Origin of the sequence: Mycolicibacterium septicum DSM 44393 (assembly GCF_000455325.1) — a bacterium.
Taxonomy (GTDB): Bacteria; Actinomycetota; Actinomycetes; order Mycobacteriales; family Mycobacteriaceae; genus Mycobacterium; species Mycobacterium septicum.
Genome location: NZ_HG322954.1, coordinates 98,137 through 153,433, shown reverse-complemented (window position 1 = coordinate 153,433; position 55,297 = coordinate 98,137). Strand labels below are relative to the sequence as shown.

59 protein-coding genes and 5 pseudogenes (1 of these 64 cut by a window edge) are annotated in these 55,297 nt (G+C 64.4%); 19 read left to right on the top strand and 45 right to left on the bottom strand.

Features of this window, described 5'->3' with window-relative positions:
- Positions 1-551, top strand: the 3' portion of a protein-coding gene (locus tag TX88_RS32145) for a TetR/AcrR family transcriptional regulator (RefSeq protein WP_044524653.1). It extends 79 nt beyond the left edge of the window; the window shows 551 of its 630 coding nt (coding positions 80-630); the start codon falls outside the window, past its left edge; its stop codon occupies positions 549-551.
- Between the two features lie 89 nt (positions 552-640).
- On the opposite strand, the gene TX88_RS34445 is transcribed toward TX88_RS32145, so the two are convergent.
- Entirely contained in the window at positions 641-802 is a 162-nt protein-coding gene (locus TX88_RS34445; protein ID WP_162563253.1) for a hypothetical protein, read from the bottom strand.
- Positions 803-981: 179 nt separating this feature from the next.
- Here TX88_RS34445 and TX88_RS32140 point away from each other — a divergent pair, with 179 nt between their 5' ends.
- Positions 982-2,322: a PucR family transcriptional regulator gene (locus tag TX88_RS32140; RefSeq protein WP_065148441.1), complete on the top strand. Its 1,341-nt coding sequence runs from the start codon at positions 982-984 to the stop codon at positions 2,320-2,322.
- 43 nt (positions 2,323-2,365) lie between these two features.
- On the opposite strand, the gene TX88_RS32135 is transcribed toward TX88_RS32140, so the two are convergent.
- The 7 genes and pseudogenes from TX88_RS32135 to TX88_RS32110 form a co-directional block, all read right to left on the bottom strand.
- Positions 2,366-3,613 carry an acyl-CoA dehydrogenase family protein gene (locus tag TX88_RS32135; protein WP_044524650.1) on the bottom strand — a complete coding sequence of 416 codons (1,248 nt, stop codon included), beginning with the start codon at positions 3,611-3,613 and terminating at the stop codon, positions 2,366-2,368.
- Between the two features lie 2 nt (positions 3,614-3,615).
- A complete protein-coding gene (locus TX88_RS35625; RefSeq protein WP_280113249.1) occupies positions 3,616-3,858 on the bottom strand; it encodes a hypothetical protein in 243 nt (80 codons plus the stop codon).
- 13 nt (positions 3,859-3,871) lie between these two features.
- Positions 3,872-4,693 (bottom strand): type 2 periplasmic-binding domain-containing protein, encoded by an 822-nt coding sequence (locus TX88_RS32130; protein WP_280113248.1) that lies wholly within the window; start codon positions 4,691-4,693, stop codon positions 3,872-3,874.
- Positions 4,690-6,047: pseudogene (locus tag TX88_RS32125) on the bottom strand (LLM class flavin-dependent oxidoreductase). Before TX88_RS32125 ends, TX88_RS32130 begins: the two are co-directional and overlap by 4 nt.
- 213 nt (positions 6,048-6,260) lie before the next feature.
- Positions 6,261-6,833 (bottom strand): TetR/AcrR family transcriptional regulator, encoded by a 573-nt coding sequence (locus tag TX88_RS32120; protein ID WP_049925653.1) that lies wholly within the window; start codon positions 6,831-6,833, stop codon positions 6,261-6,263.
- 74 nt (positions 6,834-6,907) lie between these two features.
- On the bottom strand, positions 6,908-7,372 hold the full coding sequence (locus TX88_RS32115; protein WP_044524888.1) for a PaaI family thioesterase: 465 nt from the start codon (positions 7,370-7,372) through the stop codon (positions 6,908-6,910).
- Positions 7,373-7,425: 53 nt separating this feature from the next.
- Positions 7,426-9,008 (bottom strand): annotated as a pseudogene (locus tag TX88_RS32110) (MFS transporter).
- Between the two features lie 94 nt (positions 9,009-9,102).
- Here TX88_RS32110 and TX88_RS32105 point away from each other — a divergent pair.
- Together TX88_RS32105 and TX88_RS32100 are read left to right on the top strand one after the other, a co-directional pair.
- Positions 9,103-9,774: a TetR/AcrR family transcriptional regulator gene (locus TX88_RS32105; protein WP_044524646.1), complete on the top strand. Its 672-nt coding sequence runs from the start codon at positions 9,103-9,105 to the stop codon at positions 9,772-9,774.
- 16 nt (positions 9,775-9,790) lie between these two features.
- On the top strand, positions 9,791-10,801 hold the full coding sequence (locus TX88_RS32100; protein ID WP_044524644.1) for an LLM class flavin-dependent oxidoreductase: 1,011 nt from the start codon (positions 9,791-9,793) through the stop codon (positions 10,799-10,801).
- A 36-nt stretch (positions 10,802-10,837) separates the two neighbouring features.
- Here the strand turns inward: TX88_RS32100 and TX88_RS32095 are convergent, their stop codons facing one another.
- Positions 10,838-11,050 carry a helix-turn-helix domain-containing protein gene (locus TX88_RS32095; protein ID WP_044524642.1) on the bottom strand — a complete coding sequence of 71 codons (213 nt, stop codon included), beginning with the start codon at positions 11,048-11,050 and terminating at the stop codon, positions 10,838-10,840.
- A 107-nt stretch (positions 11,051-11,157) separates the two neighbouring features.
- Between TX88_RS32095 and TX88_RS33005 the strand changes: the two genes are divergently transcribed.
- The 3 genes from TX88_RS33005 (at position 11,158) to TX88_RS34090 (ending at position 13,580) form a co-directional block, all read left to right on the top strand.
- Positions 11,158-11,736: a hypothetical protein gene (locus TX88_RS33005; RefSeq protein ID WP_049925633.1), complete on the top strand. Its 579-nt coding sequence runs from the start codon at positions 11,158-11,160 to the stop codon at positions 11,734-11,736.
- 14 nt (positions 11,737-11,750) lie between these two features.
- Positions 11,751-12,968 carry a tyrosine-type recombinase/integrase gene (locus TX88_RS32085; protein WP_044524886.1) on the top strand — a complete coding sequence of 406 codons (1,218 nt, stop codon included), beginning with the start codon at positions 11,751-11,753 and terminating at the stop codon, positions 12,966-12,968.
- A gap of 414 nt (positions 12,969-13,382) precedes the next feature.
- Complete coding sequence (locus TX88_RS34090) at positions 13,383-13,580, top strand: hypothetical protein (protein ID WP_044524640.1); 198 nt, start codon at positions 13,383-13,385, stop codon at positions 13,578-13,580.
- A gap of 55 nt (positions 13,581-13,635) precedes the next feature.
- Here TX88_RS34090 and TX88_RS32075 read toward each other — a convergent pair whose 3' ends face one another.
- The 4 genes and pseudogenes from TX88_RS32075 to TX88_RS35800 all read right to left on the bottom strand — a co-directional run bounded on the left by TX88_RS32075 (position 13,636) and on the right by TX88_RS35800 (position 16,830).
- Positions 13,636-14,889, bottom strand: coding sequence for an IS30 family transposase (locus TX88_RS32075; RefSeq protein WP_210742995.1), 1,254 nt, complete (start codon positions 14,887-14,889; stop codon positions 13,636-13,638).
- A 70-nt stretch (positions 14,890-14,959) separates the two neighbouring features.
- Positions 14,960-15,776: pseudogene (istB, locus tag TX88_RS32070) on the bottom strand (IS21-like element helper ATPase IstB).
- Positions 15,776-16,201: pseudogene (locus TX88_RS32065) on the bottom strand (Mu transposase domain-containing protein); the annotation flags it as partial. The pseudogenes istB and TX88_RS32065, both read right to left, overlap by 1 nt.
- Before the next feature lie 152 nt (positions 16,202-16,353).
- Positions 16,354-16,830 (bottom strand): hypothetical protein, encoded by a 477-nt coding sequence (locus tag TX88_RS35800; RefSeq protein WP_409365905.1) that lies wholly within the window; start codon positions 16,828-16,830, stop codon positions 16,354-16,356.
- Positions 16,831-17,231: 401 nt separating this feature from the next.
- Here TX88_RS35800 and TX88_RS32050 point away from each other — a divergent pair, with 401 nt between their 5' ends.
- The 4 genes from TX88_RS32050 (at position 17,232) to TX88_RS32030 (ending at position 20,219) form a co-directional block, all read left to right on the top strand.
- The gene (locus TX88_RS32050) at positions 17,232-17,498 is read left to right on the top strand and encodes a type II toxin-antitoxin system Phd/YefM family antitoxin (RefSeq protein WP_044524631.1); all 267 of its coding nucleotides are present in this window, start codon (positions 17,232-17,234) and stop codon (positions 17,496-17,498) included.
- A 2-nt stretch (positions 17,499-17,500) separates the two neighbouring features.
- Positions 17,501-17,896, top strand: a complete 396-nt coding sequence (locus TX88_RS32045) for a type II toxin-antitoxin system VapC family toxin (RefSeq protein ID WP_044524630.1) — start codon at positions 17,501-17,503, stop codon at positions 17,894-17,896.
- An 866-nt stretch (positions 17,897-18,762) separates the two neighbouring features.
- Positions 18,763-19,182 (top strand): ArsR/SmtB family transcription factor, encoded by a 420-nt coding sequence (locus tag TX88_RS32035; RefSeq protein ID WP_033725375.1) that lies wholly within the window; start codon positions 18,763-18,765, stop codon positions 19,180-19,182.
- Positions 19,179-20,219: a cation diffusion facilitator family transporter gene (locus TX88_RS32030; RefSeq protein WP_033725373.1), complete on the top strand. Its 1,041-nt coding sequence runs from the start codon at positions 19,179-19,181 to the stop codon at positions 20,217-20,219. Before TX88_RS32035 ends, TX88_RS32030 begins: the two co-directional genes overlap by 4 nt.
- 61 nt (positions 20,220-20,280) lie before the next feature.
- Here TX88_RS32030 and TX88_RS32025 read toward each other — a convergent pair whose 3' ends face one another.
- The 6 genes from TX88_RS32025 to TX88_RS32000 form a co-directional block, all read right to left on the bottom strand.
- Positions 20,281-20,634, bottom strand: coding sequence for an arsenate-mycothiol transferase ArsC (locus tag TX88_RS32025; protein WP_044524883.1), 354 nt, complete (start codon positions 20,632-20,634; stop codon positions 20,281-20,283).
- 86 nt (positions 20,635-20,720) lie between these two features.
- A complete protein-coding gene (locus tag TX88_RS32020) occupies positions 20,721-21,194 on the bottom strand; it encodes a GNAT family N-acetyltransferase (RefSeq protein ID WP_088304394.1) in 474 nt (157 codons plus the stop codon).
- A 58-nt stretch (positions 21,195-21,252) separates the two neighbouring features.
- Complete coding sequence (locus TX88_RS32015) at positions 21,253-21,921, bottom strand: arsenate reductase ArsC (RefSeq protein ID WP_033725367.1); 669 nt, start codon at positions 21,919-21,921, stop codon at positions 21,253-21,255.
- Positions 21,918-23,030, bottom strand: coding sequence for an ACR3 family arsenite efflux transporter (gene arsB, locus TX88_RS32010; protein ID WP_033725366.1), 1,113 nt, complete (start codon positions 23,028-23,030; stop codon positions 21,918-21,920). The genes TX88_RS32015 and arsB overlap by 4 nt, the downstream gene beginning before the upstream one ends.
- Positions 23,027-23,392, bottom strand: a complete 366-nt coding sequence (locus TX88_RS32005) for an ArsR/SmtB family transcription factor (protein ID WP_033725365.1) — start codon at positions 23,390-23,392, stop codon at positions 23,027-23,029. Before TX88_RS32005 ends, arsB begins: the two co-directional genes overlap by 4 nt.
- Before the next feature lie 107 nt (positions 23,393-23,499).
- On the bottom strand, positions 23,500-23,988 hold the full coding sequence (locus TX88_RS32000) for an ArsI/CadI family heavy metal resistance metalloenzyme (protein ID WP_033725364.1): 489 nt from the start codon (positions 23,986-23,988) through the stop codon (positions 23,500-23,502).
- A 103-nt stretch (positions 23,989-24,091) separates the two neighbouring features.
- Here TX88_RS32000 and TX88_RS31995 point away from each other — a divergent pair, with 103 nt between their 5' ends.
- The gene (locus tag TX88_RS31995; RefSeq protein ID WP_033725383.1) at positions 24,092-24,451 is read left to right on the top strand and encodes an Rv2640c family ArsR-like transcriptional regulator; all 360 of its coding nucleotides are present in this window, start codon (positions 24,092-24,094) and stop codon (positions 24,449-24,451) included.
- 459 nt (positions 24,452-24,910) lie between these two features.
- Here TX88_RS31995 and TX88_RS31990 read toward each other — a convergent pair.
- The 3 genes and pseudogenes from TX88_RS31990 to TX88_RS31980 form a co-directional block, all read right to left on the bottom strand.
- A pseudogene (locus tag TX88_RS31990) lies at positions 24,911-26,311 on the bottom strand (hypothetical protein); the annotation flags it as partial.
- Positions 26,312-26,387: 76 nt separating this feature from the next.
- Positions 26,388-26,735, bottom strand: a complete 348-nt coding sequence (locus TX88_RS31985; RefSeq protein WP_033725363.1) for a helix-turn-helix domain-containing protein — start codon at positions 26,733-26,735, stop codon at positions 26,388-26,390.
- On the bottom strand, positions 26,732-27,835 hold the full coding sequence (locus TX88_RS31980; RefSeq protein WP_033725362.1) for a tyrosine-type recombinase/integrase: 1,104 nt from the start codon (positions 27,833-27,835) through the stop codon (positions 26,732-26,734). The genes TX88_RS31985 and TX88_RS31980 overlap by 4 nt, the downstream gene beginning before the upstream one ends.
- Before the next feature lie 342 nt (positions 27,836-28,177).
- On the opposite strand from TX88_RS31980, the gene TX88_RS31975 reads away from it, so the two are divergent.
- The 5 genes from TX88_RS31975 to TX88_RS31955 all read left to right on the top strand — a co-directional run bounded on the left by TX88_RS31975 (position 28,178) and on the right by TX88_RS31955 (position 31,471).
- The gene (locus tag TX88_RS31975) at positions 28,178-28,459 is read left to right on the top strand and encodes a type II toxin-antitoxin system Phd/YefM family antitoxin (protein WP_044524625.1); all 282 of its coding nucleotides are present in this window, start codon (positions 28,178-28,180) and stop codon (positions 28,457-28,459) included.
- Between the two features lies 1 nt (position 28,460).
- Entirely contained in the window at positions 28,461-28,736 is a 276-nt protein-coding gene (locus tag TX88_RS31970; protein WP_044524623.1) for a type II toxin-antitoxin system RelE family toxin, read from the top strand.
- 234 nt (positions 28,737-28,970) lie between these two features.
- Positions 28,971-29,147, top strand: coding sequence for a hypothetical protein (locus TX88_RS34440; protein WP_162563252.1), 177 nt, complete (start codon positions 28,971-28,973; stop codon positions 29,145-29,147).
- 244 nt (positions 29,148-29,391) lie between these two features.
- Positions 29,392-29,886, top strand: a complete 495-nt coding sequence (locus TX88_RS31960; protein ID WP_044524621.1) for a hypothetical protein — start codon at positions 29,392-29,394, stop codon at positions 29,884-29,886.
- Between the two features lie 262 nt (positions 29,887-30,148).
- Positions 30,149-31,471, top strand: a complete 1,323-nt coding sequence (locus TX88_RS31955; RefSeq protein ID WP_131821433.1) for a hypothetical protein — start codon at positions 30,149-30,151, stop codon at positions 31,469-31,471.
- Positions 31,472-31,542: 71 nt separating this feature from the next.
- Here the strand turns inward: TX88_RS31955 and TX88_RS34770 are convergent, their stop codons facing one another.
- The 4 genes from TX88_RS34770 to TX88_RS31935 all read right to left on the bottom strand — a co-directional run bounded on the left by TX88_RS34770 (position 31,543) and on the right by TX88_RS31935 (position 35,527).
- The gene (locus tag TX88_RS34770; protein ID WP_044524616.1) at positions 31,543-33,141 is read right to left on the bottom strand and encodes a hypothetical protein; all 1,599 of its coding nucleotides are present in this window, start codon (positions 33,139-33,141) and stop codon (positions 31,543-31,545) included.
- Positions 33,138-34,124 carry a protein phosphatase 2C domain-containing protein gene (locus tag TX88_RS31945; RefSeq protein WP_044524613.1) on the bottom strand — a complete coding sequence of 329 codons (987 nt, stop codon included), beginning with the start codon at positions 34,122-34,124 and terminating at the stop codon, positions 33,138-33,140. The genes TX88_RS34770 and TX88_RS31945 overlap by 4 nt, the downstream gene beginning before the upstream one ends.
- 23 nt (positions 34,125-34,147) lie before the next feature.
- A complete protein-coding gene (locus tag TX88_RS31940) occupies positions 34,148-34,804 on the bottom strand; it encodes a vWA domain-containing protein (protein WP_044524881.1) in 657 nt (218 codons plus the stop codon).
- Between the two features lie 396 nt (positions 34,805-35,200).
- The gene (locus TX88_RS31935) at positions 35,201-35,527 is read right to left on the bottom strand and encodes a hypothetical protein (RefSeq protein WP_044524612.1); all 327 of its coding nucleotides are present in this window, start codon (positions 35,525-35,527) and stop codon (positions 35,201-35,203) included.
- 194 nt (positions 35,528-35,721) lie between these two features.
- Here TX88_RS31935 and TX88_RS31930 point away from each other — a divergent pair, with 194 nt between their 5' ends.
- On the top strand, positions 35,722-36,171 hold the full coding sequence (locus TX88_RS31930; RefSeq protein WP_162563251.1) for a hypothetical protein: 450 nt from the start codon (positions 35,722-35,724) through the stop codon (positions 36,169-36,171).
- 41 nt (positions 36,172-36,212) lie between these two features.
- Here TX88_RS31930 and TX88_RS31925 read toward each other — a convergent pair whose 3' ends face one another.
- From TX88_RS31925 to TX88_RS34430, 18 genes are all read right to left on the bottom strand, one after another.
- The gene (locus TX88_RS31925) at positions 36,213-36,605 is read right to left on the bottom strand and encodes a hypothetical protein (protein WP_074415848.1); all 393 of its coding nucleotides are present in this window, start codon (positions 36,603-36,605) and stop codon (positions 36,213-36,215) included.
- A gap of 439 nt (positions 36,606-37,044) precedes the next feature.
- The gene (locus TX88_RS31920; RefSeq protein WP_244438729.1) at positions 37,045-42,165 is read right to left on the bottom strand and encodes a helicase-like domain-containing protein; all 5,121 of its coding nucleotides are present in this window, start codon (positions 42,163-42,165) and stop codon (positions 37,045-37,047) included.
- A 350-nt stretch (positions 42,166-42,515) separates the two neighbouring features.
- Positions 42,516-43,319, bottom strand: coding sequence for a hypothetical protein (locus TX88_RS31915; RefSeq protein WP_234792987.1), 804 nt, complete (start codon positions 43,317-43,319; stop codon positions 42,516-42,518).
- Between the two features lie 569 nt (positions 43,320-43,888).
- Positions 43,889-44,029: a hypothetical protein gene (locus TX88_RS34435; protein WP_162563250.1), complete on the bottom strand. Its 141-nt coding sequence runs from the start codon at positions 44,027-44,029 to the stop codon at positions 43,889-43,891.
- Positions 44,030-44,045: 16 nt separating this feature from the next.
- A complete protein-coding gene (locus tag TX88_RS31905) occupies positions 44,046-44,417 on the bottom strand; it encodes a hypothetical protein (protein ID WP_205841413.1) in 372 nt (123 codons plus the stop codon).
- 56 nt (positions 44,418-44,473) lie between these two features.
- Positions 44,474-44,812 (bottom strand): hypothetical protein, encoded by a 339-nt coding sequence (locus TX88_RS31900; protein WP_044524603.1) that lies wholly within the window; start codon positions 44,810-44,812, stop codon positions 44,474-44,476.
- Between the two features lie 53 nt (positions 44,813-44,865).
- The gene (locus TX88_RS31895; protein ID WP_044524601.1) at positions 44,866-46,068 is read right to left on the bottom strand and encodes a DUF1173 family protein; all 1,203 of its coding nucleotides are present in this window, start codon (positions 46,066-46,068) and stop codon (positions 44,866-44,868) included.
- A gap of 58 nt (positions 46,069-46,126) precedes the next feature.
- Positions 46,127-46,462, bottom strand: coding sequence for a hypothetical protein (locus TX88_RS31890; protein WP_131814116.1), 336 nt, complete (start codon positions 46,460-46,462; stop codon positions 46,127-46,129).
- Between the two features lie 3 nt (positions 46,463-46,465).
- On the bottom strand, positions 46,466-46,963 hold the full coding sequence (locus TX88_RS31885) for a DNA methyltransferase (RefSeq protein ID WP_244438728.1): 498 nt from the start codon (positions 46,961-46,963) through the stop codon (positions 46,466-46,468).
- Between the two features lie 247 nt (positions 46,964-47,210).
- On the bottom strand, positions 47,211-47,522 hold the full coding sequence (locus TX88_RS31880; RefSeq protein ID WP_044524598.1) for a winged-helix domain-containing protein: 312 nt from the start codon (positions 47,520-47,522) through the stop codon (positions 47,211-47,213).
- Positions 47,523-47,850: 328 nt separating this feature from the next.
- The gene (locus TX88_RS31875) at positions 47,851-48,396 is read right to left on the bottom strand and encodes a hypothetical protein (protein ID WP_044524597.1); all 546 of its coding nucleotides are present in this window, start codon (positions 48,394-48,396) and stop codon (positions 47,851-47,853) included.
- Between the two features lie 90 nt (positions 48,397-48,486).
- Positions 48,487-49,572 carry a DNA-methyltransferase gene (locus tag TX88_RS31870; protein WP_065053549.1) on the bottom strand — a complete coding sequence of 362 codons (1,086 nt, stop codon included), beginning with the start codon at positions 49,570-49,572 and terminating at the stop codon, positions 48,487-48,489.
- 173 nt (positions 49,573-49,745) lie between these two features.
- Entirely contained in the window at positions 49,746-50,714 is a 969-nt protein-coding gene (locus tag TX88_RS33650) for an alpha/beta fold hydrolase (protein ID WP_074415847.1), read from the bottom strand.
- Positions 50,711-51,202: a hypothetical protein gene (locus TX88_RS31860; protein WP_049925622.1), complete on the bottom strand. Its 492-nt coding sequence runs from the start codon at positions 51,200-51,202 to the stop codon at positions 50,711-50,713. The genes TX88_RS33650 and TX88_RS31860 overlap by 4 nt, the downstream gene beginning before the upstream one ends.
- A gap of 18 nt (positions 51,203-51,220) precedes the next feature.
- Positions 51,221-51,520: a hypothetical protein gene (locus tag TX88_RS31855; RefSeq protein WP_044524596.1), complete on the bottom strand. Its 300-nt coding sequence runs from the start codon at positions 51,518-51,520 to the stop codon at positions 51,221-51,223.
- Positions 51,517-52,329, bottom strand: a complete 813-nt coding sequence (locus TX88_RS31850; protein WP_044524593.1) for a DUF4326 domain-containing protein — start codon at positions 52,327-52,329, stop codon at positions 51,517-51,519. Before TX88_RS31850 ends, TX88_RS31855 begins: the two co-directional genes overlap by 4 nt.
- Entirely contained in the window at positions 52,326-52,643 is a 318-nt protein-coding gene (locus TX88_RS31845; RefSeq protein ID WP_044524591.1) for a hypothetical protein, read from the bottom strand. Before TX88_RS31845 ends, TX88_RS31850 begins: the two co-directional genes overlap by 4 nt.
- 22 nt (positions 52,644-52,665) lie before the next feature.
- On the bottom strand, positions 52,666-53,118 hold the full coding sequence (locus tag TX88_RS34430; RefSeq protein WP_162563249.1) for a WhiB family transcriptional regulator: 453 nt from the start codon (positions 53,116-53,118) through the stop codon (positions 52,666-52,668).
- 762 nt (positions 53,119-53,880) lie between these two features.
- Here TX88_RS34430 and TX88_RS31835 point away from each other — a divergent pair.
- The gene (locus tag TX88_RS31835; protein ID WP_131814118.1) at positions 53,881-54,684 is read left to right on the top strand and encodes a helix-turn-helix domain-containing protein; all 804 of its coding nucleotides are present in this window, start codon (positions 53,881-53,883) and stop codon (positions 54,682-54,684) included.
- Here the strand turns inward: TX88_RS31835 and TX88_RS33645 are convergent.
- Positions 54,659-55,297, bottom strand: a 639-nt coding sequence (locus TX88_RS33645) for a C40 family peptidase (RefSeq protein WP_167333318.1), incomplete at its 5' end; no start/stop codon positions are given. The two genes, TX88_RS31835 and TX88_RS33645, sit on opposite strands and share 26 nt — an antisense overlap.

Sequence of the window (55,297 nt, the reverse complement as noted above, 5' to 3'; positions counted from 1 at the left end):
ACCGCGGATACCATGCCGCGTCAATGGCCGATATCGGCGAGTCAGCCGGCGTCGTCGGTCCAGCCATATATCGACACTTCGAGAGCAAAGCAGGTCTACTTGCCGCATTGTTCGAGCAGGTGATCGACTTGTTATTGCAGCGCGCCTCATCAATCGTCGAGCAGAGTGGAGAAGAGACCGAGGCGCTGATGGCACTGGTGGCAGACCATGTGGCGCTCGTCTCGGATCACCGCGAACTCGCCATCGTCTACTATCGCGAGTTTCACAATCTGGCTGCGCAACAGCGCAGCCGCTTACGCCGCAAACAGCGCCTGTATCTTGAGGAGTGGGTACACGTTCTGAGTGAATTGCGTCCCGAACTCGATGAAATCGGTTTGCGCGCAGTGGTTCACGGCGCTATCGGTGCCATTCAATCGACGTTGCAGTACCGTGAAACAGGGATGGCACCCGAACGGTCATCGGCACTACTCACGGAGATGGGTCGCGCCGTTCTCGGCGTCGATCAGCGCTCAGTGCGCCGCGTCAAGCGTTCCGGCAACTCTCAGTGCTGAGTGCGACGCAAAGTGGTTCATGACTCACAAGAACTCTTCTGCCCGTCCGTTGTCCCCACCGACCTCAGCCCGACGCGGCCCACCAGAGTTTAGAGCGGAGGGTTCTCCCGCGCGCGCTCAACTGCCAACCAGTCGTCGGCGACAGCCTCCAGCGCTCGAGCGAACACCGGGTGTGAACGAATGTGATCGAGCAACGGCCAGCCCACGAGTGCCGCGAAGGACACGATGGTTATCGCTGCGACGAATGACATGAAGGTGTCCTCCACGTGTGAGTGCGGGCCGCACGATGTCAGGTGTTCGATTTCGCCAGTCTGCGCTGTCCGGCGAATTAACGCTAACGCGATGGGTCGATAAGAGCTACGTAGGTTGTCGATGAATAACGAGGACGTGTTTGTCGCCGGAAGACAAGGGACCCGTCTACCATGGCTCCATGGTGGGTCACCCGGAGCCTTCGAGCGCGATGTCGGAACGTGTAGCCGAGGTGCTCGGTGGCATGGGGCAGCGTTTGCGTGATCTGCCGGACTTGATCCACAGTCTCCTGTCGACCGAGATCGCGGAACTGAGCGGCAACGGGCAGTTCGAGGACCTGCTGAACGAAACCGTAGCGGCAAACGTCGAGACCTGGTTCTCGGCTCTTCGGCACGAGATTCCCATCGAACTCATCGAACCGCCGGCGGCAGCGCTTGAGCACGCTCGTCGAATGGCTCAGCGCGGGGTGCCCGCCAATTCGCTTCTGCGCGCCTATCGTCTCGGCCACCAGCAGGGGCTACGGTTCGTGATCGACGAGATCCGGCGATCTGATCTGTCGCCCGACCTGAAGCTCGACCTCTACGAACACACCACCAGAGTGTCGTTCGGATACATCGACTGGGTGTCCGAGCAACTACTCAACACGTACCAGGACGAGCATGCGTTGTGGGAGGAAGACCGGCGCGGAGCTCGCACCCAGGGCGTGCGGGACGTCCTTGCGGGCGCCGAAACCGATGCCGCCGCCATGTCGGAGATCATTCAGTACCCACTCGACGCCCTGCACATTGCGATGGTGGTGTGGTGGGATCGACCGCTACACAACCGCAGCGCGCAGGCGGAGACGACGAAGAGTCTGGTTCAGCGTATGGCGCGTGCGGTCGGTGCCGCATCCACGCTGCACCTGTCAGTGGACCGGTTGGTAGGTTGGGCCTGGATGGCGGTTCACGACGCCGCCGCAACGACTCGTCTGCGTGCGTTCGTGGAATCGGAACTCGACATTCCGCACGTGGCCATCGGTGCGCCGCTCGCCGGTGTCGACGGTTTTCGGCGATCTCATCGACAGGCGGAAAGGGCTCGCGACGTCGCGATCGCCGGCAAAGGGGCGCGCTGCCGGTTCATCAGCGCAAACGATCCAGGGGTCGCCGTTGGCTCCCTACTGGTTGACAACCTTGATGCGCTGAGAACGTTCGTGGGCGATGTCCTCGGCCCCCTTTCCCATGACTCTGCATCCGACGAGCGGCTTCGAGAGACGGCCGAGGTCTTCCTACGGGCGGGGGCCAGCTTCAAGACAGCAGGTGATGAACTGCATCTGCACGGCAACACGGTCAAGTACCGGGTGGGGCGCGCGGCGTCGCGGCGAGGCCGCCCCTTGACCGACGACCGACTCGACGTCGAGATCGCCTTGCAGATGTGCGAGTTGTTCGGATCGGCTGTTCTCTGCTCCGCAGAGCAGGTCGACTGGCCGGCAAACGGGCCCGTGCACTCGGTGTTGCCTGTCGCCGGGGAACAAACGCGTCGATAAGACGGTGTCCATCAGCAAACGTCGATACGCGGCGGCGCCGTTCTCACGAGGTGAAACCCGGCAACGGGTAGGCGCCTTTCAGCACGTGATTGCCCACCTCGGCGATCTTGTACGACACGGGATCGTGCAGTGTGTGGGTCCTGATGTTGCGCCAGAAACGATCGAATCCGTAGCGCGGATGCGTTCCCCTGGCTCCGATGACCTCGAAGATGCGGCTAGTAATGTCCAGTGCGGCTTGTGATGCCAAAGCCTTGGCCCCCGACACCAGAACCATCAGTTCCCCTCGATCCTCCGCGGATAGCCGATCACCCTTGTCCCACACCGTCTGGAACGCACGCGCGGCCTCACGTGCCGCGCCGTCGGCGCCTTGCAGCGCGATGCCGAACTCGCCGTAGGTGCGGATAACATAGGGATCCTCAACTGCTTGGGTAACGCCAGCCGGTGTCCACGGCCTTGCCTGAGTGCGGGTGTACTCCACAGCTGCGTCAAGGGCACCCCGCGCGATGCCGAGATACACGTTGACGAAGACGAGTTGCACCAGAGGTCCGAAGAGACTGCCTCGCTCAAACTGGAAGAAGGCGCTCAGCACGGCGTTCGGACCGCCGAGCACCTCATCGGCGCGCACCTCGACGTCGTGGAATTCGGTCGTGCCGCTGTCGGTTCGGCGCATGCCGAGTGCGTCCCAGTCGTCGTTGACGACGACACCATCCCGGTCGGTGGGGATCACGGCCGTGATGATCGCCCCCTGCTGCTGCGAGTCGTCTTGAACAACACCGAACACCAGGAGCAGATCGGAACCCTGTGCACCGCTGCTGAAGTGTTTGACGCCGTCGAACCGATACCCACCGTCCGCCACCGGCGTCGCGCGGACCTTCCAGTCGAGGACGTGGCTGTTGTTCTCACTCGACGCGTTGCCCGCCCACCGATTGTGTTGTGCCACCTCGCGGTAGGTCGACTCCTTCTGCTCAGTCGAACCCAGTAGTTCGACGAAGGCGATGTCCACGACGTGATAGCCGAACAGGTGGCCGAGCGAGCCGTCCACTTTAGCGATTTCGCGGATGACGTCGAAGACCGTCGACCACGACGCGCCCCAGCCACCGAACTCCTCCGGAACGGCGAGAGACAGAAGTCCGCTGTCCCGCAGAGCATTTCGTTCCGTGGTGGCCGAGCCGCCGGCACGGTCGCGTTCGAGCAGACCGTCGGTCCACGTAGAGGCGAGATTCTTGGCGACCGCGACAGGATCGGCGTGCGCCTGCGCACCCGTCCGATGCGCGTCGGTGGTGAGTGTCATGGTCATGCTCCTGTCGTGGTCAAGCGCTTGATGCTGTTGGCGAGGAAATCGGGGGCGGCCCACTGCTGCAGGTCGACGGCGCGATCGATGAGCTGACGGTCCAGCAAAAACCGCTGGGTTTGCTCGAGAATCGCGAACGACTCGTCATCGAGTGCGGGTTCGAGGTGCTCGTGGAAGTCCGCGCCGAAGCCCCGTCCGATGGCCGACTGTGCAACGCCGAGATTCTCGGCGTGAATGGCCACCACCTCGACACGATGATCACGGGCCCACCGGCCCGCGTCGACGGCCGCGTCGACCAGTCGCTGCACCAGATCCGGTCGATCGTCGATCAATCGCGCACTCACCCGTCCACGCGCTGGCGTAAATGTTGCGGTCGTCGTCGCTGAGGTCCGAGACGATCCGTGCGCCGCTGAGATCCTCCAGTTCGGCTGCCCACGGCAACCAGCTGAAAAGTGCGTCCACCGTGCCGGACGCCAAGATGGACGACTGATGCGAAGCGACGGCGGGGAACAGGTCCGCACCCTTGATACTCGACGATGAATGAAGTCGATCCGGCGGCAGGTCGACCCCCGGTGTTTCGATGGTGACGAGCTCGACATCGCCGAGTGCGAGGCCGCCGCGACTCAGCGTCGCCAGGAGGCCGCGAGCTTCCCAGGTGCCGAGAGCGGTCAGGGTCTGGTTCCATGGATCGAGTCGCCGATAATCACCGAGTTCCCGTCGCAGAATGCGGATCGCCGCCGATGAGACGCCGATGCGTCGGCCGACAAGCCCGGCAGCATCGGCTATCTGGCTGTCCGCGGGCACGTAGAAGCCCTGTCGGCCAACGAATCTGGTGATACCGAGAAGGCGTGTTCGACCCGGTGCCCGTAGTCCCTCGCTGACCAGCGGTGGGATTTCGCCACCGAAGCGGGTGTACTGCGGGTGGTCGTAGGTGAAGTGCAGGTCACCCTGACTGCCGGTGAGCACTTCGAGTGCGATGCCTTCCCGTGTCAGGCGACCGGATTCCAGAGCGGTCAGTAGCGCGTTCGGCACGGGGCAATTGCTGTACGCGAGAACTTCGCGCTCGACGCCCGACGTCATGCGACCGCCTCCGCGTCGGGAACATTGAGGCCCAAGTGCTCCCGAAGCGTCGTTCCCTCGTAATCGGTGCGGAACACCCCGCGTTCCTGAAGGAGCGGCACCACCTGGTCCACGAACTCGTCGTAGCTGCCAGGAAGATGAGCGGCGGAGATGATGAAACCGTCCGCCGCGCCCGCCTCGAAATGGTCGATCAGCAGGTCGGCGATCTGCTGGGCCGTTCCCGCCCACTGGGGAACGAACCCGACGTTCGTGCCGTAGCGCCTACCGAGTTCGGCGAGCGTCAGATCCGCACCGCCGGCGACAGCGGAGAACATCTGCAACATGCTGGGGACGTGACCGTCGCCCAGATCGCCGACGATCTCGGAGTATGTGGTATCCAACGGGTACGCGGACAGGTCGATGCCGCTGTGGCTCGACAGCGTCGACAATCCCACCTCAGGGTGTACCAGCGAGTTCACGTATTGAAGCCGATCGTTGGCGATGGCCTCGGTTTCGCCGAGAACGGGCATCACCGCGGTGAAGATCTTGGTCTCGTCGGGAGCACGTCCGGCCGCGGCGACGTTGGACTTGATGTCCTGATACGTCGCGCGCATGACGTCGAGGTTGGGAGAGATGCTGAACACCGCCTCCGCCCAGCGGCCCGCGAAGCGACGCCCACGCGGTGACAAACCGGCTTGCAGAATCACGGGCTCCCCCTGCCGGGATCGGGGCACTTGCAGCGGGCCGCGCACCGACAGCCACGTGCCCCGGTGGTCGGCGTAGCGCACCTTCTTCGGGTCCGCGAACTGCCCGCCCGCCTTGTTCAATAGCAGCGCGTCGTCTGACCAGGACGACCACAGCTTCTTCACCGCCTCCAAGAACTCGTCGGCGCGGTCATAACGCTGGTCGTGTTCGAGGTGTTCGTCGATACCGAAATTGCGGGCTTCAGAGTCGTTGAGGGAGGTGACGACGTTCCACGAGACTCGTCCGTCCGACAGGTTGTCCAGCGTCGCGAACACCCTCGCGACGTGATAGGGCGCGTAGTACGTTGTGGACACCGTCGCCCCGAGCCCGAGCCTGTCTGTCGCGGCGGCCATCGTAGCCACAACACTGGTCGGCTCCAACGCAATCGCGCCCTGGCCGCCCAATCCGACGCCGGTTGCGAGATTGTGCAATAACTGTCTTCGATCGCGAGAGCGTCGGGCAGGAACAGAAGATCGAACTTCCCGCGTTCGAGCGTCCTGGCGATCTCCTTGTAGTACCGCCCGCTCAGGAACTCGTTCGTCGCACCGACGTGCCGCCAGGCGCCATGAGCGTGAGTGACGTTGCCCGCGGAGAAGAAGCCGGCGAGGTGCATCTGTCGTGGTCGAGACATGCATACGAGAATGCGGGCCGCCGAACTCGACGGACAGGGTTAAAAACTTCGTGATTGCATCAGATCGCGAGCAGCGTTGACAACGAGGATGCCCGTGCCGCACTGCGACACCGGGCGAGGTAACGGCGGCAGGATCCGCGTGGAAAGATAGATGGACAGGGGCTTTTGGTGCCTCAAATAAACACTCTGCCCACTCCCGAACCGGGATAGCACTCAAAGTAGCTCAGCGCTACCCGAGGTGTCCTTCGCCGCCTTCGGCGCACGTCCGGTGACGATCCACCGAGTGGTTCTGTCGATGCGCGCCCGTGCCTGATCGCGATCCACACGCCCGCTGATGACGGCGAGGAGGTTGGCGAGCCAGATGTCGCCGATGACGGCGGCCACGCTGCGGTCGTGCTCGCTCGGTGTGGGTCCGCCGATGGCACGCGCGAGCATGTCGTCGATGATGTCGACGGCCTCCTGCACCGCCTCCACAGCCCCCTCGTCGGCCGTCACGAACGCACGAACCATCGCCTCGGTCAGCAGTGGCTTGTCCTGCCACTCGTCGTGGAGGCGATCCATCAGTCGTTCGAGTCGGAGCTGCGGGCCGTGTTCATCTGCGGCCCAGTCGAACTCGATGTCGACGCGACGGAACTCGCGAATAAGCACCGTGACCAGGAGGTGCGTCTTCGAGGTGAAGTGCCGGTAGAGCGAGCTCGCGGCCAAACCGGCGTGATCGGCGACGTCGCGGACGTGCATGCCTTCGAACCCCCGTTCCGAGGCGACGATCAGCGCGGTGTCGAGAATAGCGTCGCGCCGGGCCGAACCCGTTGCTGCGGTGTGGTCACGAGCTGGCCAGGAAGCCCGAAGGACATCGGCCGTCACGGCGCTTCCCTAGGGTCGGCGCCACCGGCGTGTCTGGTGAGTTCGGCGAATAGTTCACCGAATCCGGTGATGTCCCCGTGTGCGGCGAAGTGGGCGGCGTCCACAGCGACGAAGACCGCGGTGGCGGTGAAGCGCGTGACGCCGTCCGCACCGACTCCGGCACCGGCGACGTGGATGGCGCGACCGGCGCGTTCTGCGATGCGCGCGGTGAGGCGGTGAGGATGGTGCAGCGGCACAGGTTGCAGGTACTCGACGGTGAGACTACGGGTGACCGCCGGCGTTCCGGCGATCCAGAGTGTGAAGCCGAGCAGGTCGTCGCATGCTGCGGCGATCGCTCCGCCGTGGGCCAGGCCCGGCGCGCCGATGTGCCGGTTGTCGAACGTGATGTCGGCGTACACCTCGTCGCCGCTGCGGTAGACCTCCAGGTGCAGTCCGTGCGGATTGTCGGCACCGCAGCCCATGCAGGTCGGCGTGTGCGACGGCAACCGCTGGGCCCGTGCGGGTTTCGCGTTGGTCACACCGAACCCGTCTCGCTGCGAGCGTCCGCCGCGATCTTCGTCGGCGGTACCCGGTCCGACTTCCGTGTGACCCGTGCTCGTCCCGGTGCCCAGATCGCCACGGTGAGGGCGGAGGCCGCGCTGATGACGGCGAGCACGAAAGCGCCGGTGGCGCAGCCGTGCACGAACGCGTCCTTGGCGGCGTCCAGGGCGGGTGCGGCCATCGGGCCGGCGGACACGGCGGCCTGGCTTGCGGCGGCCAGCGAGTCCTCGAACGCGGCGCGCAGCGGCGGGGGCAGTGCGGTTGTCGCCGAGTCAATCCGGGCGCTGTAGCCGGCGGCGAGCACGCTTCCCGCGATCGCGATGCCGATCGCGGCGCCCACTTCACGGGCGGCGTCGTTGACCGCCGCGGCGACGCCGTGTTTCTCCACCGGGGTCGCGTCGACGACGGCCGCGGTCGACGGTGCGGTGCACAACCCGAGGCCACTGCCCAACGCCAGCAGCGCCCACATGGCGTCGACGTACCCGGAGCCCAGGTCGAGTCGACTGGCCAGGAGCAACCCCAGCGACAACGCCGCCAGACCCGCGGCCAGCATGGTTCGCAGCCCCCAGCGGGCGGCCCACTGCGGGGCGACTACCGAGAACACCACGATCGGCACGATCAACGGGGTCAACGCCAACGCCGAGGTCATCGGTTCGTACCCGCGGATGAGCTGCAGGTACTGCACCAGCAGGAAGAACACCCCGAAGATCACCAGGAAGTGCAGGATCAACGACACCGTCCCCGACGCGAACGCGCGGTCGGGGAACAAGCGCATGTCCAGCAGGGGATGATCGCGGCGCAACTCGATCGCGACGAACGCGGAGACACCGATCAACGCACCGACGAACAACGCGACGACGAGGGTGTCGGTCCAGCCGCGGTGTGGTGCCTCCACCAGACCGACCACGAGCATCCCGATCGCCGCAGCCACCGTTGCCGACCCCAGTACGTCGATGCGCGGGTGCGCGTACTCACGCGACTCGGGCACCCACAGTGCGGCGACGACCAATGTCACTGCCGCGACGGTCAGCGCGATGAAAATCGCACGCCACGACCAGAACTGCAGCAGTGCGCCGGACAGCAGCACGCCGACCACCGCCCCGGATGCGGCGACGCCGGCCCAGATGCCGACCGCGCGAGCACGCTGCTCGGCGGGGAACTCGCCGGTGAGAATCGACAACGTCGAGGGCATCACGAATGCCGCGCCGACACCGGCGACGGCATGCGCGCGCCGATCAGCCACCAGGGGTCGTCCGCGAACAACGGGATCGCCGACGCGGCGGCGAACACTCCGAGCCCGCCCAGCAGTACACCGCGGCGGCCGTACCGGTCGCCCACCGCGCCGGCGGGTAACACCAGGCACGCGATCGCCAGCGTGTAGCCGTCGACCACCCAGGTGAGCTGGCTCTGCGTCGCCCCGGTCTCGACGGCGATGTCCGACAGCGCGGTGTACAGCGCGGCCATGGACCCGATGACCAGCGCCACCGCGACGCATGACACCACGAGCGTCCACCGCTGCCCGCCCGACAACCGCGGTTTGGGACCTCGCCACTCCATCACCCCCGTATACGGTCGGTTTCGCTGCGCTACTCTGAGTACCATAACCGACGCGAGCGTCGACGGAGCCGGCGCGCAGCAAAGAGGACGACGAGTGAGCACCTACCCCGTCACCGACGCGGACGACGACGACGTCGACCCGCGTCGCACCCGGTCACGCAACAGACTGCTCGACGCCGCCGCCACCCTGCTGCGGACCGGTGGTGTCGAGGCGGTCACCATCGACGCGGTCACCAAAGCGTCCAAGGTCGCGCGCACCACCCTCTACCGGCATTTCAACAGCTCCTCACAGCTATTGGCGGCGACGTTCGAACGACTACTGCCCCAGGTGATTCCACCGGCACCGACCAGCGGGACCCTGCACGATCGGCTGGTCGAACTGCTGTCCCGTCAGGCCGACTTGTTCGCCGAAGCACCGCTGCAGGTGACCACTCTGGCCTGGGCCGCGCTCGGTCCCACCGAAACCCACGCCACTGGCGACGACATCGACCACCACCCGACGCACAGCACTCTGCGCGCCCGCGTCGTCGAGCAGTACCGTCGCCCCTTCGACGAGATCCTGCAAACCGCCGACGGACGCGCGGAACTCGGCGACCTCGACGTCGAACTCGCCCTCTGCCAACTGGTCGGCCCGTTGGTGTTCGCCCGGATGACCGGTCTGCGCGCCATCACCCACGCCGACTGCGTACGCATCGTCGACGACTTCATGGCCGCCCACCACAACTCGCCCGCGACCCGCAGTCGACGGGCGGTCGGCACGCGATGAGCACCTACGGCACGCGATGAGCACCTACGGACTGTCGCTGATCGCACCGACTCTCGCCGCAACCGCGGCTTTGGCCGCAGACGCCGACGCGGCGGGGTTCGACGCGGTCTGGGCGTCGGAGTTCTACGTCCGCTCGGCCACGGTGTCGATGGCCGCCGTGGCCCAGGCGACTCGTGCCTGCCGGATCGGATCGTCGATCATGTACGGCGTCGGACGCAGCCCGCTCGTGTTGGCCACCGAGGCCCGCGACCTCGACGAGCTCTCCGACGGTCGCATCGTGCTCGGTATCGGCAACGGCACCAAGCGGATGATGAGCGACTGGCACAGCGTCGCCGACACCGAGGCACCCGCTCTGCGCATCGAGGAACTCGTTCCGCTCATCCGGCGCATCTGGAATCTGCACGACGGACCGGTTCAACACCGCGGACGGTTCTACAACATGAACCTCATCCCGTCCGGACCCGTCGACCCGCCGGCGCGAGCGATCCCGATCATCACCGCGGCGGTGCGGCCGCGGATGTGCGAAGCCGCCGGCCGCGTCGCCGACGGCCTGGCCGGGCATCCGCTGTTCACGACCGGATATGTGGAGCAGATCGTGCGCCCCGCCGTCGCCAAGGGGGCAGCCCGCGCCGACCGCAACCCCGCCGACATAGAGATCGTCTCCATGGTCATGTGCTCCATCCACGACGACCCCGTCGTCGCGCGCCGTGAAGTCGCCCAGCAGATCGCCTTCTACGCCGCCGTCAAAACCTACGAGCCTCTTCTCGACTTCTGCGGCTTCGCCACACAGGGCGAGCAGATTCGAGAAGCCTTCTCGCTTGGCGACTTTCCCGCGATGTTCGATGCGGTGACCGACGACATGATCGACGTGATGGGCGTCGCGGGCACCGCCAACGACGTCCGAGACGGCCTCCGTCGCTACGAGGGCGTCCTCGACCACATCATGCTCTACCCGCCGTCGGTGGGCATCGCTCCCCAACGTGTGCAGGACAACCTCAGCAGCCTCATCGAGGTGCGGCGACAGTAGTCGCCGGAGTGCCGCTCGGTCGGCGGCGTCAGAGTGTCACCGGTCGTTCTCCGGTCGAGTGGGTTCGCCGTCGAGGCTTTGGATGAAGTCGACGATCGCGGCTTCCGATACCAACCGGCGCCTGCCAACCTTGACGCTACGCAACTGGCGGCTTGCGATCAGTCCGAATGCTGTTGAACGGCCGATGCACAGCCGCTCCATCACATCCTCGACCGTGTGTAATTGCGCTGGCGTGTTTGCGGACTCCATAACGTGCCCCTGTGTCTCATCGAGACATAGAACGCGATTTCTGTGTCTCTGACTACGTTGTACTCGCTATTCCAAATATGCACAAGGGCGGACTAGTCTGTGTTGTTATGAAGCAGGAATGGGTCGACGAGCTGCATCGGCGCGTGGCCGCGGCGATCAAGGCGGCCCGTGCATCTCGATCGGCGCAGTGGTTATCCGACGAGACCGAACGCCTGGGTTTCCCGATCAGCCGCGCGGCGATCGCCAATTACGAGAGTGGCCGCAAGAAGGGCCTAGACCTGACGGAACTCCTGGTGCTGGCAGCGGCTCTGCGGGTTCCTCCGCTCGTTCTGCTGTTCCCCGACCTTCCCGACGGCTCAGTTCAGGCGCTTCCCGATGTGAAGGTCGAAAGTTGGGACGCGGCGGCGTGGTTCTCGGGCGAGGGAAGGTCCATCGTGACTGAGGCGGGCGCGGGCACCGAAACTCCGGAGTCCAAGCGCATCTGGGCGGTGCGCGAGCGTCTGAGGCAGCTCGGTTCTGTCGGTCGCTTTCATGGGTGGATGAAGGAGATTTTGACTAGACCCGAGCCCCTGAGGGCGGGAGAACCCGAAATGACAGCACTCAAGCTCCAACTGGAAAGTCTGCGCGACGACGTCGTTCGATTAGAGGCGATCATCCGCGAGAACGGGGGAGTGATCAATGAATGACGGAGCTTACGGCCGTGGCTAGACAGCAACTTCCGCCACAGATCAAGAAGATCACCGTCGTCGATCGCGCCAGCGGCAAGAAGGTTGTTCGTTATCAAGTCACCGTTGACGCGGGTGTTCATCCGCAGACGGGCAAGCGGCAGCAGGCACGGCGGCGGTACGCCACCGAGCATGAGGCGCGGGTGGCGCTCGCCGATATCGCCGACTCGGCGGCTAAAGGTCAGTTCGTCCCCCGCTCGAGCGTGAGTGTCGAGGACTTCTGTGCCGCCTATTTGGCGGCACGACACAACCTCCGCGATACGTCCAAGTCGAAGCTCGAGTACGACCTGTCGCCGTTGCGGGAGCGATTCGGGCACGTGCCCGTGCAGAAACTGACCAAAGCGAACATAGACAATCTGATCGCTGACCTCGTTTCCGGGGGCACCGTCACCGCCAAGGGGCGCGTACGCGCTCCGTGGTCCGCGCAGTCGGTGAACAAGGTGCTCTCGACCATCGATCAGGTTCTCGCCGACGCCAAAGGGCAAGGGCTCGTGTCCCGCAATGTCGCTAGCCTCGTCAATCGGGTTGCAGCGCAACACAAGCAAGTCGACACCTACACCGAAGTCGAGGTGCTCACACTGCTCGCCGCCATCGGCGGCGATCGGCTGGGGCACGCCTGGGAGTTGGCCCTGTCGGGCCTACGTCGTGGCGAGGTGGCCGGGCTGCGCTGGAACGACGTCGACCTCGACAAAGCAACGCTGACCATCGTGAACAACAGGGTCTCCGCCGGAGGTCGGACGGTCGAGAACGACCCGAAGTCCGTCGCGTCTCGACGCACGCTGCCACTCCCGGACCGACTTCTCACGGTGCTGCGAGCGGCGAGGGCGCGACAGTCCGCCGAGCGGCTCGCTCGTGGCAAGGGCGACTTCGACTACGTCGTCAGCAATGAATCGGGACAGCCCTACGATCCCGCGGTCCTGTCTCGCTACTGGCGGCACGCGGTCAAGGAAGCGGGGGTTCGCCACATCAAGCTGCACGGCGCGCGCCACACCTGCGCCACCCTTATGCATCTGCAGAACGTACCGGTGGCCGTCATCGCCGCGTGGATCGGCCATAAGGACGCGACACTCACGATGCGCGTGTACGTCAAGTCGCAGAGCGACGCACTCAAGGCCGCCGGTGAGAGCCTGAATCGTGTTGTGGCAACCGGTGACAACGAGCCCCCGCGTTCGAACAGTTCGAACCAGAAGTAGGCGTTAGTTGCGCCGGACTTGTGACATTCTGTGACAACGAGGGGTTCTGTTCGTGGGAAGTTGATTTGTGGCGTCCGTGGGGTTCATGACGGTCCGGCGAAGTCTGGTAAGCTGTGCAGACATGTCCGTGACCGGCTGCCGGAGTCCGCTTCAATCTGCCTGACTTGATGTTCCTATTGGCTGCACCTCGCACAGGTCGCCGACCGTCCACCGACGCCGTGCCACGCGAAACTGTGGGTGCGGATGGCGGGTGACGAACCAGCCCGTGACCGCGGCGACCGCGACAGCGACTACCGGAGTCGAGTACGTCTACAACCTCATGCTGCGTCGTCACTTCGACTTTCCTGCCAACGATGCGCTCGGTTACGGCTGGGGGATCTGCGACAAGTCACCACCGGATTGCCGTACCCCGCAGTGCTGGCCGATACCAAACGTGACGTTCTCCCGAACGATGAGCAGGCGGCGAACTTCGTGGTGTCGAACGCGGTGGGGACACTGCCCGGCCCAGATCTGGGCGTTGAGAAACTCCACGGCGGGGTATCAACCATCGGCCTAGCCCGCCTGAAGCAGGAACTGCGTTCGTCACCGCTGCGGGACACGCCGTCGCGATGAGTGTCTTGTCAACGCCGGTTGAAAGTTAACCCCTTTTCGACGGGGTGGGTTCTAGTCAACGTCGCAACACCGACGGACCCAGTGAGGCTAGCAGGACGGCGAATAGATCGGCGGGACAACGGTCTTGCAGGACCATGCGGGGACGGTTGTTGAGTTCCTCCTCGACCGCCATGAGATGCCCCGGTGAATAGTTGGCGAGGGTGACGCCCTTGGGGAAGTAGTCGCGCAGCAGTCCGTTGGTGTTCTCGTTGCTGCCGCGTTGCCAGGGTGATCGGGAGTCACAGAAGTAGACGGGCGCGTGGAGCTTGTCAGCGGTGGCGAGGTGGCGCGCCATCTCGGTGCCCTGGTCCCAGGTGATCGATCGCATCAGCTCCGGCGGCAGATCCTGCATCCGGGCCACCAGAGCGGCGTGCAACGAGTCGGAGTCAGCGCGGGGCAGATGGACCAGGCGCAGCATCCGGGTTTGGCGCTCGACCAGCGTGCCGATCGCTGAAAGGTGGTTGTCACCGATGATGAGATCGCCCTCCCAATGCCCGGCCTCTGACCGGTCCACGGGCGGGAATGGCCGATCGTGGATGGTCAGCATCGGCTGCTGAAACCGTGGCCGCCGACGCTGCTGACACTGGTGGGCTCGGCGGTGGTCCCGGCCGGTGCGCAGCGGTGAGCGCCGGTGCGGCGCCAATCGCGACGGTCGTATGAATCGCGAATTCGGTTGATAGACAGCCTGATAGATGCTCTCGTGGCATAGCCGCATCGATGGATCATCAGGAAAGCGCAGACGCAGGTGGCGACTGATCTGTTGCGGGCTCCACCGCTGAGCGAGCATCTCGGTGACCAAACCGCTGAGGTGATCGTTGGTGTCGACCCGGCGTTGATGGTGACGCGCTCGACGTGCGATAGCTCGACGGTGCGCATCGAAGGGCTGATAGCCGCGGCCGGCTGGCGCATTGCGCCGCAGTTCCCGCGAAATCGTCGACGGTGCTCGGCCGAGCCGGTCGGCGATCGCGCGCATGTTCAACCCAGAACGGCGCAGATCGGCGATCTCGATTCGTTCCTCCTGGGAGAGGTAACGCGGGCTGATCTGACGGACCGCTAGTCGATCCAGGGGAGGGACGAATCCGACCTCGACGCCGTTGCGGTAGGTCTTGTAACCGCGAGTCCAGTTCGTCGCCGCGGACCGAGATACACCGACTTCTCGGGCCGCGGCGCGCACGCTCCAACCGCGAGCCCGCAACTCCATGAACCGCTGGCGCTTGGCCGACAGCGGACGGCGCCCCGGCCCCTTCTTCACCCGACGCGACGATGTCAACACAACCTCCAGAATTTAGAGAAGTGTTGCGACGACGCCTCGAAACCACCCGGTTGAAAAGTGAGCAGGTTTACGGGGTTGAGTCTGCCTGACGATCGGCTTCCACGGAGGGCAGCGACTCGATCGCGGTGTGTTTGATGCGGTAACTGGCGCCCTTGAGGGCGATGACGTCGGCGTGGTGCACGATCCGGTCGATCATCGCCGAGGCGATGGTGGCTTCGCCGAAGACCTGTCCCCAGCGGGAGAACGGCAGGTTGGAGGTCAGCACGATCGAGGACTTCTCGTATCGGGTGGAGACGAGCTGGAAGAACAGGTTGGCCGCTTCGGTGTCGGACGGGATGTAGCCGACTTCGTCGATGACGATGAGCCCGTAGCGGCTGATCTTGCGCAGTTCGGCTCCGAGGCGGTTGGTGCGGTGCGCTTCGGCCAGGCGGGTGATCCAGCCGGTGGCCGGGGCGAACGCGACGCGGTGCCCGGCGTGGGCGGCCGCGATCGCCAGCGCGGTGGCCAGATGGGTCTTGCCGGTGCCCGGTGGGCCCAGTAGGACGATGTTGCGGGCTTCGGCGAGCCAGCCGCCGGCTTCCAGCCGGGCGATCTGAGCGCGGTCGACGGCGGGTTGGGCGGTGAAGTCGAAGTCGGTGGTCGTCTTGATCGCCGGGAACCCGGCGTACCGAATCCGTTGCTGTGCTCCGGATTCCGCGCGGGCATTCGACTCCACCGTCAGCACGGCGCCGAGGTAGTCCTCCAGCGACCAGCCGGCGGCTCGGCCCTGTATCGGCCAGCCGACCGTAGTGCTCGGCGATGCGCGGGGCCTTGAGCAGTCGGGCCTGATGGGCGATCAGCTTGTCGGCGTCACCGGGCGCCGAGGCGGCTCGCTTGGCGGGCATCAGGCGACCTCCCCGGTCCCGAACCGCGCGTCGTAGGCACTCAGGTCGGCGATCTCGACGTCCACCGCCAGATGTGATCCTGCGGCGGGGCGGGCTCGGAACTGCTCCCGCAGGACGGCCGCGGCGGCGAGGTGATCCGGATCGGTGACCAGTCCGGCTCTGCCCCAGAGTCTTTCGTGATCGGCGACCACTCGATCACCGCAGTGGGCGGTGATCCGATCCAGGGCGGTGGTGACGGTGATCATCCGTCCGATCGCCTCCGGATGCACCGAGTACGCGTTGCCGCCGGCGCTGACGTAGTAGTCGCGACCCAACCGCGTCGTGATCGTCGTCCCGGTCGTCGGCGCCACCGGTGGCAGTGCGACCATCGCCGCCCGGTCCGCCGCGAGCGCGTTGTCGGGAATCAGGCCGGTCCTGGCGTGGCGATATCGCGACCAGATGACCGAGTTCTACCTGATGTACGGCCAGCCCCGTGACCCACTCGACGCCCAACGACAGGTTCCTACTCGCCAGGACCTAGACACAAACCACTTCGACCTGGGCGAAAAGCTTCGAAACTATGAGTTGAAGGCCGCTCTCAAATGAACTTGAGGCGTTCCCCGACGCCGTAGAAGTCGGCCCGGTCCTTCAAGTATTCAACGAACTCCTGGTCGGAGACGTCACCGACCTCCAGTCGCGCGGCCTTCCGCTCATAGCCGCGGATCGTCGACTGGCGGCGGCGCGATATCGCGCGCAGGTCGCTGAAGAACTCCTCCACCATCGCCGCGGTCCACGTCCACGGAAACTCGTTGCTATAGGCAAGGAATCGCTCGACAAGCCGGATCCGCTGGTCGATGGTGTCGTGCGCGAGGTTGCGGCACAACTGCTGATTTCGCCAACCGTCGAGCATCTCCTGAACAGTGTGCGCCTCGGGGTGGAGCAGTGGAACGGAGTCGACGACGTAGAAACGGCCACTCTTGTCGACGAGCAAACTTGCCTCCAACGGTCTCGTCTGATGATTCATTGAATCAGCCAATGAATCAATACCATATCGCTGCAGGTCAGCGCCAGCCATTCGCGCCACCTAATTATCGGCCTTCGGCGGACGACGGCACCCACACCTGTGGTGTGATGCCACGAGGCCGACGACGCTGCTGCTCAGTGGCAATTTCACCCACGGCGTGCGTCACCTAGCTGACTAACCCGAGACGGAGGGCACCGATTCATCTAATGCAATATGCAGAGTAATTTCATGGATAACGACAATTATCCACGGAATGCTGATCGGACGACGAGCGCTGGGGGAGTGGCGATTCGGGGTGGCAGGTTCGGATCTCGTACTCGTGGCCCAACCCAGCGGCCAAGCCACCAGACGGCGACGCACCCGGCACCGCACCATTCGCGAATAGGTCATCGGAAGGGCCTTGGCGCACCGGAGGGAATGTGACGGCGCGGACATGTGCTACTGTGTAGCACATGAGGGTGATCGGCGTTCGGGAACTGCGGCAACACGCCAGCAGATACCTCGCAGAAGTAGTCGGGGGGGAGACGATCGAGATCACCGACCGGGGCCAACCTGTCGCGCGTCTGGTGCCCATCGCCGGCGATGAATGGGAAGACCTCGTCAACGTCGGCGAAGTCGCCACAGCCAGTCGACCGTTGAACGTCGACGACCTTCAACCCGCGGTGTATCCGGTCAGCGCGTCGGCCGCCCTCGAGAGCCTGCGAAGCGATGAGCGCTGACCGTGCGCACGTACCTGGATACCTCGGCATTGGTCAAACTTGTTGTCGCCGAGCCTGAATCATCGGCACTGAAGCGCCACCTGGGTGCGCTGCCCGGCGACGGCCTGTTCACGGCGGCTCTAGCGCGTACTGAACTGATCCGCGCGGTGGCACGCAACGGCGCCCGGGCCATTGCGGACGCCCGACAGCTTCTGGACGGGATCGACTCCGTGAATCTGACGCGTCGACTCCTCGATGACGCGGGCACGATCCTGCCGTCGGGCCTGCGCAGCCTCGACGCTATACATTTGGCCGCGGCGCAGCGCGCCGGCACCGCGTTGCGTGCGGTGGTGACCTACGATCTCCGCATGCTGTCTGCCGCAGCCGACCTGGGCATGGCAACGGCCTCCCCGGACTGACGCCCCTCGAGAGATCCACATTGACTCCACTGTGCGACAGCGCGATCGCCGAGAAACGTCACCGTGACGTAAGGGCCAAGGATGACTGAGCGTGCCGACTGCACACGGTATCGAGGCTCGGTGGCCGAGCGCACGCCGACGACACGTTGGACGCGACGCAGCCGATCGTTGGTGCGGTCTCTGGTGCGAGGTGTGCATCCCGGTTTTGGAGTCAAGGCGTTATCGCCTCGTGTAACGGGTTGCACGACAGTGCAATCGGCCGCGACTGGTAACCCTCCATATTCGATTCCGCCGTATTCGTCGTGCTGAAAGCGGCCGTCGGCGATAAGGCTTCCTAAGCAGCTTGTCGTATTGGATGGCTGCCGCTCCTTTGGGCGCCTACCCGGAAACTAGTTTGCTGAGTGTTGGTCTAGGGGTCGATGGGGTAAGCGGGGCATCAAGCTGCCCCCGTCGTGTCGGCCGGGGCCCATTAACGCTGACATGGCCAACCGTCGAACTAGCCAAACTCGGCTCGTCCTCCAACGCCACTGCGGCGTTATCGCGCGCAAACCGGCTATCTCGATGAATCGGATTCGGCCTCAAACCCCTGGAACACTCGCGACGCCGATCGGTTGAAGCGGGCAAATGATTTCATGGCGTGGGTGGTCGAGGGGTCGCCGTGGAGGCCCGCCGCATCGCCGAAACACGCTGCTTTGCAGACAATCTGGATGGAGCCGTCGCGATGAGTGACCGCCGGGTGATCAGCCTGAATCAGCGACGCTTGAATGACGGGGCGCAGTGATCGCGCCTGGCCCACGCCCGCGTGGCCCGGGCCACCACCTGATCAACGTTTTACACTCGCTCCATACTCCTACTATTATCTGCGCATGAATGCAGATAAAGGGGCTTGTAGTCGTCGGCTGCCCGACGACCAGGTCGATCTGGTGGTCGAGGTGTTCCGGATGTTGGCCGATGCCACTCGAGTTCAGGTGCTGTGGGCGCTGGTGAGCCGCGAGATGTCGGTCAACGACCTGGCGACCCATATCGGCAAACCAGCGCCGTCGGTATCTCAGCATTTGGCGAAGCTGCGGATGGCGCGGCTGGTGCGGACCCGCCGCGAGGGCACCACGATCTTCTACAGCCTCGACAACGACCACATCGGTCAACTTGTCACCGACGCGGTGTTCAACGCCGAACACGCCGGACCAGATGTGCCGGGCCATCACCGCGACGCCGCCGACCTGGCCACCCTGCATCCCGCCACCGTCGACCCCACGCCGATCCGATCGAAGGGACGCCGCACATGATGCACAAGGCCCGACCCGCCGCGGCTGTCGGACATGACCACGGTGAACACGCCGGTCACGACCACGGCTTAGATCACGGCCACGATCACCCCAAAGGCCTGCGCGCAGCGATCAAGGAGATCTTCGCCCCGCACAGCCATGACGCCTCCGACAGCATCGACGGGGCCCTGGAATCCAGTGCCGCGGGCATCCGCGCAGTCAAGATTAGCCTCCTCGCGCTCGCAGCGACCTCCATCGCGCAGCTGGTAATCGTCGTGATCTCCGGGTCGGTAGCCTTGCTGGCCGACACCATCCACAACTTCTCCGACGCCCTGACCGCCATCCCGCTGTGGATCGCTTTCGCGCTGGGCACCAAGGCCGCCACCCGCCGCTACACCTACGGCTACGGCCGCGCCGAAGACCTGGCCGGACTCTTCGTGGTCGCGATGATCACTCTCTCGGCCATCATCGCCGGCATCGAATCCGTTCGCCGGCTGATCAACCCGGTTCCGATCCAACACCTCGGATGGGTCGCCGTGGCCGGGCTGGTCGGCTTCATCGGCAACGAACTCGTCGCGGTCTACCGCATCCGCGTCGGACGCCAAATCGGGTCGGCCGCCCTGATCGCCGACGGGCTGCACGCCCGTACCGATGGCTTCACCTCCCTGGCCGTGCTGCTCGGCGCCGGCGGCGTCGCCCTAGGCTTCCCGCTGGCCGACCCCATCATCGGCGTGCTCATCACCGTGGCGATCTTGGCGGTACTGCGCACTGCCGCACGCGACGTGTTCCGACGCCTACTGGATGCCATCGACCCCGCACTCGTCGCCGCCGCAGAGACCACGCTGGCCGCCGAACCCGGTGTCACCGCTGTGCGCAGCGTCAAAATGCGCTGGATCGGACACCGCATCCACGCCGACGCCGAACTGGACATCGACCCGTCCACCAGCCTCACCAACGCCCATCAGATCGCCCACGACGCCGAACACGCCCTCACCCACGCCATTCCGAAACTATCGAGCGCACTGGTCCACGCCTACCCCGCAAGCCCCACCACCTGAGTCGAGCACCTTCCCGCGAAACACCGGGAGGCGAGTTGTCACTGCGGCTCTGTCTGGATGGCTAGTCGCTGAGACTGGCGGCGAGGTTCTGGACGCGGGTGTTGATGTCGTCGCGGATAATTCGCATGCGTTCGATTCCGTCGATGCCGCGGAGTGAGGGTTCGTCGGTGTCCCATCGCTGGATGGTGGTGCCAGGGTGGTTGCCGAGTTCGGCTTGGGTGCCGACGATGACCACCAGGTCCGCATCGTCGAGCATCTGATCGGTGAGTTGGACGGGCTGGTGGCCGCTGATGTCGACGCCAACTTCGGCCAATGCCTGCGCTGAGAGGTCGTTGACGGCGGTCTTGGCGTGGGTGCCCGCCGAGGCGACGTGAATGGCTGTTCCTGCGATGTGGTGCATGAGTCCTGCTGCCATCACTGATTTTCCGGCGTTGCTGACGCAGACGAACAGGACGGTTGGGGGTGAGTTGGTCACCGGGTGTTCTCCTTCGTTGTGGGCGGTCAGATGATGTGCGGGCTGCGCCGCTCGAGGAGGATGACGTCACGCCAGTGGCCGTGGTGTCGGCCGTGGCGCTCGCGCACGCCGACGACGCGGAATCCGGCCCGGTGGTGAAGGGCGAGAGTGGCGGTGTTCTCGGGAAACACCTGGCTTTGCAGGGTCCAGATTCCGGCGTTCTCGCTGGAGGAGATCAGAGACTGCAGCAGCAGTGTCCCGATACCTTGGCCGCGAGCGTGCTCGGCGACATACACACTGAGCTCTATCACCCCGGCATGCACGCACCGTGATGAGACAGGTGCAGCGGCAGCCCATCCCATGACGTGTCCGTCGGAGTCGGTGGCGACGAAGCGGTGATCCGGGAGGTGTTCGGTGTCGAAGGTTGCCCAGTCCGGAGCATTGAGGTCGAAGGTGGCGTTTGCGGTGTTGATCCCGGCTTGGTAGATCGCCAGGACGGCATCGGCATGGTCGGCGGTCATTGGCGCCACCTGATGTTGACTGCGGATCATCGCGACGGATGCTCGTGCGGTGCGATGGTCACGGGGTGACTGCGACGTTCAGCTGGGCCAACAGTTGGTGGATGCGTTGGTCGATTTGGTCGCGGATTGGGCGCACAGCGTCGAGGCCTTGGCCGGCCGGGTCGGGCAGTTCCCAATTCTCGTAGCGTTTTCCGGGGAAGATCGGGCAGGCGTCCCCGCAGCCCATGGTGATGACAACGTCGGCGGCAGCCACGATTTCGTCGGTCCAGGGTTTGGGGTATTCACTGGTGATGTCGATACCGACCTCGGCCATGGCAGCGATCGCGGCCGGGTTGATCTCGTTTCCGGGTTCAGAACCCCCCGACCAGGCGATCGCGTTGTCGCCGGCGTAATGGGTGAAGTAACCGAGCGCCATCTGCGAGCGGCCGGCGTTGTGTGTGCAGAGGAACAGCACGGTGGGCTTGCCGTCGCTGATCTTGCCTTCGACCCGTGCCAGGGCGTGCAGGCGTTGGCGGGCGAACCGTTCGGCCAGCAGCGGCAGGAAGTTGGGAATGGTGGCGCGACCGGCGAATTGGTCGTAGGACGAGCAGAGGAACCGTTCGATGGTCTCGGTGCCGAATGTGCCATCGAACTCGCCGTGCAGCCGGGTCGCCGCGGTCTTCAAGGCGAGCTGTTGGTCGATCGAGAGGTCGTCGCGCAGTTGGTGAGTGACGGGGCTGTCAGTCATGGTGTGGGTTCCGTTCTCGTCGTCGAGCCGGTGGGCAGGTGTTGGGGGGTGTGGTGGTGGAATCGTTTGCGTAGCGCCAGCGAGACATAGACCAGGGCGACCAGGACCGGGACTTCGATCAGCGGGCCCACGACGCCGGCCAGGGCTTGGCCGGAGGTGGCGCCGTAGGTGGCGATCGCCACGGCGATCGCAAGTTCGAAGTTGTTGCCGGCGGCGGTGAACGCCAGGGTGGTGGTGCGCTCGTAGCCGAGATCCAAGATGGTGCCGAGCAGGTAGCCACCGCCCCACATGATCGCGAAGTAGGCGAGCAGGGGCAGGGCGATGCGGACCACATCCAGGGGTCGGTTGGTGATCTGATCGCCTTGCAGGGCAAAGAGAATCACGATGGTGAACAGCAGCCCGTAGAGCGCCCAGGGCCCGATCCGGGGTAGGAACTTGGCCTCGTACCAGTCGCGGCCTTTCGTCTTTTCTCCGATCCGGCGAGAGAGGTAGCCGGCCAGCAGTGGGATGCCGAGGAAGATGAGCACGGATTTGGCGATCTGCCACGGTGAAGTCGAAATGGTGGTCTGTTCCAGGCCGAGCCAGCCAGGCAGCACTGACAGATAGAACCAGCCCAACACCGCGAACATGATGACCTGGAAGATCGAGTTGAGTGCCACCAGGACTGCGGCGGCTTCGCGGTCTCCGCAGGCCAGGTCGTTCCAGATGATGACCATGGCGATGCAGCGGGCCAGCCCGACGATGATCAGTCCGGTGCGGTATTCGGGCAGGTCGGGCAGCAGCATCCAGGCCAGCGCGAACATCAACGCCGGGCCGAGCACCCAGTTCAACACCAGCGAGGAGAGCAGAAGTTTGCGGTCTCCGGTGACGGTGTCGAGGCGGTCGTAGCGGACTTTGGCCAGCACGGGATACATCATGATCAGCAGGCCCAGGGCGATGGGCAGTGAAATACCGTCCAGCTGAACGCTTTCCAGCGCGGTGTTCAAGCCGGGGATCCAGCGGCCCAGCAGCAGGCCGGCGACCATGGCGGCGCCGATCCAGACCGGCAGGAACCGATCCAGGGTGGAGAGCTTGCCGACGACCGGCGGCGCAGTGCTGGTGTCGGTCATGCCGGCACCCCCGCCAACGTCGCGCCGAGTAGCACGGCCAGGCTGGCCAGTGCGTCGGGCACCACCGCGTAATACACCCACGAGGCCCGACGCTGCGAGGTGAGCAGGCCGGCGTCGCGCAGCACCTTGAGGTGATGACTCACGGTGGGTTGGGAGACCTCCACCCCGGCCGAGATGTCGCAGACGCAGGCCTCGCCGCCGGCGTGGCTGGCGATCGCCGAGAACAACTGCAGCCGAACCGGATCGGCCAGGGCCTTGAGTTTGACTGCCATATCTGCGGCCTCTGCGGCCGAGAGGGGTTCCCCCAGTAGTGCTCCGGGTGGGCAGCACGCGTCGTCGACCGGATCAGATGATTTCGACATACATCAATATTGATACTTATCGAACTAGCCGTCAAGCCAGGCCACCAATGACCAGGGGCCCACCATCGTGTGATGGTGGGCCCCTGGTGTCGTGGCGCGGATCCCGCTCAGCAGCAGGCCGACGTCTTCGCCGCTTGGGGCTCCGCGTCGGCGGCGGCAGTTCCGCCGCAGCAGACTCCACCCTCGGCAGCCTCACCCTCGGCGAGAAGCTGGGGATTGGTGCCGAATGTCTCGGAGTCGGCCAGCACCGTGTAGACCTCCCATTTCTCTCCGGCCGGGCCGGTCACCCAGACCTTGTCCTGGGTGGCAAAACAACAGGTCGTGCCGATCTCCTCATCGGTGAACAGCCCTTCGCCGGTCAGGCGGGCGATCTCGGCGTGCACCGTCTCGCTGGATTCGACCTCGACCCCGAGGTGGTTGATGGTGCCGCCCTTGCCTGGGTTTTCGAGCAGCACCAGCTTCAGCGGCGGCTCGGTGACCGCGAAGTTGGCGTAACCGGGCTTGACCTTGGCGGGGGAAACGCCAAAGAGTTTGGTGTAGAACGTGATCGCCTCGTCGAGATCATCGACGTTGAGCGCTAACTGAACACGGGACATGATGGGCCTCCAACCACTGATGAGACATATATCGAACTGACGCGTCAGTGCTCAGCATGCCACCTTTTCGATATATGTCAAGAATTGTGGCAGGATGGATGTCATGCCCAAAGCGCTGCCCGTGATCGACATGTCCGCCCCGGTGTGCTGCGCCCCGGTGGCCGCCGGACCGCTCAGCGACGCCGACGCCCTGGAGGTGGCGATGCGCCTGAAGGCCCTGGCTGATCCGATGCGCGTGAAGATCATGTCGCTGCTGTTCAGTTCGCGCCCTGGGGAGGAGACTAGCGGGGAGCTGGCCGCGGTACTCGACCTGGCCGAATCCACGGTCAGCCATCACCTCGGGCAGCTCCGCAAGGCTGGCCTGGTGATCTCCGATCGGCGTGGCATGAACGTCTTTCACCGGGTGAAACCCGAAGCCCTGCAAGCACTGTGTGTGGTGCTCGACCCGAATTGCTGCCAGTAGATGATCCCGCCGAGCGGCCACATGTAGTGCGATCACCGCGGTCCTGCGTGAGGGCCAAGTTCGTTACGGATCCTGCGTGTCGTGAGCGTTGCCCGGCCTGTCGTGCTCGGCCGGGTTGCGGGCCCGTGCCGCCCACCGTTGGTGTGCAGCCTGCGGCGAGATACCCAGTCTCGCAGCAATTCTCGTCCAAGTGAACCCGGAGCGATAGGCGTGTAGCACAGCCTGTGCGAGTTCCTCTTCGGCTGCGGTGACAGCGGCCCGTGCTTGCGTGACGGTGTCCGCTGCGCCATCAAGGGCATCGAGGAGAGCCTGAACGGGACTGGCTGGGGGAGCACCATCGTCGATGTCGTCATCGGTGAGGTCTAAGGTCAGTTGGTCACCGTTGTCAGCGTGCGCAAAGTGAGGAACAGGCTGCGGCTGCTGTCGCGGAGGAATCACGCTGCTCCGTTCGGGTGCGGTGGATGCGTAGGCGGCCCAGGTGTTGCCGGCGTCCGCAGCATGTTTTTGGGTGACTTGGTCGCTGTATCCGAGCATCTCGGCGACCAGGGGAGCGGGGACCTGGGCGACGAGTTCCTTCAACGCGGTGTTGCGTGAGCCCAGCGTGTTGATGCCCACCCATCGAAGCCGGTGCATGATCGTTTGTGGGTCCAGGTGCCAGCCCGGTCTGCTGCTGGGGAACATCCAGGGGGTGCCGACGGCTCCGCCGGTGGTGCGCAGATTGGGTCGATGGCGAAGGTGGTAGTTGAGCTGTGAGGCGAACGGTTCGGGCACCGGGATGGGCTGTTTGCCCAGCGCGATGAGCGTTTGCCCGTCGGCTTGGGAGATAACGGTGCTCTGCAGGGCAGCGATTTTGGTGAGTGGTTGTGCGTAGAGCAGCACGAGGACGCCGGCCACGCGATAGGGAAGGCTTTCGGCGTTGCCGGTGAGCAGTTCCTTGAGCCAGGCCAGTCGCTGTTCTTGGGTGATTGTCGGGGTTGTTCTGGCCTGCCGGAATCCGATCTGCACTCCGGTATTGATCCTGCTGCTCTTGGCCCAGACGAAGAATGTTCTGATCAAGTGGCGGGTGGTGGGTCCCGATGCGAGATATTCGTCGACGTCGTGCTGTGTGCAGTCCACGGCGGTGCGGCCATGGGTGTTCTCGAGCCAGGTGAGGAATTTGATGGTCTCGGTGATCTCTTGTTTCGCGGATCGCTTCGGTCCGTCGGATGATTGGCCGGGCTGGGACTCACTGCGTAACCGACGTAGGTGGTGCCAGGTGGCGAACTGCTCAATCGGTGCGCGGACTGCCGGTGAAGCGACGGCGCCCAGTTTGGCGCTCAACCATTCTTCGAAGCGTGCCAGGTGTTCGTCTCGTGGTGGGAGCAGTCCATGGTGCTCCAGGATCGATCGTAGGTGGCCGATGTGTTTGCCGCGGCCCGCTGCAGTGAGGCCGTCGTGGGTGAGTGGTATTGCGCCGGAGGTGATCCCGCCGAGCATTTCCAGGACCTTCTGGCTGCGTTTCCAGGTCAGGATGCTCTCGGGCCGGTCCACGCCGCACAGTACTTCGATGAGGGTCTCCATCGCGGCAGAGTCTGCCGGGTGGTGCAACAGGATCCGGCAGAGGTCATCGCGCAGTGCGCATCGGGCGCAAACGCCGTTGCGGTAGATCTCGCCTTCCTGTTTGCAGGTCCGGCAGGTGAAGTTGCCGGGGATGCCGGAGCAGGTCAGGCAGACCGGCCGTGGGTCGGTGTGGTTCGCGCGTCCTGGTAGGACGCCATCGTGGCCGCAGAGCGGGCAGATGCCATGCGTGCGCATCGCGGCGTAGAAGCAGCTGTGGCAGAGCTGATCACCGGGCCAATACACCCGCAGTTTGTTGGCCATGCGGTGGCACCTGCTGCACTCTTGGTCACCATCAGTGACCGGTGGCCTTCCACGTCGTGTCGAGCGGGGCTTTGGGTCAATGGTCATCGGTGATGACTCGGGCGCGCCGTGGTCGGACCGATTTGTTGAGTTCGACGACGTTCGGCGCGGGCGGGGTCGTGCCCGAGGCGGTCTTGCGGCGGCGGACGTCGGTGGCGGTTACTGTGACCAGGTCTTCGACGCCGCAGCCCAGGATGTCGCACAACGCCGCCATCAGCTGCAGTGAGACACGTTCGGGCCGTTGATGAACGACGCGGTACACCTGGGGCCGGGACAGCTGTATCCCACGCTCGGCGAGCCGGGGGATCAGGTCGGTGCTGTTGTGCATGCCATGAGCGGCCATGAGCTCGGCCAGTCGCCAGCTGTAGTCGACTTCGCGTTTCATGAGGTTTCCTCTCCCAGCGAGAGCGCATCCTTGATGGTCTGGTCGAGCACGCGGCGCAGGGTGCGGGTCCGAAAGTCGCTGCCAACACTGGTGTACAGCGATGTGGTGCTGGCGAATTCGTGGCCGGCCTGGTCCTGGACGAACTTGGCGTCCCAGCCGTCCTCGATGAGGTGGGTGATGTAGGAGCGGCGAAACGAATGCAGATCCAGGCCCTCGGCCAGGCCGAGATCTTTGCAGTAGCGCCGAAACCGGCGCAGCAGGGTGTTCTCGGCGACCAGTGAGCCCCGCTCACTAGGGAACAGATCGATGCTGTCGTCGATGTAGGGCTGGCCGTGAGCCAGCCAGTCGGCGATGATCTCCGGCGTCCAATCGAAGACTGTCAGCACGGTGCGACGCTTGGGCGGCGAACCCTTCTTGGCCTTGCCGTAGCGGACCAGGACCGCGCCGTAACGGCCGAACTCCGCGGCATGGGGATTGCGGGAGAAGTCGACAGTCTGCAGGTGGCGCAGCTCGTTGAAGCGCAGCCCATAGGAGTAGGCGACCTTGAACATCACCGAATCCCGGTAGGCCGGCAGCCACCCCTTCCTGTTCGAGTTGGCGATCAGCGTGACCTGATCATCGGCGTGGTCGAAGAAAATCTGCAGCTCCTGCTTGGTGAACGGCCGCTTCTCGGGGGACTGCTCATTGTCCTGGACGTGCGTTGCGGTGTTCCAGGCAAAGAACACCTGCGCGGGGTGCGTACCAAAGCGCTGTTCGCACACCCGGTCCCAGCCATAGTCAGGATCGGCAATATAGGAGCAGAACAACCGCAGCCCGTTCTGGTAGCCCCGCACGGTGGACTGCTTGACAGCCTTGATGCTGCGGAGGTCACCGAAAAACTCCTCGACGATGGCCGGCGTCCACGACCAAGGGAACTCGTTGGTGTCGGCGATGAAGCGGCGGACGAGTGCGATCCGACCGGCGATCGTGTCGTGATCGAGGTTTCGACATAGTTGCTGGTTGCGCCACCCATCCAGCATCTCGTCGACGGTTTGGACCTCGGGATGCAGCAGGGGGACCGAGCCGACGAGGTACACGCGACCGCTCTTATCGACAGGCAAACCGGCCTCCAGGCTGTCTCATCTGATGCATCATTGAATCATCTAATGAATCATTACCACATCGGTGCAGGTAGAGCCATCGCTTCCAGGAGGCTTTTATCAGCGCGTCGAGGCGACCCCGCGCAACTACCGGCGTAGCAGGCCCGTCGTGTTGACCCACAACTTCAGTGGGCCAACGACTTTCGCCTGGAATCCCCGGAATGACGGCGCCCATGCCAATCGGGGCGATCGGGCCGGAAATGATTCATCTGATGAAAACGGAGACTTTAACCTGACATAAGATAAATTATCGGCCTTTATTCAGGCCTAGCCAAGGGTGAAATACAGGCCTATAGTCGGGTCATGAGAATCATGCCGATCTCACGCCTGAAAGACAAGATCAACGAGTACGTCGACGCGGTGTCCCAAACGCACGACCAGATCACCATCACCAAGAACGGAGCACCCGCGGCGGTGCTCATCGGCGTCGACGAATGGGAGTCGCTTCAAGAGACTTTGCACTGGCTCTCGCAGCCAGGCACCGTCGCCTCCGTTAGTGAATCCGAAGCCGACATCGCCGAAGGTCGCACGTTCGGCGAAGACGAAATTCGAGCCGCATACCAAATCCCGCGGCGGACCCCCTGACGTGCCCGACTCGGACAACTACACGACACGGTTCACCGCAACGGCGCGGCGCGACCTCGACAAACTGCCACCACGCATCCTCGGTGCCGTCATCGAATTCGCCTTCGGCGACCTGGCGCGCGAACCACGCCGCGTCGGCAAGCCGCTGGGCCGAGAACTGACCGGCCAGCACAGCGCTCGGCGGGGCCCCTACCGAGTGCTCTATCGCATCGACGATGAGAGCAACACCATCTGGGTCCATCGAATCGACCACCGCGCGAACATCTATCGGCCGTAGACGCCACAAATCGTCATGTGACAAATATCCTGGTGATGGAGGGGGGAATCCAAAGAAATGAACGCATCCAAGTTTCTCAGCCCTGACTCGCATGGGCAGGTGTACATCTCGACTGCAAGCATCTTCAGAGCGATGGTTACCCGCGAATTCGTGGGCTGCGAAGCAGATTTCACTTGCGCCCCCACCGAGGGTGGATGCAGGGCGACTGGCGTACGAGCCGACGGGGACGGCAGCTTGACGTGGATCTGGGGCAACCTCGGACATCTGCCCGTGGTCCGACTGGAAGAAGGGGTTTACAACACTCCGGACTGGGACATCGTGGTGGCCGCCAATGGTGGCCTGCGCGTGACCAATAGAGCAACGGATAGGGCTTTTTTGGTCGACGCCGATCGCGTCGAGACCACCGCTTAGACGAACCCACCTCGCGTGCATTGAAATGGCAAGGCGGTGCCGCGCTGAATTCCGAGGCCATCGTTCAGCGTGTGCTGAAAATTCAAAGGCGCCTGTGGTGTGCGCATGCGCTGTGGCGGCGCTACGGTCAGGCTTACCGATGCCGAGCAAAGGGGTGTGGCGCGAGTGACATTCGGCGGTGGTGTTGGGCTGGGACCGTTCCTGTGAGCGGCGATATGTCGTACCTGCGAGGGAGAATCAGACCATGAAGATCTTCGACGACGAACGGCGGTGTGAGCTGCTGATTCGTGGGTTGGCTGCCTTCGGGGGGTTGGCAACCTTGGTTCTATTTGTGGTGGCGACAACGAAGCTGGTCGCTGTGTTGCAAGCCTCCACTTCGTCGGTGAGCACCTTGGATGTGGGAATCAACGCGTTTGTAGTGTGCGAACTGATCGCCGTGGCCTTGATCGCTGGGTACATCTTCGAGCACGGGTTGGTTGGAGCCCGCCGGGTCGGTGCACTACTCAGGGACACGGCGGCGGGACAGATCTTCGCAGGGCTGATCGCAGTTGTGCTGGCAATCGGCTCCTTTTCCACGGTGAGCGCCGCTGACGGGTGGCAAGCTCGGCTGGTGGCGGTTTTGTCCACAGCGTTTTGGGCTGTGATGGGCCTGCGGGCACTGCGGCTCGGCCGGCGGCAATGGATTTTCGATCGCGAAACGACGCGTAACGGTCCTGCCATTGAGCGCATTCCGGAATAGATAGAGGCCAATTGTCTTGAGCACCAGCGAGAATGACTCGTACAGCGACTGGGACAGCGTATCGGGCCACCGCTGGTCGGTCCCTCGACTGCGCGTCGGCGCTGTCGCCGAAACCCTGGGAGTGGACCCCCTGCTTGATATCGGGGCGTCAGCGCCGGGCCTGTCACCGCCTTTTCACGACGAGATCCTCGGTTGTGAGCTCTGGTCACTCGGCCAGGTTTATGACTTCATCTTGGTGCACCGACCAGAGCTGATCGACAAGGTGGAGCGGCTGTACCCGTTCACCTCGGCTCTGGGCCCGGCACGGTTCCTTTTCGGCGAGATCCGCGGATCGTTCGCGGTTCACGCATGGCAGCCGACCGACGGTCGTGGCCCGATCGCGGTCGCCTACAGCGGTGCGGCTGCCAACGACAGCGACCTTCCCGTCCACGCGGCGGCGCTCCTCGACGAGTTACCTTGGGCAACCGCCGTGTGCTTTCCCGACGAACTTGGACAACGGGCGCCCGATGGCCAACAGCAGCCCAGGGTCGTGGTGGTCGAGCCGCCGAGGGCCGGCGCAGCAGATCCGTTGGTGTTCAACGACTACGCATGGTTCGACATCGTGGGACTGCTTCGGGTCGACCTGCCTTGGTGGTCGAAGTACTTGCGCGACTTCAACGCGATCGCCGCCTGGGAACCGGGCACGCCAGTGCAACAGCTACGAGCATGGCCAGGAAACACCGCGCCCGACCGGCTTTACGGTTTGCAAACCCCGAACACCCCGGAGTATGTCGCGGCGGTGATCGGTCGAGCAGTGACATACCTCGATCACAAGCTGCGGCATGACGCACAGTTCGACCGCAATGCTGGCCACGATGGGTTCGTCGCGCGCCAAGGGCTACGCCAGGCGGCCGTGGCAGCGCCAGAGCCAGCGCCCCCGCCCGACAGTGCCCTCACTTTCAGTGAGGCAGCGCTGTTGCTCCATCAGCCGTGCAACGACGAATCGGTCGCGAAAGCGTGTCGAGAGCTGCTGCTGAAGGCCCTGGAAGATCGCAATCCGATACGGGGCAGCACGTCGATAGCGCGGTCCACAGATAACCCTTTGGCGGTGGAGTGGATAGCTCGCCTTGAGGACGCCGTCGACGCAGACGAACTCGGTTTCTGGATCGTCCGGGTAATCAACGCTCTCGACGCGAACGAGTGCACGATGCACCGGGATCCGCTCAACCCGCACTGCTGGGTCGTCAAGACCGCCGACACCGTCTACGCGTCAGCGGCTCAGTCCGTGCCAGCCACTGGGCAGCTCAGTGAGGTCGCCTTCGACGGTCCAAGCCAGGCCTTCTTTCGCGACTCGACCGGAACGCCGTGGCCGTGGCCCGTCGACGGCACGGGGTATCCGTCGTGCGGGCCGCAGGGCGGTGACGCTGGTCATCAGAGGCTCACCGAGCAAATCGCCAACCTAGTCTTTGACGCCGGCATCAACTTGGGACAGCGCGTGATCCCGTACGACCGGGACAGCGCCTTGGCGAAATTGGTTGCGGTGACGCCGCCGCGCCTTTCGATCAGACCGAATGACCCGGTCCTGGCGATCACACTCCCAACCTGACAAGAGCTGCCCTGAACGCCTGCTGCGACTCACACGAGGCCCACCGCGCGGGGAAACGACGAGACAGCACGCTACATGCCTGGCGGGGTCAGAACGCAGTCGGTGTTGAGTGGCCCTTCGTGGAAGTCGTCGAGGCCGGCCCGGTCTAGGCAGTGTTGGGATATTGCGATGACCAGGAGGTCTCCGTGTTTCTTGTAGACGCTGAGGATGCGGTCGTGGTCCCAGACGGCACACTTTCCGGGGCCGAACTTGTAGGACTGGCACCGCTTGGTGATGGCGTTCTTCCAGTTTGTAGGTAGGCAGCCCAGTTTGAGCGCGTGCATGCTGCTGTCCGGGCCGGGTTGAACAACCCAGTAGTTCAACCCGTTGTCGCAGTCGACGGGGTCTTCCCAGTAGTTTCTGATCCAGGGGCCGTCCCAATAGGGCTGTTCGACGCTGGTGGGAGTGGGCGACGTCGTGGTTGTGGTGGTGGTCGGTGTGTACCAGGGGGTCGTGGTTGTCGGCACCGTGGTGGGAGTCGGTGTGACGTAGACCGTCGACGCGGTCACCGTGCGCGCGGCCGAGCTGGTGTCAGTGCTGTCCTGACGGCTTGCGACAGCCTTTATTCCGAGGGCAATCAGCAGAGTGATCGCGGCGACGGCGACGACCGCGCTAATCGGCACACCGCTCGTCGCGGGTTTGTTCGGCACAGTGGCCAAAGGGGGTGGTCCCCCGCTGTTGCCCGAGATAACCGGTGGAGGCGTAAGCGCTGCAGCGGCCGTGGGTTTCGGTGCGCTCTGCGCGACGGCGATGGTGTGTGGGGTGGTGTCTTGGTGGTGCTGCAGATCTTCGATGACCCGGCCGAGGATGTGTGTCCAGGCCAGAGGCGCCGGCCGTTTGGGTGCTGGTCGCGTCAGGGTGTCGGTGATGAGTTGGCGCAGCAGGCGCGGTGTGGTGTCGGGAAGCGATGTCGGGTCTTTGAGATGTTGTTCGCCGGCGAACAGGCGCAGCGCCAGTAAGCCGAGTTTGTAGGAGTCGGACTGGGGTGTGGCTTTCTCCTCCCCGTCGGGAGTCCACCATGCCGGGGTGTCGGCTTGGGGCAGCGCCGAGCGGCCGTTGACACGCATGGCGTCGCAGTCGATGAAGTGCACGGCGGGTGGGTCGAGCCGAAACAGCAGGTTCTTCGGCGAGAGGTCGCCGACGCAGATCCCGTTGGCGTGCAGAAATACCAGCGCCGAAGCGGTTTCGCGTAGCAGGCGGCAACGTTGTTCATCGGTGAGCGCGATGCCGAGTTTGTCGAGGAATTCCGGCGGGTTGAGCAGGTGCTGCATTTCGGCCAGTGCCGGGCCCGGCCCTTTGGCGGTGGTGAGGCTGATGAAGAAATCCGGTGACAGCTTGGGCATCACGAACCCGGTCAGCGCTCCGTGGGCTTGGACGGTCGCGCAGGGCCAGGCGGCGATAGAGATCAACCGCTCCCCCTCGGTGGCGGACAGCGACTCGAGGAAGGCCGGCATCGCATCGAGGACGTCGACATCGATCGTTTGCAGCGACTGGCTGGTGTATTCCTTGTACACCATCGCTCCGGTGAAATTCGTTGCTACCGAAGGCGCGTCGTAGACGATGCCCTGACCGCCGCGGTTGATTCTGGTCAGCTCGCCAAGCTTGTCGCGCTCGATCCGGCTCACCATCATGCTGGTCGATGCTCCGGCGAGAGCGGCCAGGCGGCCACGAGTGTGCGGTCGTCAGTGAAGGTCTCGCGGCTGAAGTCGACGACGCGGCCGAATTCGAGCAGTGACGGCGGGATCGGCGCGGTTAGTGTGGTCCGGAGCAGGTCACCAACTGCGCCTTTGCCACTGCCGAGTGGGTCGCCGATGCCGTCGGTGCCGACAAGCAGCACGTCGCCGTATTGGATGTGCAGCACCATGGGATTGAGGTCGGTCGGTACCCGTGGCAGACCGGCCACAGTGGACGATGTCACCGGCGAGGACGGATCTTTGCCGCCCAGGACCGGTACGAACTGTTTCTCCCCTGCCGAAAGCACCCATGCCGCTGAGTCGCCGACGCCGAGCAGATGTACGCGTACCGACCCGAGGGCTGCGGGCTCTACGACCGCACAGACCAGTGTGGTGGCGAGGTTCTGTTCGGCCCGGGCGGCGTCGGGTTCGGGTAGGGCCAGCAGGGCTTGAATCTGTTCGCTCAGTGCCCAGGCGGTGCTTTTGACCAGGGCGGGCCAGTCTGTGTCAGCGGTGTCGGACGGCATCTGTGTTTGCAGCCACTGCGCGGCGTAACGGGTTGCGGTGGTGGCACCAATGTGTGATTGCGGAGCTTGGGAGACGCCGTCGGCGACGATAATAATCACACGGCCGTCGCCGAGGCGATGCACGGCGAAATCGTCCTGGCGCGGGGTGCCGTTGTGGCGGTGCAGCGCACCGCGCATCGACGCTCCCCGCACGGTCAGCCAGTCGGTGGACCAGCCGTCGAGTACGGTGTCGGGCCGAAAAGGAAACGACCGGAACTCTTCGGCGATCACCGCGGGTTCGATCACCGGCGACGGGGCTCCGATGATGACGGGAGGTATGGCGATCGCGCCGGCGGGGGCGGTCGTCCACGGCCCGTCGTGTTCCTCAGGCGGCTCGCTGGGTGTGCGTCGGGGTAGCCATCCGTGCCATTGCATGGTCGCTGTACCTGGCCGGCGGTTTAGACGACGTCGACGGCGAGGGTGAAGCCTTCGGGCTTTTCGACCTGGAGCTCGGCAGAGCCGGAAGCGAAGGCCTGTCCGGAACTGATCACCGATTGGGTCAAGGAGGTGATGAACTCCGATAACGCTGTGCCGGTGTCGATTCCACGTGCAGCGACGTATGCGAAATGCGGCTTGGTGGCGACTTCGCGGACTACGGCGGCGTCGGCGTCGCCGATCCCGAAGGCAACAATGTTGGGTGCGGCGGGTTGGGCGAGCAGCCCGGCCCGGGCGGACCGCCAGTCTTCGTTGTGGCTGGGCAGACCGTCGGTAAGGAAGAACACTGCCGGTCGATGCACGATGTAGCCCTGATCCTTGAGGGCCGGCACATCGACGGAAACCCGGTAGGTCAGTTGATCGAACGCAGCACAGTAGGACGTCAGGCCCCGTGCACGTAGGGGCACCATGGTCGACAGGTTGCGCAGATCCTCGGGCTCCAGATAGGTCTCGGCGGTCTCGGCGAACCCGATCACCGAAAACCGCACCATCGCTGCAGCGAACGACTCACGTTGCAGCGCATCGTGCAACGACACCAAGCCTTGGTTGAGCTCGTCGACATATGGCTGCATCGAACCGGATTCGTCGGCGACGAAGTAAATCGGCAGAACTTTACCCATCGGCTCCATGTCGGGCCGCTCCCCCCTCGTGCTGTCTTACCACCGTATGTTAGCTGTGAAGTGTGACGGTCACGGGCTCAGGACTATCAGCACGTGGATGCTCGAGGTAAGACGAAACACCCACGCGCACTATTGGCCTCTGGTAGCGAATTTGAGGCTCATCGCTGGACAGGCGGTGAACCGGGATGTTTTACCGTGTCGCACAACTGGGGCAAACTTCCTGCGGCCCTGCGCGGCGGATACGGTTGAGGAGTGGTCGGCACGGGCATCTGTTTGAGGGGATGCAGGTGATGCCCGTGCCGGTATGAGCTTAGAACGCTGAGCGTCGGGCGGAGGTATTTGGCGCTGGCCAATGACCGCAGCATGCGCGCGGTGGACCGAACGAGTCCACAGCGGCTACGGCGTGGGAAGCTTGGAACCGTCGGCAGGGCGCAGTACCCATGCGGGTATCCAGTGGGTGACGTGGCGCTTGTGAGGACCGAAGGTAATCGGGTAAGTGACCAATCCCCACCAGTGGCCTTGCTCGCACAGGCCCCAGCAGGTCAGCTCTCCGGTCACTGTCGTGTTCACCTGCAATCCGAACGGATGGTAACGACCACGCTTGTGCGGCTCGCGCGTGAACAACGTGACGAGGTCGACGAGCACCGCTTGCGCAGGTCGCACGGGGCGAAACACCGCTGAGGTGGGTTGGCCCGAGTAGCCGATCGCCTGCAGCTCACCCATGGATTCGATAATACGTTCGAACTAGGTTGGGCGGAGGGGCGCTGGCGTTACCGGGTGCGGGCTGTGGCGGTGACCCGCGTGAAGCTCCCGTCCACGCTCACCGTGCAAGCCGACTGGGTGGCGGTCGTTAGACAGCGGCTTATGCTGGCGGTGTGGGGTTTGTTGATGCCCAGATCGCCGAGTTGGTGGCGGTGGTGGATGAGCTGATGGGGCCATCCACTGATGCCGTTCGTCCAGGCTTCAACGGCTCTCACGGTCTGGTGCGAGCCGCGGTCGATGACGTCTCGGAATTCCACGGTGCGGCGAGCAAGTCCTGGCAGGTCGCGCATGAGTCAGCGGCGGCGCAGCAGGCTCGGTTGAGTGCAGGCGACCAGGCGGTGGGCGCGTTGTTGGCCGCAGTGCATGAACGGGCCGTTCAGACGCAACGGCAACTGGCTGCGATCCGTGCGGACCTGCTGGCGCTCAACACTGGCGATGCCAGTGAGGTGCAGACCCGGGCCGAGAAGATCGAGGCGGTCGATTTCGTGCAGGCGAAGGCGCGAGAGCTTCAGAAGATCACCCATGAGTCCCAGCGGTTCTCGGGCGAGATGGCCGGCAAGCTGCGCTCGGCGGCCGCGAGATATTCGAATCAGGGGACCGTGTAAACGCTGTCCCCGCCTTGATGGTCGTGGGCGATGTTTTCCGGTCAGCCGAAGCGCAGCAGGTCGGTGACCCGCAGTTGGACGTAAGCCCTCCCGGTGGGGCCGAGGTCGACGAGCTCGGGGTCATTGTTGATCGCGTCGGCCACCTCGGGCGGCAGCTCTTGAAAGGCGGTGACGCTCTGGAGTTCTCCGGCTGCGACAAGCGTTTGGATGTAGCGGTGGGCGCGGCGAGCCAGGGTGTCGATGTGCTCCCAGAAGTCGGTGCCGTATCCGGTCACGGCTCGTAGCCTGTCGTGCGGGATGTTGTAGACCCCGATGTAGGTGTAGTGGTCGTTGACGAAACGGACGCGTGCGGTCGGGGCCCCGCTGTCGTCGGTGCAGCCTTGCCGTCGCCCTGCGAATAGGGCGACGGTCGCGACGTACGTGATGGTGGTCATGGCGGTCTCCTTCGCGATCACTGTTGCCTATAGTCTACATGATATGTCGACTATAGGCAACATATTCGTGTGGCAGGTCGAGGACGGAGTGCGCGCCTGTGTGGTGGTCAGACTTCGAACAGGGCCAGCTGTATGGGTTTGCCGCGGGGTCGTGGTGATCGCGTCGCTGCCCTGGATTGTTTGTGGGCGATGTGCTCAAGGGCGGCGGTGAGGATGGCTGCGGGGCAAGCGTCGAGTGTGTGACTGTCGGCGATGGTATTCCGCAGCGGCGGGGGCAGCATCGGTAAGTGGACGTGGCAGATCAGTCCGTCTGCGGGTTCGTCGCATCCGGTCACTCGGCAGGTGGGTAGCTGAGATGCGGGTTGGCTCATGGGTGGTTTCCTTGCGAGTTGTGTTGCGGTTCAGGTCGTGTGGTGGGCCGGGCCGCGTCGTTGCTGGCTCAGAGGTCGTGGCCGAGGCTGGGGTCGTCGGGGCCGCGGTGGTAGTTCTGCAGGGCTATGCGTTCCTGTGCGGCGATGCGACGGCGTAGGACGTCCGCGGTCGGGCAGCCCGATTCTTCGAGCACTGCTGGGGTGGGGTTGAGCAGCAGGCTCCATCCCGGGCGCCGGCCTCGCATGATCATGCGCTGCTCGGCGGCGCGGGCCTTCTCTTTGGCCTCGGGGCTGTCGGCGGCCAGGCGCAGCTCGAGGGTGAGTGCCGCGAGCTCGGCTTTGGCGGCATCGAGCGCCGCGGACTCCTCGAACGGTGCGGGGGGATGTTCGAGGAGGTCGTCGAGTTGGGTTTGGTCGCGCTGCATTTCAGCGCGCAAGTTGGTTTGGTGTGCGGGCAGGCCTGTATAGAGGTTTTCGAGGCGTTTGACCAGGCCGCGGGCTTTGGCAGCACCGGATTCCCCTGGTGTGGCGGTAGCCAATAGTTCGTCGGATTTCACTTCTGTGGCCCGGGAGGGCACGTTGAGTCGCAGGATGAGCATGTCGTGCATGAGCGAGCGGGAGCCGAGGACGTCGATGCCGTTGACGGTGATGCCGACCGGTTCGAACACTGACGCGCCTTCTTTGAACCGGCTGTAGGCGTGTCGGCATGCTGCGGCGACGGCGGCGGCCTGGTTGCCTCGGTCGGTGTAGCTCTTCCCGTCGATGCTCAGCGGGGGCGGGGTGTCGCGGGCGGTGAGGTCTTCGGCCGCTTTCACTACGGGGTCGAGACGTTCAATGTTGTTGCGCTGGTTGGGGATGGAGCGTTCGAGTTGGGTGACCTGCCAGTCGCGTTGGCGCACGGCCTGGTTGTGTGAGCGTTCCAGAGCGGTGAGGCGGCGCACGTCCTCGTCAAGTTCGACCTGGCGTAGGTAGCGGGGGTCGCCGGTGGCGATCGCCTTGGTTTCGGCAGCGGCGGAGCCGATGTCTCCCCCGCTGAGGTCTTCGATCTCCAGGTCGACGACTTCGTTGCGGCGCATCTGCTCGATGAACAGAGCTTTAGCTTGGACCTTCTGCCACATGACGGTGTCGTAGGTGGACTCGGTGACATAATTGAAGATCGAGACACCGTCGAGGTTTTGGTTGCCCTGCCGGATGATGCGGCCCTCACGTTGCTCCAAATCGGCTGGACGCCAAGGGACATCGACGTGGTGGAGCGCGGCGGCGCGGGCTTGGACGTTGGTTCCTGTGCCCATCTTCTCGGTGCTTCCGATGAGGACAGACACCTCGCCTCGGTTGCAGTCGGCGAACAGGGCCCGCAGTTCGGAGGGTTTGCGGGCTTCATGAATGAAGCGGATGGCCTCAACGGGCATCCCCCGAGCGACCAGTTCATCTTTGATGGCCTGGTAGATGGTGAATTGATGGCGGTCGGCGCTGGGGGTGCCGCGGTCGCAGAACACGATCTGTAGGGGCCCGGTGCGCGGGAGGGGGGCGCCGGTGTCCTTGTCGTAGTAGACCCGGTCGGCCAGCGGGGTGTGGACTGCCATGATGCGCTCGGCGACGGCTTCGGCGCGGCTGTGAGCGGGTTTGGGCAGGTGGGCCAGGCGAGGATCGAGTGAGACGTTTCTGCCGTCGTTGGCGATCTTGAGGACATTGTCGCGTCGGGGATTGCGGGCGTCGAGGTGTTCGGCGCGGTATCCGAGGTCGCTGATGAAGTCGCTGACCTGAATGTCGGGCTGCAGGCTGACGATTTGGCGTTGCCCGGTCAGCAGCGGTGGCAAGGCCACCGGTACCTGGTCACGGGTAACGACGTCGGTGTAGGCCGAGGACAACGCCAGCAGCTCGATGAGATTGGTGAACTTTCCGACACGGGTGACGGGTCGGAGCTTGGTGCCGGTGGCGTTGACTTCGACGGTGCTGACGGTGGTGGTGAACGCTGCGCCCCAGTCGCCGAGGTCTTCGACTCCGGCATCGCGCAGCAGGTCGGGCCGCAGGTAGCTTTGCATGACCCACAACTCCCCCAGCGAGTTGGCGATCGGGGTGCCGGTGGCGAAGGTGGCGACACGCTCGACCACCTTGTCTTCAGGGATGCCGGCGGCCAGGGCTTCGTCGCGGCGCCGCTGCCGTAGGATCCGCAGTTTGAGAGTGAGATCCTCAGCGCGCTGTGAGGAAGCCGGGCACGACAGTTCCTCGATGTTGCAGACCCGCTGCTTGTTTTTGAACATGTGGGCTTCGTCGATGAAAAGGTAGTCGCAGCCGCTGTTTTCGAATCCGAGGCCTTGGTCTTTGCGGTCCTGACCGACAAGGCGTTCCAAGCGCTCTTGGGTTTGCTTGATGGCCAGCTCGATGCGTTTGATGGTGCGGTCGGAGTCGGCGGCGAGAAGTTGGCTGCGCAGCTCGGAGAGTTGTTCGGCGATGTAGTCGGACACGACAGTCGGGTCGACACGGATGGCCGTGAATGCCGACTGCGGGATGATGACCAGATCCCATTCGCTGGCCGCGGATTGGGCGATGAAGCGGCGTCGTCCTTCGGCGGTCGTGGCCGAGGATCCTAGTAGGACTCGGGCTGCGGGATACCACTGGTTGGCCTCGCGGCCTACCTGCTCGACGATGTGGTTGGGCACCACAATCCAGGGTTGGCGCACCAGCCCGAGTCGGCGCAGTTCCATGGCCGCCATGAGCATGGTGCCGGTCTTGCCGGCGCCCACGACATGGTCGAGCAGTGTGGAAGGTTCGGCGATAATGCGGGCCACTGCGTTGCGTTGGTAGGGGTGCGGCGTGAAGTGATTCGACAGCCCGGGCAACCGCAGCTTGGATCCGTCGTAACGCGGGGCGCGTAGTGAGTTGAAGCGCTGGTTGTATTCGGCGACAAGGACTTCGGTGCGTTGCGGGTCGCTGAAAATCCAGCGGCGGAATTCCTCGGTGATCTTCTCGCACTTGCCTTGTGCGGCGAAGGTGCCTTCGGTGTCCAGAGCGCCTTCGTCGGTGTAGAGAATGACGCTGCGGCTGTTGCAGATCGCGTCGAGCAGGCTGACCGCGTCGCAGCGGTCGCGGTCCAGGCCCCAGGTTTCGGTCATGAGCCGGCCGCGGCGTTTGTACTTGGCGACGTCGATGGTCCAGCGGCCGCCGAGGTGCTCGGCGATAACGTCGGTGACGCCGAATGTTTCCTCGGCGAACTGCGCCAGGTAGCGGGCGTCGACCCACGGTGCTCCCGGGCGCACCGTGATTTCCTCGGCGGTGCGATCGGGTGGGATCAGCTCGCGCAGCTTCTCGGCGTAGCTGGCGTAGACGGGATTGGTTTCGGCGGCCAGTGCGGCGTTGGTGTGTTTGCGGCGGACGTTGCCCGACAGTGCGGTTGAGGCGGGGATCAGCTCGTCGGGATCGTCGAGGCTGGGATAGACCAGGCCGTCGATGAGGTCACGGGCGTCGGCGACGGGTACTTCGAGTAGTCCGGCGATGTAGTCGAGGTCGATGCGCAGGTTGCGATCCAGGCTCATGGCCACGGCGTCTTCCGGTGTGTCGGCGTGCAGACGTTCCGGGGCCGGGGTGAGCTGGTCGGTGGAGAAGATGGGTGCTTTGGTGGCTTTTCCGGTGTCTTCGTCGAACTCTTCTAGCGAGGAGAGCACCGCCCAGCCGGGGTCGTGGCGTATTCCGCCGTCGAGGTGGCTGCGTTTGCGGTAGGGGGCGGGAGCCTCCCAGGCCGCTTCGTCCCATTGGGCGAGCAGTTCGTCGGGGACCGGGCCACGATACGGAAGGCCGGGTTGTCCTTCTTTTTCCCTCCACCGTGTTTCGAGCGCGGCAACTTTCTCGTCGTGGCGTTCTTGTGTGACTTCTTTGGGGTAGACCCAGGTGAACCGGTTGATCGGTCCGTGTTTGCTGACATATCGGTCGTAGAGGGTGTTGAGGTGCGCGCGCAGTTGGTCGCGTTCGGTGTGGGGACGGCCTTGACTTTGGGCCAGCATGAGGCTGGTGGCCACATCACGCAGAGCGATGAGCTCGCGGGTTTCGGCCATCCGCGACTTCGGGGTGTTGTTGGGCGCCCAGCCGTCGCGGGTGCGATACTCGATGCCTTTGGTTTCGGGGTTGTAGCGCAGCGTGTACGGCGGGGTGTGCTCACCGCGGTCGGCGGCGGTGATCAGTCCTGGGTCGAAGGTCTCGGGCGCAACGACGGTGAGGTCGTCGGCGCGGGCAGTGAGCCCGTAACCGCGGTCCAGTGCCCGGTCGACGATGTCGGAAAGTGTGGCGGCGAGTTGTTCGGCCAGGACCGCGCCGGTGGCCCCGTCCACGGCCAGCGCGGGTGAACCGTTGAGACCTCGTCCCAGCCCCATGGTGCCCAGTACGCGGTCGGGGTGGGTGGCGAAGTAGGAGTTAACGACCACGTCGGTGGGTTCGTCGGTGTCGTCGAGCATGGCAGCGGTGGTGGTGACCCATTCGGGCAGCTGCTCGGGTGCGGGCTGGTCGGGATCGCGGCGGCGCAGGATCAACAGATCGGTGACCACGTCGGTGCCGGCGACGCGGCTGAATGCTTTCGACGGCAGCCGGACTGCGCCGATGAGGTCGCCGAGGTTGGCGATGGCGCGGCGGGCAGTGTCTTTGGTGGCATCAAGGGTGTAGCGCGACGTCAGGACCGCCACGTAGCCCCCGGGCGCGGTCAAAGCCAGTGCCTTGACGATGAAGTGATTGTGAATCGAGAGGCGTTGCGGGTTGTGGCTGGGGTCGGTGATGGCGTATTTGCCGAAAGGCACGTTGCCGATGGTCAGGGCAAACGAGTTCTCCGGGACGCGGGTGGCTTCGAATCCCTGGTGACGGATTTGTGCCGACGGGTACAGGTGCGCGGCGATCGCGGCGGTGATCGCGTCGTTTTCGACGCCCACCATGACCGCGTTCTCGGGTGCGTGGTTGATGAATGTTCCACTACCGCAGCCGGGTTCGAGAACGCGGCCGCCGCTGAACCCGGCCTGGGTCATGGCTTGCCAGATGGTCGCGGCCACGGCGGGGTCGGTGTAGTGAGCGTTGAGGATAGAGGCCTCGGCCTGGCGATACTGAGTATCGGTAAGCAGTTCACGCAGCCGTTGCCGTTCGCCGGCGAAGGTGTCGTTGCGAGGGTCGAAGACGGCGGGCACGGCGCCCCATCCTGACCAGGCTGCCAGCACGGCTTGTTCCTCGGCGGTGGCCGGCCGCTGCGCGGTGCGCAGTACCTCGAGGAGTTCGATGGCCGCGATGTTGGCGCGCGCGCGGGCTTTGGCGCCGGTGGGGACTCGGGTGTCGGTGCTGGGAGGGAAGTCAGTGGCCGTGCGGTAGCTATCGGGTACGGGTACATCGGCTTCCTCGGCGGTGACGGGGACCGATGCGCTGATGCTGGTGGTGTCGGCGGGGGCGATGGGCGCGGCTGACGGGACCGCGGCGGGTTTGGTGACCGGTGGAAGTGCCTGGCCGCCAGGGTCGATGTCGCGCGGATCGGTGGGTTGATCAACGATCTCGTCGAACAGCGACGGTTGTGCGGCTACCTTTCGGGCAGACCGTCGTGGCGCAGATCGGCGAGGATCAACGGGGCCAGTGTCGCGGCCAGCGGGTCGTCGGGATGGCTGGGTAGCGGCAGGTATTCCTCGGCGCGGGCCGCCAGCAGATAGCCCGCCTTGATCCGAAAGACCGCCGAGAAGTCCGGGGCCGGCCACACTTCCGCGACCAGGCCCTCGATCTGCTCGCTCGGCTCGATGCGCAAGGCGCTGTGAGTCCATCGCTGCTGCCACGGCACCTGGAGACGATCCTGCAGCATCGTCTGTGAGGCTGGTAGCTCGCTCGACTCGTCGTTCTGCGGAATCTTCTCGTAGAGTTCCTGGCTGAGCACGATCTCCATCGCCTGTGCTCGCGTCGTGTTGAGCAGGCCCACCTTGGTCAGGTAGTCCGGGTGCTGGCCGTGCTCGGTCTGCCACTGCCGCACTGCCTGCTCGCCCATCTGCGCGGCCACCTCCGCCACCTGGCGGCTGATCCGGCTGGCTTCGGCCTCCAGGAACTGGTCCCGCTGTTGCGGGGTCCACTGGGTCGGCAACGTCAGGTGCTCGTCGTAGATGTTGTCCACGATCTCGCGTATCTCCGGGCTGGTCACCGCTGCCTTCCCCGTCGAGGATGCTGAACAGATCCGGCTGGTTCGGATCTGATGCGCGCTTGCCTGCCATATTGTCCTCTCCTGGGCGATGGTGTCGGGATCCGGGTAACCGAGGGCGGTGAGATAGCGCCGCCAGTTGCGTTCAGCGATGGCCTTACGTCGGGCCAGCGCCGCGGCCGCTCGGGACTGGTCAGGTGTCATGTCACCGACCGGTGCACCCGCGGGAGTTTGGCCGGGTTTGTTGCGTTGACCATGACTTTGGTGACGCTTCGGCGCTGTCGTGCGTCCATGCACCGCAGTCGAGCAAGCGCGGTGCGCATCGGCTCGCTGGTTCGGCGCTGGCTGCATGCCCTTTGGGCGGCGTCCCAGGCGGCGTCGTCGCGGTCAGCGCCGTGAAGGGTGGCGCTAGTGGCGCGCACCCACTGCGTGCCCTGTCCGGCCCCGCCTGCGGAGGCGGCAAGAATGAGACTTGCCAGCGGTTCCAAAGCGATGCTGCACCAGAGCCTGCTGCCGGGGTCGGAGATGGTTGTGCGGGTAAGCAGTTGGTCGGCCATGCGAATGGCGTCAGCGGGGGCGACGACGCGTGCTAGTGGGTCGCGACGTAGGGCAAGCACCAGCCTCCGGCAGAGTGTGCGGGGCGCTACGGTGCGGGTGTCGGTGTGCATGGGTGACGGTTCCTTCCTTGATGGTGTGGGCGGGGTCTGGCGCATGAGCTCGGTCGCTACAGGGTCGGAATGACTGGCTAGATGCGCTGGCCGCCCGGTTGGTTTTTATTCGTCGCCACCGGGCGGGCCGTAGCGCCGGAGCAAGACGCCCAGCGCGACTAGAAGAAACGCCATCAGCGCGTAAAGCGCCCATTCGTGCGACTTCACAACAGTGTTGATCAATTCATCGTTGATCAGTTCGTTCATTGCTCATCCTCCATTGTCAGCTCGGGTGCACTGGGCAGTCGGTGTGATTGCCGTCGGATACGCACACGCAGGCGGTCACGTCGAACGCCGCCAGGGCGGCGACGGGAAGCACTGGGCGCCAGTTGGTGTGCCGGTATTGGCATGTTCGCGGGTCGCACTCTCTGCAGCCGCAGCAGTGAAAGGTGCCGTCTTCTTCGTTCGGTGCGTAGTAGACGAAGTCGTATCCGTCGCCGCCGGGTGCGGTGCGGCAGGCGAGCACTTGGACGCCGTTGGCGTCGACGATGCCGAGGTCGGGCCTGATGCCTGCCTGGTTCATCTTCTCGACGTAGCTCTCCAGGTCGTTCTCGGTGTCGAACGTGATCATTTGAGGTATCAATGCGGGCTGCATGGCTTCTCCTGTGCGTCGCAGACGACGGTGGTTGTGTTCGGTTGTGGGGCAGCCAATTACCTGTAGATCACTGAGATCGGGAATGCGCCGGGCGTGCTCTCTTTGATGTCTTCGCCGGTGTCGGTATCAATCCAGAAGCGCCACTCAGGCTTCGGCGCGATCAGGACCGCCCATCGATGGTGTACGTCGTCAGCGGTGAGCTGGGCATCGTCGGCGTCGCGGCCGTAGAGCTCGATGTCGAATTCGTTTGCTTGTCGGGCGAATTCTTCGTCTCTGTCGTGTCCGTAGGTGTAGAGCATGTCGCCGTCTTCGTGCTCGATGAACATGTAGCGGTGCTCGGCGTCGTACTCCGTGTCGAAGTCCTCGGCGGTTAATGGCGGATGAACGGTGGTCATGGTTGTCACTCCTGTGGTCGTGTGCCGATAAGGGGTTGCGGGATGTTGGTGGGTTAGTGCATTGGTGATGGCAGATCCGGCATGTCTTCGTCGGTGCGCCAGTTCCATACCGGCAGGCCGGCTATCGAGTCATCACCGTCGGCTTCTGTGGCGGCAGGGCGGTCGATGAAGGCGGCGACGGCTGGAGTGGTGTCGGTGAAGATGAGGGAGGCGATGGTCGTTGCGCTGCCGTTGTACGACAGCACTTTGCGGAACGAGCGCTCCTGCTCGATGGCGGTATTGAGCAAGGTGCGGTCGGCGTCGCCGGTGAACGGGATCCAGTTATGATCGGTGGTCATCAGTGACAGTTGTTCGACGTTGGCGTATCCGGCACGCGACACCGAGAACGTGCAGATCGCTAGCAGGCGCACTTCGCCGGCTTCGGCCATCTGCCAGTGTTCGAGTTCGGTGGCGAAGCGTTTGGTGAGCTTGCGGTGCAAGTCTTCATCGAGGAACCAGGGGTGCCCGGGCTGGTGCCGGACCTGCATCTTGTATCCGTGGTTGGCTGGCTCGATCGCCTTGATCTCCCCTATCCCGATGAGCAGTCTGGCGGTCTTTCCGGGCTGACGTCGCGCCGGTGCCCATGCTTTGATCCGGCGCTGCTCGATCTCTGTCTTGCGGGCTGCCGAGAACGGCTCGGGCACAAACAGAGACGGGGCGAGGGGGTTCTTTCGGACAAGCTTGCCGTCGACGGCTGCACGCAGACGTTGGTGAACGACTGCCCAGGAGCGGTGTCCGGTGAATGCCGCGTGCCACGTTGTCAGTTCTGCCTCGTCCCACAGGTAGTGCAGGACAGCTCGTAGCGACAGCTTGTTGCCGTCGCTTTGAACGGTGTCTGACGGCGACCCGGATGGTTCGGGGGCAGACCGGTTGCCCGCCTTCGACAGTGAGAATCCCAGCCGCAGGGCCGTGGTGCCGTCGGCAGGGTTGTCCACGATTGATTGGTCGGCAACAGCTCCATAGCCCGAGAGTTCGTCGGGCGGCAACCACGAGCGGCACCGATGGTCGTGGGCAGCGGCCGTTCCGGGCATCCGCTTGACGATGAGGTTGTGGCCGGCTGCGGCGATGTACATCTCCACCCCTGGGGACTGGCACAGGCACAGCGGTCGGTGCCGGGCGGCTTTCGCTCGGCTAAGTGCCTGTTGAGCTTCTGGGGTGTGGACATCGTCAACCACGTCGCCGTCTACGAAGAACGGGGTGGGTATCGTCGTCGCCATCGGTTCTGTGCTCCGTTTCAAATGGACCGTTTGGTAAGCGCGGGAGTGGCGCAGCCAGCTAGTCGATGGGGTCGGGCTGCGGCGCGGCGTGATTGCGAAAGTAGGCAGCGACGTCGATCCGCGCGGTGTTCACCTCGAGGCCGGCCAGCGACAGCAGCAGCCCGCGGCGCAGCGCGGCCGGAAGACGGTCCCAGCACCGGTCACACGGGTGGTCGGCATCGGCGACTGTGCGTCCGCAGCCCCCAGGGCACCGTGTCTGGGCGGTGTTTTCGAGTCGGGGCGGGAAGGCCGCGTGGTGGGAGCCCGGCACGGCGACGTAGGAGGTAGTCGAACGGATCGGATGTCCGCATATCCGGCACGACGACGGGTACGGGAGCAAGGCAATGGCTGGCATCGGTCAGACCTCCTGAGCGTGGCGAATATCGTTGTGGGATAGAAGTTCTGGTGTTCCGCTCAGGTGCGGGAAGTCCAATTGCAGGCACATTTGATCGAGCCGCCGCGCTGCGGTTTCGCAGTGGCGTTCATCGAGCTCGACGCCGATTGCCCCGCGGCCCTGGTTGCGGGCGGCCACCAGGGTCGTTCCTGACCCTGCGAAAGGGTCAGCGACCACCCCTGGCGGGGCGAACAAGAGGAGCTGCTCGAGCAGGTCGAGCGGTTTGGCATGAGGGTGGCCGTAGCGGTAGGCCGGTGAGGACGGGCCGGCTACCCATGACCGGCTGGTCAGCACACTTGTGCGCCCGCCGACAGCGGAGGGCCAAGGACCGGTGAGGTAAATGGCTTCGACGTCGCGGCGAAATCCACCTCGGGCGCCGCGTATTCCCGCGTCGGCCGCTTTGGCGTAGATGAGGCACTGGACTGCGTTGCGGGGCTGGGCCACCAGCAGATCGCCGAACACGATGCCAGGCCGGGGCCCCAGGCTGCCAATGCTGCATCACGTGTACCGGTGTCGCGGTCACCGGCGATACCTCCGTGGCATCGCCGCGGCTGCCCGTGACCGTCGGCGTTGGTCAGTCCGCTTCCTGAGCGCCAGCGCCGCCCATAGGGCGGATCCGTGACCAGCACGTCGGCGGTAAGCCACTCAGTGAATTCCTGTGCGTCACCGTGATACAGGGTGATGTAGTCGTCGCGGTAGTACGGGGTGGTCATTGTGATGGTCCCGAGGATTGTTGGGTGATGTCGGCTGCCGACGGGTGTGCGGAGTCGTTGACGACGGGCTGAGCGTGTTGCCAATAAATTTCGGTAGTGCCGTCTTTGGTGAGCCTGTGGATGTGGCCGCGGCTGTGAAGTGCGCGCAGGGTGCGATAGACCTGCTCGGCGACCAATTGGGTGGTGCGGTTCTTGTTGACCTGACGACGAATAGCGCTCGTGCTCAGGGGTTCGCCAGCGTTGGACAAGACGGCAAGTATCTCCGTGTGCCGCTCGTTGAGCGAGTGGCGGGGATTGAAGGTCACCATTGCGGCCGCCGAACCGGTTGTGACCGTGCCATCTGGATCAGACCGTGGTGGCGGCTGGGGTGGCCAGCGCTTCCTCCGCGGCGTGTTGGGTGCCCGTTATGTGATTTGGGCAGCATTGAGGCAGCGGCACTTCTGTCGAGGCTTCTTGGCGCGGCGGGTTCGTTGCCGGTCGGTATCTGCATCCTCCACCACGGAAGGGGCTTGTTGCGGCCACAGCGCGGGCACCGATCACCCACGTGGGCCGTTGAGTCGACCCGGCAGTATCCGCAGGGCCACGCAGTGGTCCCGGAATCCGCTTCACGCGATGTGCTGACGTTTGGTCTTGGGGTCATGAGGCCACCCGCAGTGATGTCGCTCCGGGGTGCAGGCAGTGCCCATCCCGGCACAGCGGAGTGCACAGTCGGATCTGCCAGCCGGTGAGCGCTGATGCCAGCCTCACGTTGGACCCGCGTGTTCCGATGGCTCTGGCGAACTGTGTGGGGCCTATGCTGCGGTCTTCGGCGTCGAACACCATGCGCGCGACCTGTCCGGGTGCATCGATGATGTGCACGCTCAAGGGGTGCGCTCCGCGCGCGATGATCGCGTTGGTGAGGTAGGTCTCGATATGCGCCGAGTAGGCGACAATTCCGATGTTGTCCATACCGAGTTCGTGGGCGATCGTCCGGATGCGGTGGCCTCGTACACCAACGCACGCACCGGTGACGCACACGCCGGGTTGCTTGGTGGTCACCGCTACTTTGCATTGGCGTCCGTCGATGGCCACTCGGACGATCTGGATGATGTCGAAGGCGATCTCAGGGACGTCTCTGGTGAGCGCGTCGACAACGTCGGCTTCGGTGGCTTCGCTGCGTTGGTGGATGCGTTTCCGAGACATTGGATGTAGGGCTCCTTGTCGTTGGTGAACTTCGCGGCCGCTAGTCGGCGTGGCGTAGTGGCTGCGGTGCAGGCCCGGGTCGGGGGCCGGTCATGATGCCGCCTCCCCCAGGGCGTCTAGCAGGGTCGGCGGGCACATGTGATCGCCGCTCGGGGATACAGGTGTATCGGCCGGGTTGGCGTCGTTGTGGAAGTCCAAGGCAGCGTCGCGCAGGCGGGTGCGCAGCGCGAGGTCGAGATAGTCAGCCTTGATGTCGATGCCGATGTAGCGGCGCCCTGCGCGTTGAGCGGCGAGCCCGGTGGTTCCTACCCCGTTGCACGGATCGAGCACGGTGCCACCGGGTTTGCAGCCGGCCGTCACGCATTTCTGAGCCAGGGCCGGCGGCATGACGGCGAAGTGCGCGTGCGGAAAAGGTGTGGTGTTGATGGACCACACATCGCCGGGGTTGCGCCCGGAGGGAGGCGAGGCGAATGCGCCAATTCCCACGGTCGACTTGCCACCGCGGCCGTGTCGCATTGGCTCTCCGAGGTCTTTGCGTTGTGCCCACGTCTTGGCGTCGTTGCGCCGTGGCGCCGGTTCACGGATGGCATCGAGGTCGAACCAGTACCGAGGTGACTTTGTGAGCAGGAAGAGGTATTCGTGACGTGAGGAGGGCCGATCGGTGACACTTTCGGGTTTGGCATTGGGTTTGTCCCACACGATGTCGCGGCGCAGGATCCAGCCGTCGTCTTGCAGCGCGAACGCGACTCTCCACGGAATTCCCAGGAGCTGCTTTCGGCCGAGGGTAGTGGTGGTGTTGATTCGGCCGGGCATGGCATGGGGGCGGGAACGCCCAGAGGTCGGTCCCGCTGAGGCGTCGGCGCGAGTGCTGTAGGTATCGCCGAGGTTGAGCCACAAGGTGCCGTCGTCGGCGAGTACGCGTCGCAGCTCGGTGAACAGGTCGCGCAGGTTGCTCACGTATTCGGCGGGAGTGGGCTCAAGGCCGTATTGTCCGTCGCTGCCGTAGTCGCGAAGGTTGTAGTAGGGCGGACTGCTGACGATGCAATCGACTGAGCCGCTGGGTAATTGGCGCGCTACGTCGAGTGCTTTGCCGTGATAGAGCGTGACCTGCTCATCGCGGAAATAGGGTGTCAGCGGCTGGTTGTGGGTGTGGCCGTCACTGTGGAGATGAGTCATCTGGCTACCACGCGGTCCGGTGCATGTGTCGACGACGACGGGCGGTGAGCAGCAGTGCAAGATTGTCTGCGGCGTGTGGCTGTGGGGCGGGCTCGACCGGTCGAGGCCGGACTGTTGGAGTGCTGTTGCAGGTCGTGGCGGTCATGTGCGGTTTTACCTTTCACCGATGCACGTCAGGCTGACGTGGCGATGTCGTTGAGCGCATGGGGGTTTGACGTCTGCTCGATGGCCTCGGGGAGATTGATGGTGCGCAGGATGGCGGTGCTGACGACGGAGGCCGCCTCTTGCAGGAGCATGTGGCCTGCGTTGGGCAGGTGGATGTGGGTGGCACCGCTGATGGCGGCGGCCATTTCCTCGGAGTGTGCCGGCGGCGTGAGGATGTCCGCTCCCCCGCTGATCACCGTGGTGGTGGCGGCGATGGTTGGCAGCACGTCACGTTGGTCGAAGGTTTTGAGGGAGTGTAGGAATCCGAGCGCTGTGGATATGGGGGTTGAGCGGAAGGCTTGGCTCAGCGACGCGGAGATGGTCTTGTCGTGGGTGACAAGCTCGCACAGTGGGCGTGCGAGGCTGCGCATGAGGTGTTCACTGAGGATGTGCGGCACATGTTGGGCGAGGCCGATGGCGGTGTCGATACCGGGCAGGGCCAGGAGGCGGCCCAGGCCATGCTCGGTGAGGTGGCCGGCCGCCGTGGCGACGAGTACCAGCCCTGCGGGGCGCACGGGTTGCTGGTCGACGGGCCGCGAGAGGTAGCTGAGCGCGGCGATGCCGCCCATGCTGTGGCCTGCGAGGGTGAGGGGTCCGCTGACCTGCAGTGCGGTGAGGACTTCGGCGAGATCCTGAGCGAGACGGTCGGGTGTGTAGGTGTGCAGTGGTGCGCCACCGGATCGTCCGTGTCCACGGTGGTCGTATTGGATGACTCTGATGTCGCCGCGACGTAAATGCTGCGCTGGTCGGTACCAGGATTGCCGGGTGAGGCACAGGCCGTGTAGGAGAACAACGGTGTGGGTGACGGCCGAGGATCGGCAGTGGTCCGAAACACTCAGGGCGACACCGTCGCTGGTCATTACCGTGCGGCGCGGGGGTCGCTGGCCGCCGCTGGTTGCTGCCGCGTCGTCGCGCGTCAGCGTCGTGAGAGGGGTCATGAGTGTGCCTCGCTTCCGTTTTCTCCGCAGCCGCCAGCTCCGAATTGCCTCCAGGGCACGAACCGGTAGGTTCCGTTGAGGTTTGGGCACCAAAAGCCCCAGTCGCGTATGTGACGGCCGGTGATGATCACTGACAGGCAGGGGGTTTCTCGGCCCGCGGCGTCTCGGGGCAGGCGAACGCTGTGGCGATGCTGTGCGCGACGTACGGCGATGCTGCCGCGGTGGCGCGTGGTGACACGACCGGGTTCGATTTCGTGGTAGGAGCCGTGCAAAAGTAACGATGCAAACCACCAGGGGTGGTCATGGCAGGTCGGATCGTCGGATGCGATGAACCGGTGCAGGTAGATGTTGCAGTAGCGGTTGCGCGGGATGAGATACCAACGTTGCAGATAGGGTGCGCTGTTGTTGGTGATGACCTGGTGAGGATGGCCGGAGAGGAGTACCTTCAGCCAACCGCCGGGGTGAGGTGTGCTTACGGTGGCGCTCACGATGGCTTCCCTTGGTGCTCAGTCGAATTCAGGTGTATCTGGCCACGCTGGCTGTTCGCGCTGCGACGCGGGCTCACGGGACGGTCCTGAAGGTGCCGAGGTGATGGACATGCTCGCCGCGGCGCCGAGGTGTGGTGTGACGCTCCGCGGGGTTTGCGCGGACAGCCTCGGCGGCTCGGGCTGGACGACGGTCAGCCACACAGCGGACAGGACCAGCAGCGCGTACAGCGCCATGATGATGGCGGTGGTGATGTGTCGGTTGCGCGTGGCAGCGGTTGGTCGCCGGAAAGTGTTGGCAAATGCGGACGTGGCGGTCACGACGGCTCCTCCCCTGTTGTGCATTCGGAAGTACTGGTGGGCAACGCATTTGCGCGGATCAGATTGCTCCACGGTGTGCGCCGCAGACCGAGAAAGCCAGTCCCCCGCACCGGTAGTGCGAGGCGGGCGGGATGCTGAAATACCCAGTGATAGACCGGGGAACCGTCCGTTGGTTCGACGCCCCACGGTCGACAGCAGTCGCCGGTTGCGGTGTGGATGTCGGTCAGGACTGCGGCTCCCAGCCAGCCCTGCTGGCGGGTGTGCCACGAAGCGTCCAGACCGGCGCGTCGCGCGGCAGTGACCCCTGTGTCATCGACTCTGGCCCCGGCCATCAGCAGAACCGGACCTCGGTAGGAGGTTGTCCATGTGCGGTTCTCGACGGTTTTGCCGCCGAGCTCGCGTGGCACGAGCAGAAGGGATGCCCAGGGGCGTCGCACCGTCAACCCCCAGCCGTGGCCATGCCGACGGCCGGCAAGGATGTCGGGATCGGCGAGGTCGGACAGGACATCGCGGTGGCATGGCTGATCATGACCGCAGGTGCAGTGCAGATCGTGTCCGCGCAGCTGGGCGCTGGCGGCGATGAGGTCAGTCCTGCCTGCCAACCAGACCGCGTAGTCCACGACCGCGGCTGCTCGGTGTTGCCAGTTTTCCCCAGTGCCATTGGGATGGAACGGGTTACGCCATAGCGGATCGGTGTGCAGCTGGCGGGGTTGCGGTGGAATGCGATCGTTGCGGATGGGAGTAGGCCAGTAGGGCGGCAGGGTCTCGTGTGTCGAATGGGTGCTGTGGAGGTTGGCCGCGGTGGTCATGGCTTGTCCTTGGGCTGCATTGACGGCTGCGGGGCCGCAGGCAACGCAAACAGAGCTGTGAGCGTGTCGATTTCCTGCCGTGCGGCACCCGCGTCGGTGAGCTGCCAGGCAAGGTCGCGACCACACGAGGCGATCGGTTCCACCAGGTTCTCGGCCCGCATCTGCTGCAGCGCACGGTAAACGTGCTCACGCAGCGGAGCTGCTCGGACGGTGAAGCCTTCGACAGGAATCGGGGCGGCGAATTCGCGCAGCCGCCGCGTCGTCAAGGGTTTGTTTGCCGCTCTGAGCTGAGCAAGCAGGTCATCGCGGAGCATCTGGCGACGCGGGGACGACGGGCTAGGCACCGGCCTGCTCCATCCGGACGGAGCGATCGTCGTGGGCGTGCGCCACGTCGTGCTCAAGGCTGGCGTCGACGAGTTCTTGGAGTTGTTGGCGGCGTTCACGCAACGTGCGGGCGTGGCGACGGCCGGGAAGCGGTACACCGGCGAACACACCGTCGGTGACGCGCATGTCGAGGGCGAACTTGGCGCACTTGGTCAGCACCGGGCAGCTCGCGCAGATTTTTTGGGCCTCTCGGCGGTTGATTGTGGTGAACCAGAATTCGGGTTCCACTGCGGTGGAGGGCTGTCGGCACAAACCCGGATCCAGCTCGTGGGGTTGGATCGTGGTGTGCGGGGGTTGCAGAGCGGTCACTGCGGGAGAGGTCGTGAACAACGCCGGATCGATGGGCTCCTGCGGTGCGTCGATCGTGGTGACCGTCACCACCGAGGTGTCGAGTTCGTCGCACATTCTGCAGACCGTCTCGAGGTTGTCTAGATGTTGGTGGCATCCGCGGCCTCGCACGTTGCCCGAGCGGGGAATCTCAAGGTGGCGCACGACCAGGTCTTGAGTCGGATCGGCTGATGTCGCCTGCCATCCACACCGGGTGCATGTGTGTTGGTCGCGGTGCATGGCTGCGAACCTGGCCAGATCCCAGTTGTGGTTGACCACGAACACTCGTGCGCATTCGTCACCACAGAAGCCCGAGCCTGCCTCGGCAATGGTGGCCCCGCATGTCCCGCACCGGCCGCGCTGGCGGAAATACGGGGCAATGCCGCAATCCCGAACCTTGGCTTCGTAGATCCAGAAGCGGCTGGGCTCGACCGAGAGATTCCAGTCGCTCCCCTCCGGGGTCGTGGGTGACGCGACGGATCCGACAACACTAAGAGGCATGTTGTGTACTTCCCTTCCAGATTCTGTACACATCTGCTGAGTCAAATGATGACTGATGTTGACTGTAGATCACAGTCACGACAGTTGTCACTAGTTTCTTTGCGATCCGTCTATGTCGACTGTCACGACACCCAGCGCCCAAGTGACAACAAAGCCGACTTGCGAGCACCGACATCACGGGCGCGGTATACAGAAAGCGCTCATAACCAGCGGATATAACCCCCCCGCAGTCACTTTTCGACACCAGTGCACCGCAAACAGGCGGCGTCGCGGGCGGCCATACCGCGACAACGGCGGACACACGCCTTGTCGCCACAAAGTCGCCATCAACGAGCCCTCATGACCAAAAAAGATGATGCTGTTGACGGTCATCAACACGGAGGCATGTCGACGGTTATCCATCATCACGCTGTCGTGAGTTGCTGCAGATCAGTCACACTGGGGCCTATATTCATGACAACCGTGCAGCGTCCTGCGCGTCACGTCGCCGATGAGGAGGGAAGTCAACCGATGCCCGCCGGCCGACTCAATGCCAGCGAAGAGTCGCGCGAGGAAGCATTGGCCCGTATCGGGGACGCTGTTCGCGAGGCACGACTGACGTTGGGGATCAGCAGTCAAGCCGCCCTGGCCGAACGCGCGGGCGTGGTCACCAACACCGTGGCTTTTCTAGAGCGCGGTCAAAAGATGCCGTGGATGGCCAACCGCCGCAAAATCGAGAGTGCCCTGGAGTGGCCGGTGGGCTCGTTGACTGCGATGCTGCATGAAGGTGCACCGGCGCCGACGCAGAAGCTTCACCCGGTGCCGACAGCCACCCCGCTGCAGTCAGTAGAGCGGACACAATCAGCAAGCGGTGAGTTGAGTGGTTGGGTGCTCAACGTAGCGCTGCGTGTGACTGAAATGGCGGCCACAATCGCCGACGTCGCCGCACGCTACAGCGCGAACGCCCCTGAGGCCCAGGCTGTGATCGCCGAACTCAACAGTCAGACAAACGCACTGGAGCAAGTCCTCTCGGCGGGCCTAGTCGACGCCCTACAGAGCACCGAATCAGACGAGGTGGTAGACCAGCTATACGCCGTGATGACACAGATCCGTCGCAGCCGCAAAACCTTTCGCAGTCTCACGCCGCAAAGCGACGAGCAATAAACGACGCCGGCATCGGCGAAATCTTTATCGGCACACCCGTTTGTTGCGCCTCGATCACTTCTGTGGGGCTGATCGCCAACATCACATGCCCGGGGCCGCGAGAGTCCATCGAATTCGATGGGAAGATGGCATCTCCAGCTGTCACATCGCCCGGCGCGACAGGTAGGCCCTGTTTGATCTGGCTGTAGGTATCTGGACCAACTGTGATGCCCGCCTCTGCGTATGCCCACTGCACAAGACCAGAACAGTCAAAAGCGTTCGGGCCCTTCGCGCCCCAGACGTAGGGGCGGCCGAGCTTGGTCAGCGCCGCGCGCACCGCTTGCTGAGCGGCCGGTCCTCCACCAGAGCCAACTCGCGCTTGCGGGGAATCGTTGCGACCAGCCGGAGCCGTGCGATCATTTCCGCCACCGAGAAGGCCCGTAAGGCGAGGCACCGACAGTCCAGGAAGACCGCCTCCGCTCCCACCGCCGCCGAAGCTGGCCGGACTGAACCCGCCGCCGCCCGACATCGGCATCGCGCCACCGCGAGAAGCACCCGGATAACCTGCGCCGGCACTGCGGATCATCTGGGCAAGAGCGATATTGCGTTGTTCGGATTGCAGGAGTCGGCCGCG

What these genes read in the sequence shown, in the direction of transcription:
- TX88_RS32000 (WP_033725364.1), bottom strand. Translation starts at nt 23,988, where the DNA reads ATGTCCCGTGTTCAGTTAGCGCTCAACGTCGATGATCTCGACGAGGCG.
- TX88_RS31880 (WP_044524598.1), bottom strand. Translation starts at nt 47,522, where the DNA reads ATGGTGACCTTCAATCCCCGCCACTCGCTCAACGAGCGGCACACGGAG.
- TX88_RS31895 (WP_044524601.1), bottom strand. Translation starts at nt 46,068, where the DNA reads ATGGCGACGACGATACCCACCCCGTTCTTCGTAGACGGCGACGTGGTT.
- arsB (WP_033725366.1), bottom strand. Translation starts at nt 23,030, where the DNA reads ATGACCGACACCAGCACTGCGCCGCCGGTCGTCGGCAAGCTCTCCACC.
- TX88_RS31915 (WP_234792987.1), bottom strand. Translation starts at nt 43,319, where the DNA reads ATGACACCTGACCAGTCCCGAGCGGCCGCGGCGCTGGCCCGACGTAAG.
- TX88_RS32115 (WP_044524888.1), bottom strand. Translation starts at nt 7,372, where the DNA reads ATGGGCTGCGGTGCCGACAATCCGCACGGACTGCACCTGGAGGTCTAC.
- TX88_RS31905 (WP_205841413.1), bottom strand. Translation starts at nt 44,417, where the DNA reads ATGCAGCCCGCATTGATACCTCAAATGATCACGTTCGACACCGAGAAC.
- TX88_RS35800 (WP_409365905.1), bottom strand. Translation starts at nt 16,830, where the DNA reads ATGGCTGGCGCTGACCTGCAGCGATATGGTATTGATTCATTGGCTGAT.
- TX88_RS31985 (WP_033725363.1), bottom strand. Translation starts at nt 26,735, where the DNA reads ATGAAACGCGAAGTCGACTACAGCTGGCGACTGGCCGAGCTCATGGCC.
- TX88_RS34430 (WP_162563249.1), bottom strand. Translation starts at nt 53,118, where the DNA reads ATGTGCGACGAACTCGACACCTCGGTGGTGACGGTCACCACGATCGAC.
- TX88_RS33005 (WP_049925633.1), top strand. Translation starts at nt 11,158, where the DNA reads ATGAAGCAGGAATGGGTCGACGAGCTGCATCGGCGCGTGGCCGCGGCG.
- TX88_RS32100 (WP_044524644.1), top strand. Translation starts at nt 9,791, where the DNA reads ATGAGCACCTACGGACTGTCGCTGATCGCACCGACTCTCGCCGCAACC.
- TX88_RS31845 (WP_044524591.1), bottom strand. Translation starts at nt 52,643, where the DNA reads ATGCTCCGCGATGACCTGCTTGCTCAGCTCAGAGCGGCAAACAAACCC.
- TX88_RS32030 (WP_033725373.1), top strand. Translation starts at nt 19,179, where the DNA reads ATGATGCACAAGGCCCGACCCGCCGCGGCTGTCGGACATGACCACGGT.
- TX88_RS31935 (WP_044524612.1), bottom strand. Translation starts at nt 35,527, where the DNA reads ATGGGTGAGCTGCAGGCGATCGGCTACTCGGGCCAACCCACCTCAGCG.
- TX88_RS34770 (WP_044524616.1), bottom strand. Translation starts at nt 33,141, where the DNA reads ATGATGGTGAGCCGGATCGAGCGCGACAAGCTTGGCGAGCTGACCAGA.
- TX88_RS31850 (WP_044524593.1), bottom strand. Translation starts at nt 52,329, where the DNA reads ATGACCACCGCGGCCAACCTCCACAGCACCCATTCGACACACGAGACC.
- TX88_RS32140 (WP_065148441.1), top strand. Translation starts at nt 982, where the DNA reads ATGGTGGGTCACCCGGAGCCTTCGAGCGCGATGTCGGAACGTGTAGCC.
- TX88_RS31960 (WP_044524621.1), top strand. Translation starts at nt 29,392, where the DNA reads ATGAAGATCTTCGACGACGAACGGCGGTGTGAGCTGCTGATTCGTGGG.
- TX88_RS32130 (WP_280113248.1), bottom strand. Translation starts at nt 4,693, where the DNA reads ATGACGTCGGGCGTCGAGCGCGAAGTTCTCGCGTACAGCAATTGCCCC.
- TX88_RS31890 (WP_131814116.1), bottom strand. Translation starts at nt 46,462, where the DNA reads ATGCCAGCCATTGCCTTGCTCCCGTACCCGTCGTCGTGCCGGATATGC.
- TX88_RS34435 (WP_162563250.1), bottom strand. Translation starts at nt 44,029, where the DNA reads ATGAACGAACTGATCAACGATGAATTGATCAACACTGTTGTGAAGTCG.
- TX88_RS32020 (WP_088304394.1), bottom strand. Translation starts at nt 21,194, where the DNA reads ATGACCGCCGACCATGCCGATGCCGTCCTGGCGATCTACCAAGCCGGG.
- TX88_RS33650 (WP_074415847.1), bottom strand. Translation starts at nt 50,714, where the DNA reads ATGACCCCTCTCACGACGCTGACGCGCGACGACGCGGCAGCAACCAGC.
- TX88_RS31940 (WP_044524881.1), bottom strand. Translation starts at nt 34,804, where the DNA reads ATGGGTAAAGTTCTGCCGATTTACTTCGTCGCCGACGAATCCGGTTCG.
- TX88_RS31995 (WP_033725383.1), top strand. Translation starts at nt 24,092, where the DNA reads ATGCCCAAAGCGCTGCCCGTGATCGACATGTCCGCCCCGGTGTGCTGC.
- TX88_RS31925 (WP_074415848.1), bottom strand. Translation starts at nt 36,605, where the DNA reads ATGACCACCATCACGTACGTCGCGACCGTCGCCCTATTCGCAGGGCGA.
- TX88_RS32015 (WP_033725367.1), bottom strand. Translation starts at nt 21,921, where the DNA reads ATGACTGACAGCCCCGTCACTCACCAACTGCGCGACGACCTCTCGATC.
- TX88_RS32050 (WP_044524631.1), top strand. Translation starts at nt 17,232, where the DNA reads ATGAGGGTGATCGGCGTTCGGGAACTGCGGCAACACGCCAGCAGATAC.
- TX88_RS31870 (WP_065053549.1), bottom strand. Translation starts at nt 49,572, where the DNA reads ATGACTCATCTCCACAGTGACGGCCACACCCACAACCAGCCGCTGACA.
- TX88_RS31945 (WP_044524613.1), bottom strand. Translation starts at nt 34,124, where the DNA reads ATGCAATGGCACGGATGGCTACCCCGACGCACACCCAGCGAGCCGCCT.
- TX88_RS31875 (WP_044524597.1), bottom strand. Translation starts at nt 48,396, where the DNA reads ATGTCTCGGAAACGCATCCACCAACGCAGCGAAGCCACCGAAGCCGAC.
- TX88_RS31835 (WP_131814118.1), top strand. Translation starts at nt 53,881, where the DNA reads ATGACCAAAAAAGATGATGCTGTTGACGGTCATCAACACGGAGGCATG.
- TX88_RS32135 (WP_044524650.1), bottom strand. Translation starts at nt 3,613, where the DNA reads ATGACACTCACCACCGACGCGCATCGGACGGGTGCGCAGGCGCACGCC.
- TX88_RS31975 (WP_044524625.1), top strand. Translation starts at nt 28,178, where the DNA reads ATGAGAATCATGCCGATCTCACGCCTGAAAGACAAGATCAACGAGTAC.
- TX88_RS32095 (WP_044524642.1), bottom strand. Translation starts at nt 11,050, where the DNA reads ATGGAGTCCGCAAACACGCCAGCGCAATTACACACGGTCGAGGATGTG.
- TX88_RS32025 (WP_044524883.1), bottom strand. Translation starts at nt 20,634, where the DNA reads ATGGCAGCAGGACTCATGCACCACATCGCAGGAACAGCCATTCACGTC.
- TX88_RS34445 (WP_162563253.1), bottom strand. Translation starts at nt 802, where the DNA reads ATGTCATTCGTCGCAGCGATAACCATCGTGTCCTTCGCGGCACTCGTG.
- TX88_RS31900 (WP_044524603.1), bottom strand. Translation starts at nt 44,812, where the DNA reads ATGACCACCGTTCATCCGCCATTAACCGCCGAGGACTTCGACACGGAG.
- TX88_RS32035 (WP_033725375.1), top strand. Translation starts at nt 18,763, where the DNA reads ATGAATGCAGATAAAGGGGCTTGTAGTCGTCGGCTGCCCGACGACCAG.
- TX88_RS32005 (WP_033725365.1), bottom strand. Translation starts at nt 23,392, where the DNA reads ATGTCGAAATCATCTGATCCGGTCGACGACGCGTGCTGCCCACCCGGA.